Annotated in this window: 53 protein-coding genes, 1 tRNA gene and 2 pseudogenes (2 of these 56 only partly in view); 29 read left to right on the top strand and 27 right to left on the bottom strand. The window is 36.7% G+C overall.

Translation table 11 applies throughout. The annotated features are described in order from the left end of the window. On the bottom strand, positions 1-1,917 hold the 5' portion of the coding sequence (locus BLT95_RS06010; RefSeq protein WP_231896418.1) for a TonB-dependent receptor. The gene continues 459 nt to the left of window position 1, outside the view; 1,917 of the gene's 2,376 nt are visible here — the first part of the coding sequence; it begins with the start codon at positions 1,915-1,917; its stop codon lies beyond the left edge, outside the window. A 41-nt stretch (positions 1,918-1,958) separates the two neighbouring features. Beyond that, positions 1,959-3,185 carry a multidrug effflux MFS transporter gene (locus tag BLT95_RS06005; protein ID WP_089665219.1) on the bottom strand — a complete coding sequence of 409 codons (1,227 nt, stop codon included), beginning with the start codon at positions 3,183-3,185 and terminating at the stop codon, positions 1,959-1,961. Between the two features lie 148 nt (positions 3,186-3,333). Here BLT95_RS06005 and BLT95_RS06000 point away from each other — a divergent pair, with 148 nt between their 5' ends. Beyond that, a complete protein-coding gene (locus tag BLT95_RS06000; RefSeq protein WP_089665218.1) occupies positions 3,334-3,951 on the top strand; it encodes a DEAD/DEAH box helicase in 618 nt (205 codons plus the stop codon). A 47-nt stretch (positions 3,952-3,998) separates the two neighbouring features. Here the strand turns inward: BLT95_RS06000 and BLT95_RS05995 are convergent, their stop codons facing one another. From BLT95_RS05995 to BLT95_RS05970, 6 genes are all read right to left on the bottom strand, one after another. Continuing rightward, on the bottom strand, positions 3,999-6,227 hold the full coding sequence (locus tag BLT95_RS05995; protein ID WP_089665217.1) for an NADP-dependent isocitrate dehydrogenase: 2,229 nt from the start codon (positions 6,225-6,227) through the stop codon (positions 3,999-4,001). A gap of 568 nt (positions 6,228-6,795) precedes the next feature. Further along, entirely contained in the window at positions 6,796-7,149 is a 354-nt protein-coding gene (gene rplS, locus BLT95_RS05990) for a 50S ribosomal protein L19 (protein ID WP_089665216.1), read from the bottom strand. 117 nt (positions 7,150-7,266) lie between these two features. Continuing rightward, positions 7,267-7,947: a tRNA (guanosine(37)-N1)-methyltransferase TrmD gene (gene trmD / locus BLT95_RS05985; RefSeq protein WP_089665215.1), complete on the bottom strand. Its 681-nt coding sequence runs from the start codon at positions 7,945-7,947 to the stop codon at positions 7,267-7,269. Between the two features lie 46 nt (positions 7,948-7,993). Then, on the bottom strand, positions 7,994-8,587 hold the full coding sequence (locus BLT95_RS05980) for a hypothetical protein (RefSeq protein WP_089665214.1): 594 nt from the start codon (positions 8,585-8,587) through the stop codon (positions 7,994-7,996). A 198-nt stretch (positions 8,588-8,785) separates the two neighbouring features. Beyond that, the gene (locus BLT95_RS05975; RefSeq protein ID WP_089665213.1) at positions 8,786-10,234 is read right to left on the bottom strand and encodes a glyceraldehyde-3-phosphate dehydrogenase; all 1,449 of its coding nucleotides are present in this window, start codon (positions 10,232-10,234) and stop codon (positions 8,786-8,788) included. A gap of 124 nt (positions 10,235-10,358) precedes the next feature. After that, on the bottom strand, positions 10,359-11,756 hold the full coding sequence (locus tag BLT95_RS05970) for a trypsin-like peptidase domain-containing protein (RefSeq protein WP_089665212.1): 1,398 nt from the start codon (positions 11,754-11,756) through the stop codon (positions 10,359-10,361). Positions 11,757-11,888: 132 nt separating this feature from the next. On the opposite strand from BLT95_RS05970, the pseudogene dapF reads away from it, so the two are divergent. From dapF to BLT95_RS05950, 4 genes and pseudogenes are all read left to right on the top strand, one after another. Beyond that, positions 11,889-12,676 (top strand): annotated as a pseudogene (gene dapF, locus BLT95_RS05965) (diaminopimelate epimerase). Next, a complete protein-coding gene (locus tag BLT95_RS05960) occupies positions 12,670-13,200 on the top strand; it encodes a GNAT family N-acetyltransferase (protein ID WP_089665211.1) in 531 nt (176 codons plus the stop codon). Before dapF ends, BLT95_RS05960 begins: the two are co-directional and overlap by 7 nt. After that, on the top strand, positions 13,190-14,233 hold the full coding sequence (gene mltG, locus BLT95_RS05955) for an endolytic transglycosylase MltG (RefSeq protein ID WP_089665210.1): 1,044 nt from the start codon (positions 13,190-13,192) through the stop codon (positions 14,231-14,233). The genes BLT95_RS05960 and mltG overlap by 11 nt, the downstream gene beginning before the upstream one ends. 196 nt (positions 14,234-14,429) lie before the next feature. Continuing rightward, the gene (locus BLT95_RS05950) at positions 14,430-15,098 is read left to right on the top strand and encodes a peptidoglycan-binding protein LysM (RefSeq protein WP_089665209.1); all 669 of its coding nucleotides are present in this window, start codon (positions 14,430-14,432) and stop codon (positions 15,096-15,098) included. On the opposite strand, the gene BLT95_RS05945 is transcribed toward BLT95_RS05950, so the two are convergent. The 3 genes from BLT95_RS05945 to dnaA are packed head-to-tail and all read right to left on the bottom strand — an operon-like array spanning position 15,095 to position 17,725. Beyond that, on the bottom strand, positions 15,095-15,823 hold the full coding sequence (locus BLT95_RS05945) for an SAM-dependent methyltransferase (protein ID WP_089665208.1): 729 nt from the start codon (positions 15,821-15,823) through the stop codon (positions 15,095-15,097). The two genes, BLT95_RS05950 and BLT95_RS05945, sit on opposite strands and share 4 nt — an antisense overlap. Continuing rightward, positions 15,820-16,287: a low molecular weight protein-tyrosine-phosphatase gene (locus BLT95_RS05940; RefSeq protein WP_089665207.1), complete on the bottom strand. Its 468-nt coding sequence runs from the start codon at positions 16,285-16,287 to the stop codon at positions 15,820-15,822. Before BLT95_RS05940 ends, BLT95_RS05945 begins: the two co-directional genes overlap by 4 nt. 10 nt (positions 16,288-16,297) lie before the next feature. Continuing rightward, positions 16,298-17,725 (bottom strand): chromosomal replication initiator protein DnaA, encoded by a 1,428-nt coding sequence (gene dnaA, locus BLT95_RS05935; RefSeq protein ID WP_089665206.1) that lies wholly within the window; start codon positions 17,723-17,725, stop codon positions 16,298-16,300. A 204-nt stretch (positions 17,726-17,929) separates the two neighbouring features. Here dnaA and BLT95_RS05930 point away from each other — a divergent pair, with 204 nt between their 5' ends. Further along, positions 17,930-18,328, top strand: coding sequence for a thioesterase family protein (locus BLT95_RS05930; RefSeq protein WP_089665205.1), 399 nt, complete (start codon positions 17,930-17,932; stop codon positions 18,326-18,328). On the opposite strand, the gene BLT95_RS05925 is transcribed toward BLT95_RS05930, so the two are convergent. The 4 genes from BLT95_RS05925 to ribD are packed head-to-tail and all read right to left on the bottom strand — an operon-like array spanning position 18,325 to position 21,443. Beyond that, on the bottom strand, positions 18,325-18,933 hold the full coding sequence (locus BLT95_RS05925; protein WP_089665204.1) for a YigZ family protein: 609 nt from the start codon (positions 18,931-18,933) through the stop codon (positions 18,325-18,327). The two genes, BLT95_RS05930 and BLT95_RS05925, sit on opposite strands and share 4 nt — an antisense overlap. Then, positions 18,930-19,802, bottom strand: a complete 873-nt coding sequence (locus BLT95_RS05920; RefSeq protein ID WP_089665203.1) for an EamA family transporter — start codon at positions 19,800-19,802, stop codon at positions 18,930-18,932. The genes BLT95_RS05925 and BLT95_RS05920 overlap by 4 nt, the downstream gene beginning before the upstream one ends. Beyond that, entirely contained in the window at positions 19,799-20,407 is a 609-nt protein-coding gene (locus BLT95_RS05915) for an HAD family phosphatase (protein ID WP_089665202.1), read from the bottom strand. Before BLT95_RS05915 ends, BLT95_RS05920 begins: the two co-directional genes overlap by 4 nt. Next, on the bottom strand, positions 20,400-21,443 hold the full coding sequence (gene ribD, locus BLT95_RS05910) for a bifunctional diaminohydroxyphosphoribosylaminopyrimidine deaminase/5-amino-6-(5-phosphoribosylamino)uracil reductase RibD (protein WP_089665201.1): 1,044 nt from the start codon (positions 21,441-21,443) through the stop codon (positions 20,400-20,402). Before ribD ends, BLT95_RS05915 begins: the two co-directional genes overlap by 8 nt. A gap of 28 nt (positions 21,444-21,471) precedes the next feature. On the opposite strand from ribD, the gene BLT95_RS05905 reads away from it, so the two are divergent. The 6 genes from BLT95_RS05905 to BLT95_RS05880 are packed head-to-tail and all read left to right on the top strand — an operon-like array spanning position 21,472 to position 26,820. After that, a complete protein-coding gene (locus tag BLT95_RS05905) occupies positions 21,472-21,957 on the top strand; it encodes a GNAT family N-acetyltransferase (protein ID WP_089665200.1) in 486 nt (161 codons plus the stop codon). A gap of 27 nt (positions 21,958-21,984) precedes the next feature. Next, positions 21,985-22,833, top strand: coding sequence for a peptide chain release factor N(5)-glutamine methyltransferase (gene prmC, locus BLT95_RS05900; RefSeq protein ID WP_089665199.1), 849 nt, complete (start codon positions 21,985-21,987; stop codon positions 22,831-22,833). Between the two features lie 3 nt (positions 22,834-22,836). Then, on the top strand, positions 22,837-23,439 hold the full coding sequence (locus BLT95_RS05895) for a TIGR00730 family Rossman fold protein (RefSeq protein WP_172822571.1): 603 nt from the start codon (positions 22,837-22,839) through the stop codon (positions 23,437-23,439). Between the two features lie 2 nt (positions 23,440-23,441). After that, positions 23,442-24,113 carry a glyoxalase gene (locus BLT95_RS05890; protein WP_089665197.1) on the top strand — a complete coding sequence of 224 codons (672 nt, stop codon included), beginning with the start codon at positions 23,442-23,444 and terminating at the stop codon, positions 24,111-24,113. Between the two features lie 14 nt (positions 24,114-24,127). Next, positions 24,128-26,122, top strand: a complete 1,995-nt coding sequence (ligA, locus tag BLT95_RS05885; protein WP_089665196.1) for an NAD-dependent DNA ligase LigA — start codon at positions 24,128-24,130, stop codon at positions 26,120-26,122. 8 nt (positions 26,123-26,130) lie between these two features. Continuing rightward, the gene (locus BLT95_RS05880) at positions 26,131-26,820 is read left to right on the top strand and encodes a M15 family metallopeptidase (RefSeq protein ID WP_089665195.1); all 690 of its coding nucleotides are present in this window, start codon (positions 26,131-26,133) and stop codon (positions 26,818-26,820) included. A 247-nt stretch (positions 26,821-27,067) separates the two neighbouring features. Here BLT95_RS05880 and BLT95_RS05875 read toward each other — a convergent pair. Next, positions 27,068-27,981: pseudogene (locus tag BLT95_RS05875) on the bottom strand (metallophosphatase). A gap of 3 nt (positions 27,982-27,984) precedes the next feature. After that, on the bottom strand, positions 27,985-28,740 hold the full coding sequence (locus BLT95_RS05870) for a 5'-nucleotidase (RefSeq protein WP_089665194.1): 756 nt from the start codon (positions 28,738-28,740) through the stop codon (positions 27,985-27,987). A 228-nt stretch (positions 28,741-28,968) separates the two neighbouring features. Here BLT95_RS05870 and BLT95_RS05865 point away from each other — a divergent pair, with 228 nt between their 5' ends. The 15 genes from BLT95_RS05865 to BLT95_RS05790 all read left to right on the top strand — a co-directional run bounded on the left by BLT95_RS05865 (position 28,969) and on the right by BLT95_RS05790 (position 46,406). After that, complete coding sequence (locus BLT95_RS05865) at positions 28,969-29,667, top strand: hypothetical protein (RefSeq protein ID WP_089665193.1); 699 nt, start codon at positions 28,969-28,971, stop codon at positions 29,665-29,667. 147 nt (positions 29,668-29,814) lie between these two features. Then, positions 29,815-30,312: a hypothetical protein gene (locus BLT95_RS05860; protein ID WP_157718023.1), complete on the top strand. Its 498-nt coding sequence runs from the start codon at positions 29,815-29,817 to the stop codon at positions 30,310-30,312. Beyond that, a complete protein-coding gene (gene dapA, locus BLT95_RS05855; protein ID WP_089665191.1) occupies positions 30,312-31,187 on the top strand; it encodes a 4-hydroxy-tetrahydrodipicolinate synthase in 876 nt (291 codons plus the stop codon). Before BLT95_RS05860 ends, dapA begins: the two co-directional genes overlap by 1 nt. 127 nt (positions 31,188-31,314) lie before the next feature. Beyond that, a complete protein-coding gene (bamD, locus tag BLT95_RS05850) occupies positions 31,315-32,124 on the top strand; it encodes an outer membrane protein assembly factor BamD (protein ID WP_231896417.1) in 810 nt (269 codons plus the stop codon). 11 nt (positions 32,125-32,135) lie between these two features. Further along, on the top strand, positions 32,136-32,465 hold the full coding sequence (locus BLT95_RS05845; protein WP_089666858.1) for a DNA-directed RNA polymerase subunit omega: 330 nt from the start codon (positions 32,136-32,138) through the stop codon (positions 32,463-32,465). Positions 32,466-32,480: 15 nt separating this feature from the next. Continuing rightward, positions 32,481-33,689 (top strand): bifunctional phosphopantothenoylcysteine decarboxylase/phosphopantothenate--cysteine ligase CoaBC, encoded by a 1,209-nt coding sequence (gene coaBC, locus BLT95_RS05840; protein ID WP_089665189.1) that lies wholly within the window; start codon positions 32,481-32,483, stop codon positions 33,687-33,689. After that, positions 33,682-34,572, top strand: a complete 891-nt coding sequence (locus tag BLT95_RS05835; protein ID WP_089665188.1) for a DUF4835 family protein — start codon at positions 33,682-33,684, stop codon at positions 34,570-34,572. The genes coaBC and BLT95_RS05835 overlap by 8 nt, the downstream gene beginning before the upstream one ends. Before the next feature lie 58 nt (positions 34,573-34,630). Beyond that, positions 34,631-36,283: a DNA repair protein RecN gene (gene recN / locus BLT95_RS05830; protein WP_089665187.1), complete on the top strand. Its 1,653-nt coding sequence runs from the start codon at positions 34,631-34,633 to the stop codon at positions 36,281-36,283. A 191-nt stretch (positions 36,284-36,474) separates the two neighbouring features. Next, complete coding sequence (locus BLT95_RS05825; RefSeq protein WP_089665186.1) at positions 36,475-37,296, top strand: SDR family oxidoreductase; 822 nt, start codon at positions 36,475-36,477, stop codon at positions 37,294-37,296. Between the two features lie 174 nt (positions 37,297-37,470). Then, a complete protein-coding gene (locus tag BLT95_RS05815) occupies positions 37,471-38,499 on the top strand; it encodes a glycosyltransferase (RefSeq protein WP_089665184.1) in 1,029 nt (342 codons plus the stop codon). Then, the gene (locus BLT95_RS05810; protein ID WP_089665183.1) at positions 38,480-39,418 is read left to right on the top strand and encodes a hypothetical protein; all 939 of its coding nucleotides are present in this window, start codon (positions 38,480-38,482) and stop codon (positions 39,416-39,418) included. The genes BLT95_RS05815 and BLT95_RS05810 overlap by 20 nt, the downstream gene beginning before the upstream one ends. Further along, entirely contained in the window at positions 39,415-40,008 is a 594-nt protein-coding gene (coaE, locus tag BLT95_RS05805) for a dephospho-CoA kinase (RefSeq protein ID WP_089665182.1), read from the top strand. Before BLT95_RS05810 ends, coaE begins: the two co-directional genes overlap by 4 nt. A 64-nt stretch (positions 40,009-40,072) precedes the next feature. Further along, positions 40,073-41,650: a HAMP domain-containing sensor histidine kinase gene (locus BLT95_RS05800; RefSeq protein ID WP_089665181.1), complete on the top strand. Its 1,578-nt coding sequence runs from the start codon at positions 40,073-40,075 to the stop codon at positions 41,648-41,650. Positions 41,651-41,654: 4 nt separating this feature from the next. Beyond that, positions 41,655-42,377: a response regulator transcription factor gene (locus BLT95_RS05795; protein ID WP_089665180.1), complete on the top strand. Its 723-nt coding sequence runs from the start codon at positions 41,655-41,657 to the stop codon at positions 42,375-42,377. Positions 42,378-42,569: 192 nt separating this feature from the next. Further along, positions 42,570-46,406: an HYR domain-containing protein gene (locus tag BLT95_RS05790; RefSeq protein WP_089665179.1), complete on the top strand. Its 3,837-nt coding sequence runs from the start codon at positions 42,570-42,572 to the stop codon at positions 46,404-46,406. Positions 46,407-46,646: 240 nt separating this feature from the next. Here the strand turns inward: BLT95_RS05790 and miaA are convergent, their stop codons facing one another. The 7 genes from miaA to BLT95_RS05750 all read right to left on the bottom strand — a co-directional run bounded on the left by miaA (position 46,647) and on the right by BLT95_RS05750 (position 53,840). Further along, positions 46,647-47,555 (bottom strand): tRNA (adenosine(37)-N6)-dimethylallyltransferase MiaA, encoded by a 909-nt coding sequence (gene miaA / locus BLT95_RS05780; protein WP_089665177.1) that lies wholly within the window; start codon positions 47,553-47,555, stop codon positions 46,647-46,649. After that, on the bottom strand, positions 47,548-48,357 hold the full coding sequence (locus BLT95_RS05775) for an ion transporter (RefSeq protein WP_089666857.1): 810 nt from the start codon (positions 48,355-48,357) through the stop codon (positions 47,548-47,550). Before BLT95_RS05775 ends, miaA begins: the two co-directional genes overlap by 8 nt. Before the next feature lie 50 nt (positions 48,358-48,407). Beyond that, positions 48,408-49,781 carry an exonuclease domain-containing protein gene (locus tag BLT95_RS05770; protein ID WP_089665176.1) on the bottom strand — a complete coding sequence of 458 codons (1,374 nt, stop codon included), beginning with the start codon at positions 49,779-49,781 and terminating at the stop codon, positions 48,408-48,410. Positions 49,782-49,795: 14 nt separating this feature from the next. Then, entirely contained in the window at positions 49,796-50,455 is a 660-nt protein-coding gene (locus BLT95_RS05765; RefSeq protein ID WP_089665175.1) for a YggS family pyridoxal phosphate-dependent enzyme, read from the bottom strand. Positions 50,456-50,524: 69 nt separating this feature from the next. Beyond that, a complete protein-coding gene (locus BLT95_RS05760; protein ID WP_089665174.1) occupies positions 50,525-51,760 on the bottom strand; it encodes a DUF1015 domain-containing protein in 1,236 nt (411 codons plus the stop codon). 110 nt (positions 51,761-51,870) lie between these two features. Next, a complete protein-coding gene (locus BLT95_RS05755) occupies positions 51,871-52,761 on the bottom strand; it encodes a 3-hydroxybutyryl-CoA dehydrogenase (RefSeq protein WP_089665173.1) in 891 nt (296 codons plus the stop codon). 113 nt (positions 52,762-52,874) lie between these two features. After that, the gene (locus BLT95_RS05750; protein WP_089665172.1) at positions 52,875-53,840 is read right to left on the bottom strand and encodes a Gfo/Idh/MocA family oxidoreductase; all 966 of its coding nucleotides are present in this window, start codon (positions 53,838-53,840) and stop codon (positions 52,875-52,877) included. A 135-nt stretch (positions 53,841-53,975) separates the two neighbouring features. Between BLT95_RS05750 and BLT95_RS05745 the strand changes: the two genes are divergently transcribed. Further along, complete coding sequence (locus BLT95_RS05745) at positions 53,976-54,617, top strand: protein-L-isoaspartate(D-aspartate) O-methyltransferase (RefSeq protein ID WP_089665171.1); 642 nt, start codon at positions 53,976-53,978, stop codon at positions 54,615-54,617. Positions 54,618-54,775: 158 nt separating this feature from the next. Here BLT95_RS05745 and BLT95_RS05740 read toward each other — a convergent pair whose 3' ends face one another. Next, the gene (locus BLT95_RS05740; RefSeq protein ID WP_089665170.1) at positions 54,776-55,801 is read right to left on the bottom strand and encodes a M28 family metallopeptidase; all 1,026 of its coding nucleotides are present in this window, start codon (positions 55,799-55,801) and stop codon (positions 54,776-54,778) included. 281 nt (positions 55,802-56,082) lie between these two features. Between BLT95_RS05740 and BLT95_RS05735 the strand changes: the two genes are divergently transcribed. Next, positions 56,083-56,167, top strand: a tRNA-Ser gene (locus tag BLT95_RS05735). A gap of 79 nt (positions 56,168-56,246) precedes the next feature. On the opposite strand, the gene BLT95_RS05730 is transcribed toward BLT95_RS05735, so the two are convergent. Beyond that, positions 56,247-56,990 (bottom strand): energy transducer TonB, encoded by a 744-nt coding sequence (locus BLT95_RS05730; protein ID WP_089665169.1) that lies wholly within the window; start codon positions 56,988-56,990, stop codon positions 56,247-56,249. 192 nt (positions 56,991-57,182) lie between these two features. Then, positions 57,183-57,671 carry the 3' portion of an AsmA-like C-terminal region-containing protein gene (locus BLT95_RS05725; protein ID WP_157718021.1) on the bottom strand. The gene runs 3,453 nt beyond the window's last position, so only the last 489 of its 3,942 coding nucleotides appear in the window; its start codon lies beyond the right edge, outside the window; its stop codon occupies positions 57,183-57,185.

Raw genomic sequence — 57,671 nt, 5'->3', positions numbered from 1 at the left:
CTGTTCAGACCTTGAAAGAGTATAGGCCAGCCAGCCGGTGAATTTCCCAGTATTTTTTCGAAGTAAAAGTTCAAGTCCGTATGCTCTGGATTCACCGTTTAAAGCAATCCTTTCAATAGCATTATTAGCTATTAAATTAGCACCATCTATATAATCTATCCTGTTTTCTATCTGCTTATAAAAGCTTTCTATTTCAAGAGAAAAAATCCTGTCTTTAAAATTTCGAAAGTATCCAATAGCATATTGATCTAACATCTGCGGTTTAATATACTGGCCGCTTGGCGCCCATACATCTAAAGGAGTAGGAGAGCTAGTGTTGGATAAAAGATGCAGATATTGAGCCATTCTATTATAACTAGCTTTTAAAGACTGGTCTTTGCCCAAAACATATGAAATGGCTAAACGAGGTTCAAAATTGTTATACGCTTTTATGACCTTACTTCTTGAAATTTCCTTGGTTTCGATAATTTCAGCTTCCCTATAGATATCTCTTTCAGGATCATAGGTTACAGGGTCATCATTTTCATAAGAATTGACTCCATCCTGTCCTAAACGGAAAAAGTTACTTAATCTAAGTCCATATTCGGCGGAAAATTTATTGCTGAATGTATGTTCTGCAGAAATATAGACAGCATTTTCCAGCGCATATTTGTTGGTTAATTTGAAATAGTTTATTCCAGAGTCTTCATTAATAGGTTCGATTTCTCCAGGATTAAATTCATAATAGGTATTATGAATTCCATACTTCAACTGAAAATTATCATTGAGGTAATGGTTGAAATCATATTTAAGATTCAGGTTCTTTATTCCACTATCCCAATTAAATCCTACAAAATTCAGGTTTAAACCATAATAATAGTCGCTGTAAATGACAGAGAGATTGGTGAAAATATTATCAGAAAAAATATGATTCCAACGAAGGTTTAAAACCGTATTTCCATAAGTATTTTCAAAATTCTGACTAATGTTGAAAACATCTCTTCCAAAGTATCCAGAAAATAATAGTTTATTATTCTCATCGAGTTTATAGCTTAATTTGGTATTTAGGTCATAGAAATAGGCTGAATTATCATTATCTGTTAATTTCAGAAATAAATGGGCATAAGAGCTTCTTGCACCCACCAAAAATGAACCTTTGTCTTTCACAATTGGACCTTCAGCCAGCAATCTGCTTGATATGGCACCAATCCCACCCTGCATTTTAAATTCCTTGCTATTTCCATCTCTTTGATAAATGTCCAAGACCGAAGACACTCTTCCGCCATATTCTGCAGGAATACCACCTTTATACAGCTTCAGATCTTTGATAGCATCAGGATTGAAAACAGAGAATAATCCGAATAGATGAGAAGAATTAAAAATAGTAGCTTCATCTAGAAGAATTAAATTTTGATCTACCGCACCACCGCGAACATTAAACCCGGAAGAACCTTCACCCGCATTAGAAACACCCGGTAATAATAAAAGTGATCTCACCACATCTACTTCTCCAAAAACTACAGGCAAGTTCTGAATGGTTTTAATAGATAGTTTATTTACGCTCATTTCAGGTTTTTTAATGTTTAAACCTTCAATGTCGCTGGTAAGAATTACTTCCTCAAGACTTTCCTGTGCCGCCTGAAGCTGAAAATTCACCTTTTTGTCTTCGTTAAGAAGTATTGTCTTTTGGACACCCTGGAAACCTAAATAAGAAATCTGGATTTTATATTCTCCTTCAGGAAGCTTTATAGAGTAGAAACCATAATCATTAGTAACCACACCAGTATTAGCCTCCGGAAAAATTACATTTACTCCTATCAAAGTTTCATTACTGGAAGCATCGGTAATATTACCGTTAAGAGTATATAGCTCCTGAGCAGTAACCTGTGAAGGGATTAGGTAAAGGAAAAGTAAGAGGACTAAATAGCGAATTTTCAATTTTTTATCAAAAATAGAATTAAGAAGGGTAATAAAAAAGTCTAAGGGGTACTTAGACTGAGACTTTTCTTCTCATTCTTCGAAAAGCGAAACAAAAGTAAAAAGCTAATGAATAGGCAAGTAAGAAGAATTACTGCCAGTGGTACAGATGATGGGGTATGAAACAGGCTTATGATAAATGAGGTTAAGGCACCAAGAATCATCTTTAAGCTACCAATTAATGCCGAAGCACGACCTGCCTTTTTCTCAAAAGGTTCCAGTGATAAAGCCGTTGTATTGGGATTCTGAAAGCCTAATAAGAATAATATTAAAAATAGAAGAACTACCGTAATAACAAATCCAAATTCAAAAATCGCATTCATCAAAAACAGGCTGGAAAGAATTACAAGAATAACACTATTGAAAAGTGTGATCTGTAATGTAGAATATTTTCTTAGAAACAGTCGGTTTATTTGGCTTCCCAGTATAAGTCCGCCGGCATTTATTCCGAATAATATTCCAAATTCCTTCTGACTCAGATCATAGTTGCCCATAAAAAGTTTTGGAGCGTCTGAAATATAAGCGAACATGGCACCAATCGCAAAGCTCCCGGAAAGGGCAAAATTTGAAAATTTAGGATGGGTGAGTATTCCAAAATACTTAATAGCAACTTGCTTCGGTTTAAGATCTACTTTTCTATCAGGAATAATACTTTCGGGTAAAAATCTGGAAACACTAATGATCATTAATGCAGAGAAGACTGCCAGAAATAAAAAAATCATTTTCCATCCAAAAGAATCAATAATAAAGCTTCCTACGGTTGGGGCAATGATGGGAGCTCCGCCCATGATTAGCATCAATACTGAAATGGCTCCTGCCACTTCATGCACCGGAAAAATATCGCGAACAATGGCCTTTGCGGCCACCATTCCCGCTGCTGCACCTACGGCTAAAAAGAACCTTGAAATTATAAGCCACTCCAAATCAGGGGAATACATGCAACTTAGTGCTGATAGAAGATATAATAGAAGACCAATTAGTAATGGCTTTTTTCGGCCAAATTTATCCATTATCGGTCCGTAAGCTAATTGTCCTATAGAAATCCCTATAAAATAACTGGTTAAAGTAATTCCAATCTGGCTTATGCTGGTATTGAAATCCTTGGCAATATTCTCAAACCCCGGAAGATATGCGTCTATTGAAAACGGTCCTAATGCGATCATGGTTCCAAGAACCAGAAGAATAATATATTCCTGCTTTTTATTTCTTTCTGAAGTATTTGGAAGCATTTTGCAAATTTCAGTAAACGGCCGATGTTGTTCTAATTTCCAGAGCTGTTTAACGTAAGATTAAACTATTTCGATTTAGTTTAATAGTGGCTTTGCAGCGATATGAAATATTAAAGTCCGACCTTTGCGTGATAAACTTCAGTAGTACATGTCATTTAAAAAATTAAATCCTCTACTTAAAGAGGCTATTCAAGAATTAGGATATGAAACACCAACCACTTTTCAGAATAAGATTTTACCTAAGATAAAAAGTGGAGCAGATCTCTATTGTTTTGCTCCGGCTGGAAGTGGTAAGACTACAGCCATGATCATTGGTGTTATTCAGAAATTAAATTCAGAAGCTTTTGAGGATTCACCCAGAGCACTTATTTATGTAAAAGATAAGGAGTCAGCCCTGGAATTAGAACAGAAGTTCAAAGAGTTTACCGGGGAAATGGACTTGCGTATTTACTGCGCCTATGAAGAGCAGAATATAGATGATCAAAAAGATGATATTTATTATGGAGTAGATATCGTTATTGCTACTCCTAAAAGGTTAAGTAAGTTGTTTTCCATGACAGGTATCCATTTAGGACAACTACAGTTTTTTATACTTGAAGATGCTGAATTTCTTTCTAAGCCGGGCCTTATAGATGATGTGGTAAGAATTCCTATGAGCATCAATAAATGCCAGTATCTTATATTTGCTGAAAAGATGGAGCCTAAAATGAAACGACTCCAGGATATGTTTATGGAAAGGGCGCAGGTGGTAAAAACAGCTAAATAAAAAAGCCCCGTTTAAACAGGGCTTTTCATTATATAATTTAAATTGAATCAGGCATTTGTAGCCAATATCTCATTTAATTTTGTGCTAGGACGCATTGCTTTTTTTGTAAGCTCTTCATTTGGTTCATAGTATCCTCCTATATCTACTGGAGATCCCTGGGCATCTAAAAGATCCTGAAGAATTTTCTCCTGATTATCTTCCATCATTCTGGCAATTTTCCCGAAATAGATATTTAGATCTTTACTACTGGTTTGAGTTGAAAGCGCTTCAGCCCAATATAGTGCAAGATAAAAATGACTTCCCCTGTTGTCCAGCTCGTTCACTTTTCTGGAAGGTGATCTACCTTCATTCAGGAATCTTTCGGTCGCCTCGTCAAGAGCTTCTGAAAGTGTTAAGGCTTTTGCATTATCATACTTGTTTCCTAAATGTTCCAGAGAAACAGCAAGTGCAAGGAATTCACCAAGAGAATCCCATCGCAAATGTCCTTCTTTCACAAATTGCTGAACGTGTTTTGGAGCAGAACCACCTGCACCAGTTTCAAACAATCCACCACCATTCATTAATGGTACAATAGAAAGCATTTTTGCACTGGTTCCCAGTTCTAAAATAGGGAAGAGGTCAGTTAGATAATCTCTCAGTACATTTCCGGTTACTGAAATGGTATCTTTTCCGTCCTTCACTCTTTCTAAAGTATATTTTGTAGCTTCTGTAGGAGCCATGATCTTGATCTCTAAACCACTGGTATCATGGTTTGGTAAGTACTTATCTACCTTTTTGATTAATTCAGCGTCGTGAGCTCTATTTTTATCAAGCCAGAAAACAGCAGGCATTTTAGTAGCTCGTGCTCTTGAAATAGCCAATTTGATCCAGTCCTGAACAGGCGCGTCTTTTACCTGGCACATTCTCCAGATATCCCCTTTTTCCACATTGTGCTCAAGAAGAGTATCTCCTTTTGAATTGATCACTTTTACGGTTCCGTTTCCTGAAATTTCAAAGGTTTTATCGTGAGATCCATATTCTTCTGCTTTTTGAGCCATCAATCCAACATTGGGAACGGTTCCCATGGTAGTAGGATCAAATGCTCCATGTTCCTTGCAAAAATCTATGGTTGCCTGATAAAGTCCTGCGTAAGAACTGTCTGGTATCACAGCTTTGGTATCCTGGGTTTTACCTTCAGCATTCCACATTTGACCTGAAGTTCTAATCATTGCTGGCATAGAAGCATCTATGATCACATCACTAGGTACATGAAGATTCGTAATGCCTTCGTCTGAGTTAACCATGGCGATATCCGGGCCATCCTTAAGATCTTTCGAGATCGCATTTTTAATCTCTTTCTTTTTATCTTCTGGGAGGTTTTCAATGGCATTCAGCACATCTCCAAGTCCGCTATTTTGATCAGCTCCAGCTTTTTCCAGCTCTTCGCCATATTTCTCAAAAACATCTTCAAAGAAAACTTCAACCGCATGTCCAAAAATGATAGGGTCTGAAACCTTCATCATTGTGGCTTTCATATGCAGAGAAAAAAGAACATCTTTCTCTTTTGCGTCTTTCACTTCCTTACGAAGAAAATCAAGAAGTGCTTTTTTGCTCATTACACTGGCGTCAACCACTTCTCCATTCAATACTTTTAAATTGTCTTTAAGAACTTTCTTGTCTCCGTTTTCTGAAGTAAATTCGATCTTCAAAGTATCATCACTACTAAGAGTTAAAGATTTTTCGTTAGATCTAAAATCCCCTTCGCTCATCGTAGCCACGTGTGTTTTGGAATCTGAACTCCATTCACCCATTCTATGTGGGTTTTTCTTCGCGAAGTTTTTAACCGCTTTTGGGGCTCTTCTATCTGAATTTCCTTCTCTAAGAACCGGATTCACAGCACTGCCCTTTACTTTGTCGTAACGAGACTGAATTTCTTTTTCCTTATCATTTGATGGCTCATCCGGGTAATCTGGAATAGCGAAACCTTTAGATTGTAATTCTGATATTGCATTCTTAAGCTGAGGAACAGAAGCGCTAATGTTTGGAAGTTTTATAATATTAGCTTCTGGTTTTTTTGCCAGTTCTCCAAGTTCAGCGAGATCATCTTTAACTTTTTGATCATCATTTAGATAATCTGGAAACTGGGATAGGATTCTACCGGCTAATGAAATATCACGGGTTTCAAGACTTACGCCTGCAGCTTTGGTAAAAGCTTCAATAATTGGCAGGAAAGAATAAGTTGCCAGCATTGGAGCTTCATCTGTTTTGGTATAAATTATTTTTTCTTTTTGTGACATTTTTTATGTTTTTGGTTGCAATATATTCAAAGAAAACCCCGGATGCTACCAGGGTGTTATCTCACGCGCAATATACAGTATTTGCGACTTTTATCCTAAGTTTCAAGGGCTGTTCGCTTGTTAAGAAATCATAAAAAGTTAATAAAAAAGCCATTTCATCTTATTTGCTAAAATGAAATGGCTTCAGGAAACAGCAATTTATCATTAAGATGATATAAAGCATTTTAAGCTTCTTTGTGGTTGCTGCTTCAAATGATTCAAAATTAAAGGATTTAAAGATGAACCATAATAGCTTTTACCTTTCAAACGAATTTTGATAAAACAAAATATAAAACTGTTATATAGAAGATAAAAACCTTTAAATGTAAAGAACTTGCTTTACCGGAAAATCGTCAGAACTAAAAATTCTTTTGTCATTCTAGTTGTTGCGAAATTTCCATATAAATATAATAAGAATGATTTTTTAAGAGAAGATTTTTAACATTTAAAAATCTGTTTGTCAGTTATTTAGTTCCATAAAAAAAGCCCCAGCAATTTGGGGCTTTTTTTTATATGATAAAAAGAAATGTTACTTTCTAATCGCTTCTTTAATACGAGCTTTCTTACCAGTAAGACCTCTAAAGTAGAAAATTCTAGCTCTTCTAACGCTACCTTTTTTATTGATCTCAATTTTCTGGATAGCAGGAAGATTAACCGGGAAAATTCTTTCCACTCCAACTGTACCACTCATTTTTCTAATAGTAAAGGTTTGAGAAGAACCTGTTCCTCTTTTCTGGATAACAACTCCTCTAAAGAACTGAGTTCTTGTTTTCTGTCCCTCTTTAATTTCGTAATAAACAGTGATTGTGTCTCCTGCTGCAAATTCAGGTAGATCTTTTCTGTCTACAAATTCGTCCTGAACGTATTTTACTAACGATTCCATTTTTAATAGTTTAAGATAAAATCCAAAACAACATTCACGATGATCGCCAGAGGTTATTCTAGAATGAGTGCAAAATTAATCAATTTATATTATTGTACAAGCCTGTTAGTGAAAAATTTACTCATCATCTAAAAGGTCTGGTCGTAGTTTCTTAGTTCTTTCATATGCCTTATTCTCGCGCCATTCTTCAATCTTCGGAAAATTTCCTGAGGTAAGTATAGATGGTACCTGCCAGCCTTTATATTCAGCAGGTCTGGTATAAACCGGAGGCGCCAGTAAATTATCCTGGAAAGAATCTGTTAATGCTGAAGTTTCATTTCCCAACACCCCGGGGATCAATCTTATAATCGAGTCACATAAAACTGCGGCTCCAAGTTCCCCTCCTGAAAGCACGTAATCACCTATAGAGATCTCTTTTGTGATAAACTGATCTCTTACCCTTTGATCTACTCCTTTATAATGACCACAAAGGATAATGATATTTTCAGAAAGACTTAAGCTATTGGCAGTCTTCTGATTTAAAGTTGCACCATCTGGTGTCATATAAATCACTTCATCGTAATTTCTTTCCGCTTTTAAGCCTGTGATACATTTGTCAATAGGTTCGATCATCATCACCATTCCTGCACCGCCTCCAAATTGATAATCGTCAACTTGCTGGTAATTGTCAGTAGTATAGTCACGTAAGTTATGTAGGTGAATTTCTACCAATCCTTTTTTGATGGCTCTTTGTAGAATCGAAGCTTCAAACGGACTTTTTAGAATATCTGGAACTACCGTAATTATATCAATGCGCATTCATTAGAATTCAAAAATTTATATCTCGATGAGTAAGTTCAGAAAGTTAGGGTGTACCACTGCTCTTATTTTTTTCATCCTGAAGCATTCTACCAAGACGTTGTTCTTTTTCAAGGGCCTTTGTACGGTAAGCGTCAAACTCTTTCTCTGTTTCGTTCAGTTTTTGCCTGGCATCACGAGTTGCACTGTGAGAACTTTTATATCTAAAAAAGATAATTAGAAGAAGTGCAATTAGCACTCCAACTATCCCCCACATCATTGCTTTATAACCTCCTTTTGAAAAAGGCATACCCAGGAACATCAAAGCATCTTTTTCTTCGGAAACTTTCTGGAGATCCTCCTTCGTCGCGGCAAGATCAGATTTTAATTTCTGGATCTCATCGTTTTGCTGATCTACGGTATTCTTTTGAACAATAATTTCCTCTTTTAATTCAGTAATATAATTCCTGGTAGTATTTCTTAACTCTATCAGTTTATCATAATCTACGACCTTATAGCCCTGGTAATTATTTGATTCCTGAATTAATGCTGAAAACTCATCCTGAATGGGTGTTTCGGTTTTTAGGCTGTCTGTTTGGGCATTCATCTGAAATACACTTACAATAACAAATACAGCTACAATGTAAAGTCTGTTACTCATTTTACTGGGGATTGATTTTGTTTGGTTCTTAAAACAAAAAGCGAAAATATTGGGTTAGTATATTTCAGATTTTCGGGAAGAGTTTCGCTTTTGTAAGAATTAAATGGTTTTAAATCAGTTTTTTATAAATTAAAAGTGATGCAAAAATAAAAAAACCCCGCCAATGACGGGGTCTTTTCTTTAAAAAAATATAAGATCCTAATAATAGGTATAGCGTCTTACTTTCGCAATGTATTTTGCGAGTCTTATTACCTGGTGACTATACCCATATTCATTGTCATACCATATATATAATATCACATTTTTGCCATCGGCAGATACGATAGTTGCGTTACTATCATAAATTGCCGGGGCTGAAGAGCCAATAATATCAGATGATACTAATTCGTTGTCTATAGAATATTGAATTTGCTCTACAAGATCTCCTTCCAGCGCATACTTTTTAAGTAAAGCATTTACATCATCAAGACTTGTCTCTTTCTCAACTTCCAGGTTTAAAATTGCTAAAGAACCATTTGGTACTGGTACTCTAATGGCATTGGAAGTTAGTTTTCCTTCAAAAACAGGAAGTGCTTTAGAAACTGCTTTTCCGGCACCCGTTTCAGTAATCACCATATTTAATCCTGCGGCACGCCCTCTTCTGTATTTACTATGCATATTATCTACCAGGTTTTGGTCGTTTGTATATGCATGAATTGTTTCCAGGTGACCGTGAACAACACCCAAAGAATCCTGAACGGCTTTTAAAACTGGTGTAATTGCGTTGGTAGTACAGGAAGCGGCTGAGAAAATATCTATTTCATCTGGATTGTGTTCTTTTTGATTTACACCATGTACAATATTGGGAATTCCTTTTCCAGGAGCGGTAAGTAATACTTTCGCTGCTCCTTTTGAAGAAAGGTGTCTTGTTAGCGCTTCTTTATCTCTAAAAGCTCCTGTATTATCAATTATAAGTGCACCGTTAATACCATATTTTGTATAATCAATATCTTCTGGCTGATTAGCAGAGATCATATGTACTGTGGTTCCGTTGATGATCAAAGCTGAATTTTTCTCATCTACATTTACGGTCCCACTGAAGGGGCCATGTACAGAATCACTCTTTAAAAGCGAAGCTCTTTTTTCTAAAACACTCTGGTCAACCTTTCCTCTTGTAACAACTGCACGCAGTCTAAGCTGGTTACCTTTTCCGGTTCTTGTCATGAGCTCACGCGCTACCAGTCTGCCAATACGCCCAAATCCATAAAGGACTACGTCTTTTGGAGTAACAGTTTCAGTTTCTTTGGCATCACTAAGCTTATTAGAAACGAAAGCCATAGCGTTGCTGTGAGGCTGCCCGTCTAAATGATATTCATAGGTTAGTTTTCCAATGTCAAGTTTAGAAGGCGGCAAATTGAGGTCTTGAATCGCTTTGGCAATTTCTACAGAATCAAAAATAGAAATAGGTTTTCCTACAAATTCACCTGCATATTCATGAAGATCTAAAATGTCACTTACATTTCTATTGATCATCTGATTTCTAAAAAGCACCAGTTCAATAGATTTGTCGTACCATAGATCGCTCACGATATTGATAAATTCTACGGTCGCTTTTCGACGATCTGCCTGAAAAGAAAGTTCTTTTTCGTAAACTTTATTAAAGTCCATGTTTAGTTGTGTTGTTATATAAATTTCGGCAAAAGTATATATTTCAAACGTTTTCGTAAAAACTTTTCTGCATAAAAAACCCTTCCTGGTGGGAAGGGCTTTATATAATTGAGTATTTCAAAATTTATCTCCATATCATTCTTTGTTTTTCACCTTTTTGATTGTAATAGGTGATCACAATAGAATTTGATCTTGTTCTACTCTGCATAATTTCTTCAACATCACGAATGGAAGTAACCTTCTGGTTGTTAATTTCAGCAATGATACCGCCAACTAGATCTGCCGAAGGAAGATCTTCACTCAAACTGCGGTTAATTCGAACCCCGTTTGGTGCGCTATAAGCCTTTAATTCTTCAGAGGTAGCATTTGCAACTTCCAGTCCCAGTATCGGGATCGCCAGTGTACTCAGTTTGGTTAGTTTTACACTCACTTCTTTTTCTCTGCCATCGCGCATTAACTTCACCGTCACTTCGTCTCCAGGTCTTTTTGAATTGATGTATCCTGTAAGATCTGAAAATTTATTGATCTGGATATTATCGATTCTTTTAATAATATCATTTTGCTGAATCCCAGATTTTTCTGCTCCTCCTCCGGGAGTAACTTCTGCTACCATAACACCCTGTGAAGTGTTAAGGTCAAATTCTCTTATAATGTCATTGTTAATACTTCTGCCGCGAATACCTAAGATTCCCTGTTGTACATCGCCATACTCCATAATATCTTCTACAATCTTACGGGCGTTATTAGAAGGGACTGCAAAAGCATAGCCAATATAACTTCCGCTAGGAGAGCTAATGGCAGTATTAATCCCTATAAGCTCACCATTGATGTTTACCAGAGCACCTCCGCTATTTCCGGGATTAATAGCCGCATCGGTTTGAATAAACGATTGTGGCGAGCTATCGCGAACATTAAGATCTCGGGCCTTTGCGCTTATAATGCCGGCAGTAACGGTAGATTTTAAATTAAATGGATTTCCAACAGCCAGTACCCATTCACCTAATTCCAGATTATTTGAGTTGCCAAAAGGAATATATTCCAGTTCTTCCTGCGCATCTACTTTTATAAGAGCGATATCAGAGATGGGATCACTTCCAATTACTTCAGCTTTGTAGGTTTTATTGTTGTTAAGTGTCACTTCAATTTCAGAAGCGCCATCTATAACATGATTATTGGTGACGATATAACCGTCTGGAGTGATTATTACTCCAGAACCAGCTCCCTGGAGAGCTCTACCGCCATTATCTCCATAAGGGGTGTATTCCCAGATGCTACGCGGGCCTCCTTTAAAAACAGCTACATTTTTAACGTGAACTACCGCATGAACTGTCTTTTCGGCAGCCTCAGTAAAATCGGCATTGGTTCCATACGCCGGGGATTTAGTAACAGGGATAAAAGAGCTATGAGTGTTATCCTGAGGTAAAAATTGCTCAGACTCATCTTCAAAGAACAGTTTGTAACTTCCTAAAGTTAATGCTCCCCCAAGGACAGAAACAAAAAGTAGGCTTGCTATTTTTTTCATTTTCGGATATTATTTAATTAGTAAACATTTTAGATCACTAGATTATTATGCTAATTCCACAAATTTAACGACCATTTAACAGCCCGGAATTCCTCCTCAAAATTGTATATTTGTGCCACTTTAATCTGAATAATGAAGTTGAAATTTTACAAATATCAAGGTACCGGTAACGACTTTATAATGATCGATAATCGGGATAATAGAATGTCCAAAAATGATACCAAATTGGTTAAGGAACTTTGTGACCGAAAATTTGGTATAGGCGCTGATGGCCTGATACTTCTGGAAAATCCAGAAGATCCCCAGGATGATTTTAAAATGGTTTACTTTAATGCTGATGGGAATGAAAGTAGTATGTGCGGAAATGGAGGCAGATGCCTGGTGGCTTTCGCTAGTTATTTAGAGATCATTAAAAATACTGCCCGATTTACAGCTATCGACGGGGTTCATGAAGCTTCGATTAAAGAGGGTGTTGTAAGTCTGAAGATGCAGAATGTAAAAGAGATCTCAGAAAATGAAGACTTTACTTTTCTGGATACCGGTTCTCCTCATCACATTGTATTTACTCAAAATATAAGTGAAATTGATATTAAAAAGGAAGGTGCGGCCATTCGGTTTTCAGACAGGTATAAAGCCAGTAATGGTACAAATGTAAATTTTGTAGAACCCATTTCAGCAAATAGTTTTTCAGTAAGAACCTATGAAAGAGGAGTAGAAGACGAGACACTTTCTTGTGGTACCGGAGTGACTGCAGTTGCCCTGGCAGCATTTAAGTCTGGGAAAACCGGGTCAAATAGTATAAAATTAATTACCAGGGGGGGGATCTTAGGGTTAATTTTAAGGAAAACGGGAATGGTTTTTCTGATGTCTGGTTGTCTGGACCAGCGGAATTTGTTTTTAAAGGGGAGATTGTATGCTAACATTAAAAGGGGAAAAAGTATATCTAAGAGCCCTGGAACCTGAGGACCTTGATTTTGTTCATAAGATTGAAAATAACGAGGATTTCTGGGAAATAAGTGCCACGCAATCGCCCTATTCAAAGTTTCTAATAAGACAGTATATCGAAAATGCCCACCGTGATATTTATGATATTAAGCAATTAAGGCTGGTTATCTGTACTAAAAGAGGCAGACAGGTTGGGTTAATTGATGTTTTTGACCTTGAACCTCGGGATAAACGTGCTGCGATAGGAATTTTAATAGCTAATAAAAAAGATCGCAAAAAAGGTTTTGGTTCAGAAAGTTTGTCTTTGCTTTGCGATTATTGTTTTACTCACTTAGGCTTGCACCAGGTCTATGCCAACGTTACCGCCAATAACGGAGATAGCCAGAGAGTTTTTGAAAATAACGGGTTTAGGAAAGTTGGCTTGAAAAAAGACTGGACTCTCTTTAATGGTGAGTTTAAAGATGAATGGCTTTATCAATTAATTAGCAATGTACATTAGAAAAATACTTATCGCGATCGTAATTCTTGGCTTAATTGCGTTTGGAATTTTTGGTTATTACGTTTATAACAGCGTTTTTTCTTCGAATACAGAATTTGATTCAAAAGAAGAAATTGTTTATATCCCAACAGGTGCAACATTTCAATCTGTGTTAGATTCATTACAACCATTATTAAAAGATGTAGAATCCTTTTCTCTGGTTGCACAAAAGAAAGGATATTCAAACAGGGTTAGACCTGGTAGATATCTTCTAAAAAATGGAATGAATAATAATGAGCTTGTCAATCAGCTACGAATTGGAAATAAACCGGTAAAGGTGATTTTTAATAACCAGGAAAGACTGGAAGATCTTGCTGGCAGAATTTCAAGCCAGATTGAAGCTGATAGTGCAGATTTGCTTGAATCTTTCAAAAATGAAGAGTTTCTAAAGCAAAATGAGTTAGATAGAAGGAATGCCCTTGGGCTTTATATTCCGAATCAATATGAATTCTACTGGAATACGTCTGCCGAAGAATTTCAGGAGAGAATGAAGAAGGAATATGATAGATTCTGGAGCGAAACAAGACTTAGAAAAGCAGAAAAAATAGGTTTAACACCCAAAGAAGTAATTACGGTGGCTTCTATTGTTCAAAAAGAAACAGCGAAGGTTGATGAACGACCTAAGGTAGCCGGAGTTTATATGAATAGGTATAAGAATGGATGGAAACTGGATGCAGATCCCACTGTAATCTATGCGATTAAGGAAAAAACCGGAAATTTTGATACGATCATTAAAAGAGTGCTCTATAAAGATCTTGAAATAGATTCTCCATATAACACTTATAAATACAGGCAACTTCCTCCAGGGCCAATATCAATGCCCGATATTTCATCGATTGATGCAGTATTAAATTATGAGGATCACGATTACTTCTATTTTGTAGCCGATGTCCAGAATTTCGGGTACCACAAATTTGCTGAAAATCTCGCCCAGCATAACCGAAATAAGCAGGAATATGTTCGATGGATCAACCGTCAGGGGATAAAACGATAATAAAGATCTAATAACGTAAACCTCAATAAATTGATTATCAATTAGTTATTGTTTCGTTAAAACGGTTTAAACTTTAAAAAACGTTTAACATCTTGTAATTCAGATTATTAAAAATTGTTATACATTTGCCCGGCAAATATGAAAGGGGTACGATTTATGAAATAGGTCTGCCAGAAACCTTTCAAAAACAAAAGCAATGAGAAAGAAAATTGCAAAATTTTCAATCTTGCCTCTTGTAGCGGGCTCAGTTTTTTTTAGTTTTTCTACTAAAAAAGCTGCAAATCTGGATTTAGAAGAGTATTCTACTTATAATCTTGATTTGGATTATACAGTTGCAGACTTACGGGATGAATTAATTCCAGAATTTCAAATCTCCCACACTTCTCCTTTTCTTGGGAAATCTTATGTTGGTTTTAAAGAAGCATTGGCTTTTAAAGAGTCCAGAGGAGATTACAAGACGATCAACGAGTTTGGTTATCTTGGAAAGTACCAGTTTGGGAAAAACACTTTGAAGTTGGTTGGAGTTTACGATACTGTGGGATTCCTAAATTCTCCTGCATTACAGGAAGCGGCATTCTATGCCAATGCGTCGAGAAATAAATGGATTTTGCAAAGAGATATCAAACGCTTTGTGGGAAAAACCATTAATGGAGTAGAAATTACCGAATCTGGAATTTTGGCAGCTGCCCATTTAGCCGGCCCGGGGAGTGTTAAAAAGTATCTTCGTAGTTGGGGAGCCCAGGCTTTTAGTGATGCATTTGGAACTACGATCAAAACATATATGAAACGTTTTGGTGGTTATGATACATCATTTGTAAGGACCGAGAAGAATTCCAGAGTAGATTTCGATAGACTTCCTGTTTAAAGATCTTTCTGAATAATGAATATAGCCGGTCTTTTATGAAGATCGGTTTTTATATTTTTCCATTCTGAAGCTGTGGCAGTTTTGATGAATTCTGATTCTAAAGTCAAATCACAAGCCACACAGATTCTGGTAGTAGGATGAAGGCTTTGAATAAGGTCTTCCAGAAACTTCATATTTCTGTATGGAGTTTCAATAAATATTTGCGCCTGATTCTTTTCAGTAGAAATTCTTTCCAGTTGTTTTATCTCGTGCTTTCTCTCCTTTTTGTCTATTGGAAGATATCCGTGAAAAGTAAAGCTTTGACCGTTCATGCCACTTGCCATCATCGCCAGTAAGATAGAGGAGGGGCCAATAAGAGGAACTACCTGAATATTATAATTATGGGCTAGCTTTACAATTTCAGCACCTGGATCTGCAACCCCGGGACAGCCTGCTTCACTAAGAAGACCGATGTTTCTTCCTTCTTTCGCTGCATCTAAAAAAGTTGGAATTTCAGAAGCTTCAGTGAATTTATTCAGGCCATTTAATTTTAAGCTTTGCTGAGATTTTTCGGGAAGTATCTGTTTGATAAATCTTCTGGCAGATTTCTCATTTTCCACAATAAAATCTTCGATCCCATCTATAATATGCGCATTCATTGGGGGGAATACCTTTTCAGCATTTGAATCTCCCAGGCCTACAGGAATAAGATAAAGTTTACCGTTGGTATTATGTTTAGAACTCATAAAGTTCCGTTCTCCAGTTTTTTTGCGATCAAATCACAGGCTTCGTTAAGCATTTGATATACATTTTCAAAACCCTGCTCACCGCCATGATAAGGATCTGGAACGTCAACATTTTCAGAAGGAAAGATTTCTTCAAGGATCAAATGAACTTTCTGGCGATCTTCATCAGTTTCAGCCATAGCCATTACATCTTTAAAATTGGAATTATCCATCGTAAAGATATAGTCAAAATCTTCAAAATCCTTTTTTGAAAACTGTCTTCCGCGCTGCTCTGTGATATCCAGATCATATCTTTTAGCGGTTGCGATAGATCTCCGGTCTGGTTCAGAGCCAATATGCCAGCTACCTGTACCTGCAGAGTCTACAAATACTTTGCTGGGATCTACTTTAGATTTAAGAATACCTTCGGCTAGTGGTGATCTGCAGATATTGCCGAGGCACACCATTAATACCCTGGTTTTCATAAATTATTATTTATAGGGTGAGTTTCTTGTTGAGGTCTTCAACAAATTTTTTGAACTGTTTGTCTGTAGAAGCCAGATTATCTACTGTTTTACAGGCATGCAATACAGTGGCGTGATCGCGACTCCCTATTTGGGAACCAATGCTTGCCAGGGATGCTTTTGTAAATTTCTTAGCAAAGAACATCGCAAGTTGTCTTGCCTGTACAATATGTCTTTTACGTGTTTTAGACTGCAATGTGTCTACATCCATCTGGAAATAATCGCTTACGACTTTCTGAATATAATCTATTGAAACTTCACGCTTGGTATTTTTCACGTAGTTGTCAACGATCTTTTTCGCAAGTTCCAGGGTAATATCTTTCTTGTTGAAAGAGGAATGGGCGATTAGGGATATAATAGCGCCTTCCAGTTCCCTGATATTGGTCTTAATGTTATTTGCCAGGAATTCAACGATATCTTCTGGCATTTCAACGCCATCGCGATAAAGTTTACTTTTTATAATAGAAACACGGGTTTCGAAATCTGGGTGTTGTAATTCAGCAGAAAGTCCCCATTTAAATCTTGAAAGCAAACGCTGTTCAATATCCTGCATATCTACCGGTGCTTTATCACTGGTAAGAATTACCTGCTTTCCGTTTTGATGAAGGTGATTGAAAATGTGGAAAAATACATCCTGGGTTCCTGCCTTACCCGATAGTAACTGTATGTCATCTACCACCAAAACATCAATGATCTGGTAGAAATGGATAAAATCGTTACGATTATTCTTTTTTACTGACTCAATATACTGCTGTGTAAATTTTTCCGCAGAAATATATAGAACCGTCTTTTCCGGATACTTATCTTTTATCTCAACGCCAATAGCATGAGCAAGATGCGTTTTTCCAAGTCCAACGCCTCCGAATATTAAAAGTGGGTTAAATGAAGTTCCTCCCGGCTTGTTAGCTACTGCTAATCCTGCCGATCTGGCCAATCTATTTGATTCACCTTCCAGGAAATTCTCAAAATTATAATTTGGATTAAGCTGAGATTCTATTTTTACATTTCTAATTCCAGGAATTATAAAAGGATTCTTCAGCTCAGGACTTTTATTTTTAATTGGCACGTCTACTTCCTGAGAAGTCATTTGTGCTCTCTGTGTACTTGGGATCTTTTCGGTAAACGGTAGTTTATTACCGTAAGTGTTTTCCATCTTGATCACATAAACCAACTTAGCTTTTTCACCAAGTTCACGAGTAAGTGAAACTTTTAGTAGTTTAACATAATGTTCTTCCAGCCATTCATAGAAAAACTTAGAAGGCACCTGTATACTCAGGGCACAATCTGTTAGTTTCACTGCTTGGATAGGTTCAAACCATGTTTTGTATGCTTGAGGTGTAATGTTATCCTGAATAAATGAGAGACAGTTATTCCAAACCGATTGCGCAGTTTTTGACATTATTGGTTAAACGTTAATTTTGGTTAGTAGTAAGTTCTAATGGCAGCCGGACAAACTTGGTTCTCCAACTTGAGCGGAACAAATATGTGAACAAAAAATGTAAAAAAAAAACCATTTAGGTGTTGAATTTTAAGAAAAATTTATGCATACTTACTTCCGAGCCTGAATATAAAAAACCTTTCTCTAAAAGGCTATTTTTTTATCATGAAATCACACGAAACTTTTGTTAAAGTCCGATATGCCGAAACCGACCAGATGGGTGTTGTATATCACGGAAATTACCCGCAATATCTTGAAATAGCCCGAATTGACTGGCTGGACTCCTTAGGGGTCTCGTACAAAAATATGGAAGAGGAAGGAATAATGTTGCCGGTATTCGAATTAAATTTAAAATATCACAAACCAATCACTTTTGATGAAAACATCAGGATCGAAACTCGATTGCGCGAACTTCCAAATGTTAAAATTATTTTTGATTATATAATATTCAATGAAACAGGAGAAAAAGTAACTTCTGCAACTTCAACACTGGTTTTTATGGATTCAAAAACCAGAAAACCTATTCGCTGCCCTAAATATATTCATGAAAAACTAGAAGGTTAATCGTCGAGTTTGGATATCTCAACTTTATAAGTATTGTCAAATTTAGAATAGATGTCTTCAGCATCTTTTTTTCTTACGGCAATAAAGATCTTACAATCTATTTCCAGTTTTTGATCAATGACATTCAGGTTATTTTTTTTAATCACCTGCATCACCTTGTTCATTTCAGGATAATCAAATTTTATCACGAAAATTTCGTCAATGGTTCTCTTTAAAATGTCTGATTCTTCCAGCGCCATCTGTGCGGCGGTTTTGTAGGCATTTATAAGTCCGCCCACTCCAAGTTTAACACCACCAAAATATCTAACCACCACTATTAGAATGTTGGTCACATCAAAAGACTGTATTTGGCCATAGATAGGCATTCCGGCAGAGTTGGAGGGTTCTCCGTCATCATTCGCACGATATTGAAAATCTTCTTTTCCTATTTGCCATGCGTAGCACCAATGCCTGGCTTTATGGTGTTTGGATCTCAACTCCTCCAAATGTTGATTTGCCTCTTCTTCGGTCTTAATAGGAAATGCATATCCAAAAAATTTTGAATTCCTGTCTTTAAAAAGAACTTCAGGAGATGCTTTTGTAATGCTTTGGTAGGTATCTTTCATATGGCAGAATTTGCTACAAGAATTATACTAATAACTGCCAGAATAAGTCCTATCCAGTTTTTTCTGATCAGTTTTTCCTTAAATAAAAGAATTCCAGCCAGTGTTGAAACTGTTACAATGGCCACATGATTCATCGTAAAGATCGTAGAGCTCTCAAAACCCTCACTTCTTAAAGCCATGACAAGAAAATAAATAGAATAGTAATTTGGAATTCCAAGTGCGATCCCTCCCAGAATATTTTTATAGGTAATATTCAGTTTACCCATGAAGGCTTGAATAACTAATATAATGACTCCAAGACATCCTGCTGTGGCGAAGATGGTAGAGGAGAAAAGCCCTACTTTAGTTTCAGAAACATAGCTTGTTTCCAGATACTTTAAACTGGTATCAATTATCCCGCTGCCAAGGAATACCAATAATGGGAAAATGAGATTCTCTTTTTTTATACTGATGCCTTCTTTCGTTTTAATGGATGTGAGGTAAACGGCAACCAGAGCGAGAAGAATTCCAATAATCTTTAAAATCCCCGTACTTTCATTGTACAGGAAAATTCCGCAGAGTACAGGGATGGCTACCGACATTTTTGTAGCCACAGCAACTACAGAAAGTCCGCTTTTTTGTGTGGTGATAGCTGCCAGGTTAAAAACCACAATAAATAGGACTCCTAGCATCAAAGCGCCGGGAAACCAGTTTTCAGACGGGACCTGGGTGAAATCTGAACCTTCAATGTATCCGAAAAATCCTACGGTACAGGCTATAAAATAGTTAACGACTATTGCCTGCAGGGTGTTGATCCCGAATTTTTTATATAGCCTGAACACCACAAATATGATGGTAGAGGATAGAACGCTTAAAAGCAGGTATATCAAAACAGGTCGCTTTTAGTGGTGAAAAGATCTATAATGTCTTCACGGGTAGGTTCTATGTTCCAGATGTGAAAACCTAGCTTTTTGGCAGTTTCTGTATTTTCAGAAGTATCGTCTATAAAAAGACAGTTTTTAGCTTTCAGATTATTTTCCTTGAGCACAAATTCAAAGATATTGGGATTGGGTTTTCTCATCCCTATTTCTTGAGATAGGTAGAAAGCGTCGAAACAATTTTTAAAATCTTCAAAGAATGCTACATTTTGCTTTATATATTCAATATGATTTTCGTTGGTATTACTCAAAAGAATAAGCTTGTAATTTCTTTCTTCCGCCAGTTTTTTAATAAATCTATATCGGTATTCAGGAAAATCAAGCAACATGGAATTCCAGGATTCTACAAACTGGTGGTGACTTAATTGAGGAAAATGAGTTCTGTAATGTTCTGAAATTTCATCGGAAGTCACAAACCCCTGTTCATAATCACGGTTTCTGGCCGTGAGGGCCCCGGGAAGCTCTTCGATATTCATCTCCTTCAATCGCCTGTTAGTACCTTCTTTGTCAAGATTTATAAAAACGTCTCCAAAATCAAATATGATCGCTTTAATCATTCCTGTAAATTTTTAAATTATCCCCGGAAATGTCTTTATCAGAAATTATTTTTCCTGAAAATTCCGGAGATTTTATGCCTTTTTTAAATTGAGATTTCCCTGTAAAAACTCTTGCTTCATCCCAAAGTCCAGCGTTTATAAATTGCTGAAGCGTATTGCTTCCACCTTCAATAATAACCGATTGCAATTCATGCTGATATAAAATATCGCAGATTCTACTTGCGATATTTTTAGAAAAATCAAGTTCTTCAAAGATCAAGTTTTCGTTTCCAGAAGCCATTGGAGTCTTACTACAAAGAATGATCGTTTTCAGTCTTTCGTCGAGTACTGAATATTCTTTCGGTATTTTCAGGTCTTTGTCAATAACAATTCTAGTGGGATTGTTTCCTGTCCATTTTCTAACATTTAAAGAAGGATTATCCTGTAGTGCGGTATTAGTCCCTACCAGAATAGCTGCCTCTTCACTACGCCATTTATGTACTAGCTGACCTGAATATTTATTAGTGATCCAAACCGGTCTTTTCTCGTCCCTTTTTTCAGGCGCGATATATCCATCTGTGGTTTGAGCCCATTTCAGGATAATATAGGGCCGTCGTTCTTTATGAAAAGTAAAAAAGCGTTTATTCAGATCCTTACATTGATCTTCGAGCACACCTAATTTAACCTCACATCCAGCATCCATCAGCTTTTTAATTCCGCGACCTGCAACCTTAGCAAAAGGATCCATAGTACCAATCACTACTTTTTTGATTCCTTTGTCAATGATGAGATCGCTGCAAGGAGGCGTTTTTCCAAAATGGCTGCAGGGCTCAAGGCTCACATAAATAGTGGCGTGTTTTAAAAGCGATTCGTCTTTAACCGAATTGATCGCATTTACTTCAGCATGGGCCTCTCCAGCTTTCTTGTGCCAGCCTTCACCGATGATCTTTTCATTATGCACAATTACACTTCCAACCATCGGGTTTGGATAGGTGGTTCCAAGACCGTTTAGAGCCAGTTCTATACAGCGTTTTATGTATTTTTCGTGTATATTCACAGCACAAAAATAGAATTAATTAGGCAGAATGAACACATGGAAAATTCGGGAAATCGAACCCGAAGATAATCAGCAGGTTAAAGAATTAGTAAGAAACGTTCTTGTAGAAATGGGCGTTCCTAAAGTAGGTACCGCGTATGAAGATAAATCGCTGGATGATATGACCGCAACCTATGCATCTGAAAAAATGGCGTATTTTGTGGTAGAAGAAAATTCAAAAATTATTGGTGGGGCAGGTATTGCACCACTTACAGGATTGGAAGAGACCGTTTGCGAACTACAAAAAATGTATTTTCTTCCTGAAGCCAGGGGAAGAGGAATTGGGATGAAAATGATCAATCAATGCCTGGATTTTGCAAGAGATCAGGGATTTAAAAAATGCTATATTGAAACCCTGCCTTATATGGAAAATGCCAGAAAGCTTTATCACAAGAACGGGTTTGAAGTAATTGAGAAGCCACTTGGCGATACTGGACATTATAACTGTACGGTTTTCATGATTAAGGACCTTTAAGATAATCTTCTCAAATAATAATTTTCTATGCGGCTTTCCCATTTAAAATTTCATTTTGAAAATAGCTTAAAAGACAAATTTCCTTCTACAGAAATAATGTCTTTTTTCCACATACTTACTGAGGAATATCTTGGAATGCAAAGAATTGATATTGCTTTAAAACCAAATATTGAAATTTCAAAAGTTGATGAAACAAGATTTAATGAAGCTTTGCATAGACTGAAAGATCACGAGCCTATTCAATATATCATTGGTAAAACTGAGTTTTTTGGGCGAGAGTTTCTGGTGAATAAAAATGTATTGATTCCAAGGCCGGAAACCGAAGAGCTGGTTTCCTGGATCATTTCAGACAGTAAGAATTCAGAAAAGCAACTCAAGATCCTGGATATTGGAACCGGAAGTGGGTGTATCCCAATCAGTTTAAAAAAAGAATTGAAGAATACGTCGGTTTTCTCCTATGACGTTTCATCAGAAGCTCTGCTCATTGCTAAAAGAAATGCTAAATTAAATGCTGCTGAGGTGATCTTCCAGAAACTGAATATTCTGGAAACAGATTCATTAGATGATAATTTTGATGTTATCGTTTCCAATCCCCCTTATGTAAGGGAATTGGAGAAAAAGGAAATGCATCAGAATGTCCTGGTTCACGAACCTGAACTGGCTCTTTATGTGAAAGATGATGATGCTTTGATTTTTTATAAAAAGATCACAGAGATAGCCGGTAATTGTTTGAATGCGGGCGGAAATCTGTATTTTGAGATCAATCAGTATTTATCTGAAGAGACAAAGCTGTTAGTGGAGCAATTTGGTTTTGAAGCAGAACTTAAAAAGGATATTTTTGGCAATTACCGAATGTTGAAGGCAATCAAAAAATAATTGATGAATAAAGAATTAAATAAAATTAAGAATCTGGCGGTTTTTTGTGCCAGTAGTGACGGTGATAGCAAACAGATCTTTGATACCGCTTACACTGTGGGTAAAAAAATGGCCGAAGAAGAGATTAGACTGGTGTATGGAGGTAGTAAACTTGGCTTGATGGGACAGGTAGCCAGAGGAGTAATGGACCATGGAGGAAAAACTACGGGAGTGATCCCCGATTTTCTTAAGACGAAAGAAGTGGTACATGAAGATCTGGATAAACTTATTACCACGCAGAATATGCATGAGAGAAAAATGACCATTAATGAGCTTAGTGATGCTTTTTTAGCCTTGCCAGGAGGTTTTGGAACCTTTGAAGAACTCTTTGAGATTGTTACCTGGGCGCAATTAGGATTGCACCGTAAACCTATTGGCTTACTAAATATCAATGGCTTTTATGATGATCTCATAAAGATGCTGAATACAATGACCTCAAATGGGTTTTTAAAAAAGGATAATCTTGAAATTTTGCTGGTTGCAGATAACTTTGAGGATCTTCTGGATGAAATGAGGAATTTTGAGCCTCAACCAGTTCCTAAATGGATGAATAAAAATCAAACTTAGTAATGAAGATAAGGAAGCTTGTCGTTTATAGTAACAATATTGAGTCCCAACTGAAGTTTTATCAGGATAGGTTGGGGTTTGCGGTTATAGATCAATCAGAAGATAGTTTTGAGCTTCAACTTGGCTATTCCGTTTTGAGATTTGAATATAAAGAAGAAGCTACGCCCTATCATATTGCCCTTCATATCCCAGACAGGCAGGAGGAGGAAGCGGTAGCATGGTTGGAAGGAAAACGTACGATTCTTCAGTTTAATGATGATAAAATTATAGATTTCAGCAACTGGCAGGCTATGTCGGTTTATTTTTATGATGAAGATCAAAATATCATGGAATTTATTTCGAGAAGAAATTTTAGTAAACCGAAATCTGCGATTTTTGATTCGTCTGATATTGTTGGAATTGCTGAAATAGGACTTGCCACGAATGATCTTCAGCAGAAATTTGAAAAAATGAAGCTGGATTGTGGATTGAATCAATTTGATGGTGATCTAGAAAAGTTCTGTGCTATTGGAGAGCCTTCAGGACTTATTATTACCATCAACAAGAATGAGAAAGACTGGTTTCCCACAGAGGATAAAGCGTATGCTTCAGATTTTCAACTGGAATTTGAACATCAGTCAAAAACATATCAAATGGATTTCAGCAATGACGAGCTGAAGATTTCAGAAATATAATAGCAACAATTTACATGGACGTCGAAAAGAAAATTCAGGGACTTCGCGAAGAACTTCAGCAGCATAATTACAACTATTATGTGCTGGATACCCCCCAGATTAGCGATTATGATTTCGATATGAAATTGAAGGAACTTCAGGAGCTTGAAGACAAGCATCCGGAGTTTCAGGATGCAAATTCCCCTACCCAGAGAGTAGGGGGTATGATTACAAAGAATTTTGAAACTTTGGTTCATGAAAACAGAATGTATTCCCTTTCTAACGCGTATTCCAAAGAAGAACTGGAAGATTGGGAGACAAGAATTAGGAAGATCGTAGAAGGGAAAGTGCAATTTGTTTGTGAATTAAAATATGATGGAGCTTCTATTAGTCTTACCTATGAAAATGGAATTCTAGAGCGCGCGGTAACTCGTGGTGATGGATTCCAGGGCGATAATGTGACCAATAATGTGAGAACTATAAGGTCTGTTCCTTTAAAGCTTAAAGGAGTTTATCCTGAAAAATTTGACATTCGAGGAGAAATTGTCCTTCCCTATGAGGGATTTGCTAAAATGAATGCAGAGAGAGTTGAGATGGGGGAAGAACCTTATGCAAATCCCAGGAATACGGCTTCGGGAAGTCTGAAATTGCAGGATAGTGCTGAGGTTGCCAAACGTCCGCTGGAATGCCTTTTATATAGTATTACAGGAAATAACACCGGAGTTGGTTCTCAATTTGAAGGGCTCGAAAAAGCCAGAAAGTGGGGTTTTAAAGTGCCGGCAGAATCTGAATTAAAAGATTCTATTACCGAGGTGCTCCAATATGTCAATTATTGGGATGAACATCGTCATGACCTGCCTTACGAAACTGATGGGGTAGTAGTGAAAGTGAACGATTTCCATCAGCAGGAAGAATTAGGGCATACCGCTAAATCGCCACGTTGGGCTATTGCTTATAAATTTAAAGCCGAACAGGAGTCTACCAAATTGAATAAGATCACCTATCAGGTAGGGCGAACAGGAGCAATCACTCCAGTGGCCAATCTAGATGCGGTTCAATTGGCAGGAACCATAGTAAGAAGAGCATCCCTGCATAATGCAGATCAGATTGAAAAGCTCGACGTGCGGGAAGGTGATACCGTTTTTGTTGAAAAAGGCGGAGAAATTATTCCGAAGATCGTAGGGGTAGATTTTACGAAACGCGATCCTGAATCTGAGCCAACTAAATATGCAACTCATTGTCCCGAATGTGAAACTGAATTGGTGAGAAATGAAGGAGAAGCACAGCATTACTGCCCGAATGTAAATGGTTGTCCGCCACAAATAATAGGTCGTATTCAGCATTACATTTCTCGAAAAGCGATGGATATTGAAGGTCTTGGTGGGGAAACCGTAGCACTTCTGGTGAAAGCCGATCTAATAGAAAACTATGCTGATCTTTATACGCTTAAAAAAGAGAATGTTCTCCCTCTGGAAAGAATGGCAGAAAAATCTGCTGACAATCTTATTTCAGGAATTGAAAAATCTAAGGAAATCCCTTTTGAAAGAGTTTTGTTTGCACTGGGCATTCGATATGTAGGAGAAACGGTAGCAAAAAAACTGGCCAAACATTTCAAGAACATAGATGCCTTAATGACCGCTTCAGAGGAGGAACTGGTAAACCTTGATGAAATAGGGGAACGTATAGCCTGGAGTGTGGTAGATTTCTTTAACACAGAGGCTAATCGTGAAAATGTAGAGAGATTGAAAGAATATGGAATTCAGTTAGAGATCTCTGCGGAAAAACTGGCAAATCAAACCAGTATCCTGGAGGGGAATACTTTTGTGATTTCGGGTGTTTTTGAAAAAGTCTCTCGAAATGATCTGAAAAAAATGATCGAGGATAATGGAGGAAAAGTATCGAGTTCAATTTCTTCAAAAACCAATTATCTCGTTGCCGGAGCGAATATGGGACCAAGCAAATTAGCTAAAGCAGAAAAGCTAGGAACCAATATCATCAGTGAAGATGATTTTCTTCAAATGTTAGCCTGATTTTAAAAATGGGAGATTTTGTTCAGAATTTTTTATTAAAAATAATTTCAGGCATTGTGTTGTTTTCAGCTTCATTGGAAGCGCAGGAAATCCCTGAGGGTTTTGTTTATATAGATGAGGTTATTCCGGATATCGTTTATGACATAAGGTATGCCGGAGCGCATAACTTCGTGGGGAAACCAATTAACGGGTATGAAAATGCACAGGCTATTTTAAGTAAACCGGCCGCAAATGCTCTGGCGAAAGTTCAAAAGGAGCTTATTCAGAAAGATTTTATGCTTAAGGTTTTTGATGCTTACAGACCGCAGAGGGCTGTTAATCATTTTATGGAATGGGCCAGGGACAGTGATGATACAATAATGAAGCAGGAATTCTATCCTGAAATCGCTAAAAAAGATCTTTTTCAATTGGGTTACATCGCAACCAAATCTGGTCATTCACGGGGAAGTACGGTGGATCTAACGATGATCAACGTTAGCGACTGTGAGAATGTAGATATGGGTGGAACTTATGATTTCTTTGGAGAAATTTCTCATCATAATACTACTCAAATTTCAGAACAACAGAAGAAGAATCGAGAAATTTTGCGTTTGATCATGCGTAAATATGGATTCAGGTCTTATTCAGAAGAGTGGTGGCATTATACCTATGATATGGAGCCATATCCGGCTACTTATTTTGATTTTCCGGTAAAATAATTTCCAGAAAATTTTCATAAATAGGTATAAGTAATAAATGCCGTCATTCTGAACTTGTTTCAGAATCTCAACTTTTAATCAAAATATTAGATTGAGACCCTGAAACAAGTTCAGGGTGACGAGATGACTATTAGGAAAAATTATAGAGTTGCATTTTTCAGCTTTACAACTGACTTCAATAGTTCCTCAGATTGCTTTCTTAAAAGGGAAAAGGACTCGGAAAAATCGATAAACATTTATAAGAGTATCAATTTATCGCAATTTTCACTCCGTCAGCTTCTATATTATTTTCAGAGTCCAGATAGAAATCAATTCGGCCAAGATAAAGTCCATAACACCCCACCTGATTCACAAGAACTTTTTTCCCGACTTTATTTTTTTCAACGGTAGGTTTTTCCAGGAACGTATGGGTATGTCCTCCAATAATCAGATCGATATTTTTTGTTTCTTTTGCCAGTTTTATGTCAGAGACCTTATTGCTGTTGGAGTATTCATAACCTAAATGAGAAAGGCAGATGACCAGGTCACAATGTTCCTCTTCTTTCAGAATTCTTGACTTATCGGCTGCGATCTCTATAGGATCCAGGTATTTGGTTTCTTTATATAGTTTTTTTCCAACCAGTCCATCTAGTTCAATTCCCAGGCCGAAAACCCCAATTTTCACACCATCTTTTACAAAGGTTTTATAATCTTTTACATGGCCATCCATGACGGTATTACTAAAGTCGTAATTGGAACTTATGAACGAAAACTTAGCATGAGGTAATTGAGCGTAAAGTCCGTCTATTCCATTATCAAAATCATGATTCCCAATGGTTGCTGCATCATATTTTAGCATGCTCATTAATTTAAATTCCAGTTCTCCCCCGTAGAAATTAAAGTAAGGTGTTCCCTGGAAAATATCGCCGGCATCTAAAAGCAATGTGTTTGGATTTTCATTTCTAATTTTTTCAACCAAACTGGCTCTTCTCGCTACACCTCCAAGGTTTGCATTTCTACCAGCTTCAGGTCCAAAAGCCTCAATATGACTATGCACATCGTTAGTGTGTAATATGGTGATATGTTTTTTTCATCTGGCTTAAAAGATAAGGCCGAAACACCTCCAAAACCTATAAATGCTGTGGTTGCCGCCGTATTTCGAATAAATTTTCTTCTTTTCATCATTTAGTTTCTAATATAGCGATCATCTATTTTTGCCTTGATGGTATCTATTTTATTAAAATAATCTATCATGGCATTTCTAATCTTGTAATCTGTACTATGCAAGCTTGCGGGATTCTTAAAAAATCGCATGTTGTCGCCGCCAGTCACAAGGTAATCTGATGTTGCCACATAATAGGTTCTATCGTCTTCTATTTCCTTATTGTTAATTGTTGCCTTTATGATCTTATAATTCCTATTAGCCAGGATTTTAATTCCGCTTACCGGATGTGCGGTCTTAGCCTTTTCCAGGTATTTCAACATTTGTTTGATTTTCTTTGCGGTGAGCTCAGCTACTACGATCTCATTTTCGAAAGGCATGATCTCGTAGGCAGTTCTGGATGTAATATTACCTGAAGGGATTTCAGAACGTATTCCGCCGTGATTGAGCAAAACCATATCAATTTCTTTTCCGGTCCTTCTTTTAAAAACCGGATTTGCCTGCAGGTAAACAGTATCTGCCATTAGGTTGCCAATCGCTGTATTAAGATCACCTTTACTTTTAGATAGCAATTCAGGGTTGTATGCTAAAACTGAATCCAGTGTGGCGTTGAGGTGTTGTTTATAGGGTTTTATAAAATCTGAAATTTCTGAATCGTCATTGAGTGAATTGTCAATCGATATCCGTTCAGAATCGATTTTAGAGATGCTATTTTTCTCAGATTTACAAGAGAAGATGATCGTGGTAAAAACAATCATTAAAAGCCGGTAAAATTTCATAGTAGGAGAATATTGGGCAAATATAAAAACTAATTTTCTTAGGCTTTAAATGTATAGTGCCAGATTAATCTTCTAACGCATCAATGCACTATGAAATATTCAGTGTTTTTTGAGTATAATATAAAAAAATGCTGTAATCCCTGTTTTTGTTAGTGATAATTGAGTGTTTTTTTAGATATATGACAATGAATATCAATTTTTATATATTTACAGACCCATTTCTAAATTATGAAGCCTAAACAGTTTTACATTCTGCTTTGCCTGCCGTTTATTTTTGTAAACCTAATTGCAGTATTTAAGAATTTATTATGGCTGGCTTACTTATGTGAAATCCTGATTTTTATTCCCTTATTGGTCGGTTACTCTGGAAAAATAGATTTTAAGAACCTTAATTTTATTGCTTATTTTGGTTTAAGCTTTCTGGCTATTGTAACAAGGTTTTTTGAAACTGGAGGTGATTCTTACCTGATTTCAATTCTCTTTACAATGATCTCTTATTCTTTCTTAATAAGGGAAGCATTGAAATATACCAGAAGAGAAACTGCAAATAAGTTCATGCTATTTTTCTTTTTTCTTTTAATAAGTGGGAATGCCTATTTCGTTTTTCGGCATTTACAGGAATTAGAAATTCATATGGCAGGAATAATTGAATTTGGAATTTACTCTGTCTATTATATCAATTTATTGGTATTGGTGATTGTGGCACTTATTTACTATTTAAATTCCTATTCCCGCAAATCAGTTTTCTTTATAACACTTGTGATGGCTGTTGTGGTTTGCGATATTTTGAGGGATATGGCTTTATTCTACCTGCCAGATACCAGTGTAGTGCTAATGAAAAGCTTTCTGAGTATCGCTGGGGTCATTCTGGCTTTCCAGTTTTTTATGACTGAAGAGAAAAAGTTAAGGCTTATTAATCTTGTTTAATATAGATCCATTTAACAAAAAGGATAAAGCTGTTAAATTCTAATATACAGACGGGTTTAGACAGCGGGAAACTTCTTTATTCCTTGAGGAAATTATTTACATTTGCGCTACTTAATTAAGACGATGATTTCCGGCCCGATTAAAAATATGATTTATTCTAAGAAGATTAGAAGTGCCTTGAATAATGGCTATTCTTTTTTAAATGGAAATTCGGGAAAAGTTGGTTTGATTATCGATGCCGCGAATGCCGAAGACCTTAAAGGTAAACGCAATCTACAAGAACTTTATAAGCTCATGGGAATTAAAAAGGAATCCCTAAGAATAGTGGTTTGTGAAGCTTCTGTTGAAAATTTGAAAGATATGGATGTTGATATCCTGAATAAAAAGGATGTCTCTGTTTCTGGGAATTTTAAATCTGAGACTATTCAGGCATTTTCTCAGAAAAACTTTGATTTTCTTATCTGTCATTTCTCAAAGAAATGTAACGTTGGATCCCTGTTGGCTGCGGTAACTTCGGCATCTGTCAAAATTGGGAATGCTCCAGATGAATACGGAATATATAATGTTGAGGTCCAAACATCTGAAATTGGTGTTTTTCAACAGGAAGTTTTAAAATATATAGAAATTTTTAAAAGAAATAATTGATGGAAGCCTTTGTTGGAACGGGAGTAGCACTAATTACTCCATTTAAAGAGGATTTAACTGTAGATACAGAAGCTTTGAGCAACCTGGTAAAAGATCAGATTGTGAACGGTATAGAATATCTTGTAGTTTTGGGAACCACTGCAGAAAGTGCGACACTCTCAAAAGATGAAAAGGAATTAATAAAGAAGGTGGTTAAAACAGCAAATGCCGGCAAATTACCTTTAGTTCTTGGCATAGGAGGGAATAATACGGCTGGCGTAGTGGACGAGTTAAAAACTACTGATCTTGACGGTTTTGACGCAATTCTGTCAGTTTCTCCATATTATAATAAACCAACACAAGAAGGAATTTATCGTCATTTTAAAGCAGTGTCTGAAGCTTCACCGTTACCAATTATTCTTTATAATGTTCCTGGTAGGACCGCTTCAAATGTATTGCCTGAAACGATTAATAGAATTGCCAGAGACCTTGAAAATGTTATTGGCGTAAAAGAAGCTGCTGGAGATATAGTTCAGGCGATGAAATTAATAAGTTTAGTTCCTGAAGATTTTAAAGTGATTTCCGGGGACGATATGATCACTCTGCCAATGACGCTTGCCGGAGGGAAAGGAGTGATCTCGGTAATTGGTCAGGGATTGCCAAAAGAATTTTCAAATATGGTAAGAGCGGGACTTAAAGGAGAAGTATCAGAAGCTTATAATTTACATTATAAAATAGCACCTTCTATAGACCTGATTTTTGCTGAAGGAAATCCGGCAGGAATTAAGGCTTTGCTTTCAAAAAAAGGAATGATCAGCAATACTTTAAGACTTCCTCTTGTTGAAGCGACTGAAGCTTTGCAAAATAAGATCAACGATTTTATAGATAATTTCTAGAGTAAAAAAATCTCAAAAGATAAGTCTAACTACAATAAACTCCTGATTATGGGGTTATTTGAGTAGTTCAGGAAAGTTTTTTTTATACTAACAAAAAATGTATTTTTGCCAGATGTTTTTACGTATCATGAAAAAAGGAATTCTTGTTTTGGGGCTGCTGTTTGCTACAGTATCTTGTAGTGAGTACCAAAAGCTACTTAGAAGCGAGGAAACTGCGCCAAAATATTCGACAGCAGAGCAACTGTATAATGAAGGCAAGGAAGAAGATAGTAATAAGAAGCTTAGAAAGGCTTTGAAATTACTGGAGCAGATAGAGCCTGAATTTCGTGGTAAACCTCAGGGAGAAAGACTGGTGTTCTTACTGGCAGATACGTATTACCAACTTGGGGATTATTTTAATGCACCGTTCCAATTTGAAAGATTTCTTCAATTGTATCCAAACAGTCAGAAAGCTGAAGAGGCATCTTTTAAAGCAGCATCATGCTATTTTTATCGTTCACCAAGATATAGTCTTGATCAAACAGATACGCATAAGGCAATTGAAGAGCTTCAGGTTTATTTAAATGCATATCCTGAAGGAGAATTCAATGAAGAAGCCAATAAAATGGCTACAGAGTTACTGGTAAAGCTTGAAAAAAAGGCCTACGAGATCGCCAAGCAATATCACCATACAGAATATTATAAAGCGGCGATAGCTTCCTTTAATAATTTTATTGCAAATTACCCTGGCTCTCCTTTTAGGGAAGCCGCATTTTATTACAGGTTTGATTCAGCTTATAGACTTGCCATTAACAGTTTCGAGGTTTTAATGGAAGATAGATTAATAGAAGCTAAAGAGTTTTACAATTCTTACAAAAAATATTACCCTGAAGGAGAATATACTCCTCAATTGGAAGATTCTCTATTAGAGATAGACAAAAGCTTACAAAATTTTTAATTTTAGGAATGATGGATTTTAAGAAAATTGATGCACCGGTTAACACTACTACTATTAATAGAAATAAAGTAGATGAGCCAACCGGAAATATTTATGAAGCGATCTCAATAGTTGCAAAACGAGCAGGGCAGATCAATGGTGAAATTAAAAAGGAATTGCTGGAGAAGCTTGATGAATTCGCTACTTACAATGATTCTTTAGATGAGATTTTTGAGAACAAGGAGCAAATTGAAGTTTCTAAATTCTATGAAAGATTACCAAAGCCACAATCGCTTGCGACTCAGGAATGGTTAGAAGATAAGATCTACTACCGTAACACCAAAGAAGAGATCGAAGAATAGAACCTGGATTCAAATATGTCTGTACTTAAAGGCAAGAATGTTTTATTAGGGATTACCGGCGGTATTGCCGCCTTTAAAACTGCCGCGTTAGTACGTTTATTTGTAAAAGCTGGTGCCAATGTAAAAGTTGTAATGACACCGGCTGCAAAAGAATTTATCACTCCGCTTACACTTTCCACACTTTCTAAGAACGAAGTGTTCTCTTCATTTACAGATGAAGAAGATGAAAATGCAACCTGGAATAATCACGTTGAACTCGGCCTTTGGGCCGATTTCATGCTTATAGCCCCTGCTACAGCCAGTACACTTTCTAAAATGGCATCGGGAAATAGCGATAATTTTTTACTGGCAACTTACCTTTCTGCTAAATGTCCTGTATTCTTTGCACCGGCGATGGATCTTGATATGTACAAGCATCCATCTACTAAAAATAGCTTTCAGAAACTACAGGAATATGAGAATATCATGATCCCTGCAGGTGAAGGTGAACTCGCCAGTAGTTTGCATGGAGAAGGAAGGATGGCTGAGCCCGAAGAGATCCTCCACTTTATTGAAAATTATTATTCTGAAGACCTGCCATTAAAAGGGAGAAAGATACTTATTACTGCAGGTCCTACATACGAAGCTATAGATCCTGTTCGTTTTATAGGTAATCATTCCAGCGGCAAGATGGGATATGAAATAGCTGAAACGGCTATGAAAATGGGAGCTGCGGTCACCCTAATTTCCGGGCCTACTCATTTGAATACGGACGAGAAAAATATTAATTTAATTAGAGTGACCAGTACAAGAGAAATGTACGAGGCAGCTCTTTCTAATTTTGGAGATACTGATGTTTTTATTTCTGCAGCCGCGGTCGCCGATTATAAACCAAAATATGTTGCAGAAAAGAAGATCAAAAAAAATGACGAATCTCTAAGCTTAGAGTTGACGAAAACCGAAGATATTCTGGCTAGCTTAGGTGCTAAGAAGAAAAATCAGAAGCTAATTGGTTTTGCTTTAGAAACGAACAACGAAGTTGAGAATGCAAGAAAAAAACTTAAAAAGAAGAAACTTGACTTTATTGTTTTAAATTCACTCAACGATAAAGGAGCGGGGTTTAAAAGCGACACGAATAAGATTAGTATTATCTACCCGGATAGGAAAAAGGATTTTGAACTAAAATCCAAGAAAGAAGTCGCCGGGGATATTTTAAGAGAAATCATAGATTTAATTAATGCGTAAACTACTCACATTTATACTGGTTTTTAGTGGGCTGCAGCTAAGTACTGCACAGCAGCTTAATTGTGAGATTATTGTAAATGCTGAACAAACGGGACAAACCAATCTGTCTGTTTTTAAAACTCTGGAGCGTGCCTTAAACGAATTTGTTAATCAAACTACCTGGACAGACAGGAATTTTCAAAATCACGAACGTATTAACTGCAGTATGTTTATTACGATAAACAGTTTTGAAGGGGAAAGTTTTAATGGCACTATACAGGTGCAATCATCACGACCGGTTTACGGGACTTCTATGATCACTCCCGTTTTTAATTTCAATGATGAGCAGTTTGGTTTTAGTTACAGGGAGTATCAGCCCCTTAATTATAGTCAGAATAATTATACATCCAATCTAATTTCAGTAGTTTCATTTTATGTTTATACTATTCTGGGCATGGATGCAGATACTTTTGCGCTGGATGGTGGAACAGAATATTATGAGGAAGCTAATAGAATTGTGACCAATGCACAGCAAGGAAATTCCCAGGGTTGGAGAGGTTCTGACGGGCAACGCTCAAGATTCCGTTTGAATGCTGATCTGCTTGCAAATACCTATGCTGAATATAGAACAGCACTTTACAAATATCATCGTTTAGGCCTGGATGTGATGCATGAAGATGTTCTTTCCGGCAAAAATGCAATTGCTGAAGCTTTAAATGATCTGGAAGTAATGAACAATCGTCGTAATAATTCATTGCTGTTAAGAACTTTTCTTGATGCCAAAGCAGAAGAGGTTACTTCTGTTTATTCTGGTGGTGCACCTATAGAAAATAGCGCAGAGCTTATTGAAACTCTTAATAGTATTGCTCCCAGGTATGCCAGAAACTGGAGGAATATTCAGTAGGCATTTAGGTTGATTTCAATTTTTTTCTCACGTATATTTAGCACAAATTTTAACCAATTTGCTTACATCTCTTTCTATAAAAAATTACGCCCTTATTGAAGATATCAATATTGGTCTTCAGCCTGGATTCACTATTATAACAGGAGAAACCGGTGCCGGTAAGTCCATTATGCTTGGAGCATTAGGACTTTTGTTGGGTGACAGGGCCGATTTCAGTTCCATCAGAAACACCGAAAAGAAATGTGTGATAGAGGGTGCTTTTAGTATCTCAAATTATAAGCTTGAAAACTTTTTTAAAAAAGAAGATCTGGATTACGAGACGCAAAGTATCATTAGAAGAGAGATTCTGCCTTCAGGTAAATCCAGAGCTTTCATAAATGATACTCCGGTTAAGATCACGACCCTTCAAAAATTGGGAACTTTTTTAATTGATATTCATAGTCAGCATGAAACCTTAAGTCTTGGGAATGCTAATTATCAATTTAATGTGATAGATACCATTGCAAAGAACGAATCTTTAATTCTTCAATACAAAAGTGAATTAAAGGATTATAAAGTTCTTTTAAATCGCTTCGATGAGCTCAAAGAGCAGCAATCCCTGGCAGCTAAAGAATATGATTATAATCTTTTTTTGCTGAAGGAACTTGAGGAAGCCAATTTAAAGGGGGGAATGCTTGAGGACCTGGAAGGCCGCTATGAAGAATTGAATAATGTAGAGGAACTAACCGAAAATTTGAGCTCGGCCATTAATTTACTTCAGCAGGAGGAGATTGGGAGCCTGGAGAGTTTAAAAGCTGTAAAGGTCAACCTTTCAAAAATCGCCAAATTTTCAGCTAATTATGAGAATTTCCATGAGAGAATTCAGAGTGTGATAATTGAGCTGGACGATCTTGAAGCTGAAATGACCGATGCAATGGACAGGATAGAGGCAAATCCTGAAGAGTTGGAAATGGTGAATCAAAAACTTCAACTCATATACAATCTTCAGAAAAAGCATAATGCTGAAAATGTAGAAGAACTTCTCGAAATTATCAGTTCGCTTCAGGAAAAAGTTTCGGTTACCGAGAATGCCGAATCGGCTTTAACTGAAATTCAGACTGCCATAAAAGACCAGGAAAAAGTACTGGATAAGACATCAAATAAATTGCATGATAACAGGGAAAAGATCGTTCCTGTTTTTATAGAGCAAACTGAACAGATCCTTAAAGATCTTGGAATGCCTAATGCGAGACTCAACATTGAGTTAGAGCAGGGAACCGATTTTCTCTCGAATGGACGCGATAAACTGGAATGGTATCTTGCGGCGAATAAAGGAGGAAACTTTAAAGAGATCAAAAAAGCAGCTTCCGGAGGAGAATTATCCAGGATCATGCTTGCTGTAAAAAGTATACTTGCAGCCCAAAGCAAATTGCCAACGATTATATTTGATGAGATAGATACGGGGGTATCTGGAGAAATTGCTAAGAAAATGGGGGAGATCCTAAAAAAAATGGGACTTAATATGCAGGTGATCGCGATTACGCATCTCCCTCAAATTGCAGGAAAGGGAGCTTCGCATTTTAAAATATTTAAAGAAGATAATGAAGTCGCTACCCAAACCAAGATCATCCAGCTTGAGGAGGAAGATAGAGTTGAAGAGCTTGCGCTTATGCTTGGGGGCAACACCAAAAGTGATTCGGCCAGGGCGCATGCGAAGTCCTTACTTAATTAATTTTAAGTATATAGACGTTAGTAATTAGATGAGGATATAGAAGTTGAGATATAGTTTTGAAAAATTATCTGTGAATTTTTAACGCAGGATTCAATTCTTTATTTTCCGATAACTGATAACTGATAACTGATAACTGAATTCAATCAACTTTGTTATATTTACAAGCTTAACAACCACAAAAATAAATACACATGTCATATAACCTACTTAAAGGTAAAAGAGGAATTATATTTGGAGCTCTAGATGAAAATTCTATTGCCTGGAAAACAGCTGAAAAAGTCCACGAAGAAGGAGGGACTTTTGTTTTGACCAACGCCCCAATCGCAATGAGAATGGGAAGTATTAAGGATCTTGCTGAAAAGACAGGGTCTGAGATCATTCCAGCTGATGCAACCAAAGTAGAAGACCTTGAAAATCTTGTTGAAAAAGCAACTGAAATCCTTGGAGGAAAGATAGATTTTGTACTTCACTCTATTGGTATGTCTGTAAACGTGAGAAAAGGCAATCATTATACAGATATGAATTATGATTATACGACCAAAGGCTGGGATGTCTCCGCTGTTTCTTTCCATAAAACCATGCAGGTTCTTTATAAGAAAGATGCAATGAATGAGTGGGGAAGTATCGTAGCACTTAGTTATATGGCTGCTCAACGAGTTTTCCCGGACTATAATGATATGGCCGATAATAAGGCATATTTGGAGTCTATTGCTCGTAGTTTTGGGTATTTCTTTGGAAAGGATAAAAAAGTAAGGGTAAATACAATTTCACAATCTCCAACCCCAACCACTGCCGGGCAGGGAGTGAAAGGTTTTGATGGCTTTATAGCTTTCGCAGAAAAAATGTCTCCGCTAGGGAATGCCACTGCAGAAGAATGTGCAAACTATACATTGACCTTATTCTCAGATCTTACAAAGAAGGTTACGCTGCAGAATTTATTTCATGATGGTGGATTCTCCAATACAGGAGTTAGCCAGGAAGTGATGGAAACGTTTACAAAAGACGAAGACTAATTATATAAATTGAGCGGCATTTGTAAATTCTAATTTTCGATGCCTTTTAAGTGTTAAATGGAGCCTGTGGAAGTTTTTTATTTTGGTCGAAAAATAGATTTCCACAGGCTTCTTCTGATTATTTGCCTGCCTACCTTCATCAGATTTTGGCAGTTCCCTTTTTAAATAATTTTCATGCAACCAGAGTATTCCTTTGTAATTCCGGTATATAACCGTCCCGATGAGATCCGGGAGTTGCTGGAAAGTATGCGAAAATTAATTTCCATAAGATCTTTTGAGGTAGTAATTATAGAGGATGGTTCCAGCGTAAGATCTGACAAAATTGTTAGGCAATTTTCTGAAGATCTAAATATCAGTTATTATTATAAGTCTAATTCAGGTCCCGGAGATTCTCGTAATTTCGGGATGAAAAAAGCAAAAGCAGATTATTTCCTCATTCTGGATTCTGATGTGATCCTTCCTGAAAATTATTTGAAGGAAGTTCATAGTTCTCTTTCTGAGAATTATTGCGATTGTTTTGGTGGTCCAGATGCGGCCCATCCTTCTTTCAGCAATATTCAGAAAGCCATAGATTATACGATGACTTCTTTTTTTACTACCGGAGGGATAAGAGGAGACAGGAGGGGTGCGAAAGGTTTTCAGCCCCGTAGCTTTAATATGGGTATAAGCCGGGAAGCTTTTGAAGAAAGCCGTGGATTTGGACAAATTCATCCCGGAGAAGATCCAGACCTTAGTTTGAGGTTAAAAAAATCAGGATTTAAAATATGTCTGATCCCCGAAGCAAAAGTATTTCATAAACGAAGAATTGACTGGGATAAATTCTATATGCAGGTAAAAAAATTCGGTCTTGTAAGGCCTATTTTAAATAAATGGCATCCGGGTTCTGGAAAGATCACTTACTGGTTTCCGGGTTTATTTATAATGGGTTTCATTTTTTCCTGTATCATGGCAAGCCTGGGAATTTGGTTTTTTACAGGGTGTTATTTAATTTATTTTTTAATTATTGGCATAGATGCTGCGATAAAAAATAAAAGTATTTATATTGGGTTGCTAGCAATAAGAGCTGTTTTTGTACAGTTCTCGGGATATGGGTTTGGTTTTTTAATTTCCGCATTCAAAATTGGGATACTAAACCAACGGCCTCAAGAAGCATTCCCTCAATTATTTTTTAAAAAACAGGTAAGTGAGAAAACCAAGATTTAAAAGATCCAGCGTAAAAACATTCAGTTTTTTCCTGATTTTTTCTGCCATAGTGTGGGTACTTGTTCAGTTTTCCAAAACATACACGCAGCTTATTGAAATTCCTGTTAATTATATTAATGCTCCCCTTGATAAGAGTATTTCTGATGAACGCCCTGGGCATGTTGACCTTCAGCTTCAGGATAATGGTTTTAGTATCTATTACTATAAAATATTTAATCCGGAGCTTAGCGTAGATCTTTCTGAAGCCAGGGAAACTGATGATGAGCTGGTGTATACTCTTCAAAATCATCTTACAGAGATAGAGCAGCAATTAAAGATAGATTTTGAAAATTCACGAATCATTCAGGAAGAGATCGTGGTTCCATTTCAATTTAAAAAGGAGAAAATGCTGAAAGTGATCCCTGATATTGAGGTGAACTATGCGATAGGTTTTTCAGCTGATAATTCCGTAAAGCTAACTCCAGATTCGGTTAAAGTAAGTGGGCCTGGAAAAATAATTGACAGCCTTGTAAGTGTACCAACAAAATCTCTAAAGCTGAATAAAGTGAATTCAGACCTTAATGGAACAGTAGATATTGATACATCGGGATTGGGGAAATTGAGCTTTTATGAAAATAGCGTAACATATTCACAGGAAGTTAAAAAGTTCACAGAGGGAAGTGTAGAGATCGCGGTGGAGGTAGTAAATGTCCCGGATAATTTAAACCTTGCATACTTCCCAAAAACGGTGATTGTATATTACCAGGTTAACCTGAAGCAATTTGAGAATGTTAGCGCTGCCGATTTCAGGGTGGTTTGTAATTATCTTGATATAAAAGAAGGCGATGACTACATGATCGCCCAGATCGTTGAAAAACCAAAATTCATCAATAACATCAGGTTAAATGAACGTAGGATTCAATTTGTGATCAAACGATGAAAGTAATTGGCTTAACAGGAGGGATTGGAAGTGGCAAGACAACGGTTGCCAGTTTTTTCAAGGACTTTAATATTCCTGTCTATATTGCCGATGAAGCCGGGAAAAACCTTATGAATACTTCTTCTGAAATTCGGCAAAAAATTATTGACCTTTTTGGAGAACAGTCTTATAACAAAGATTTACCAAACAGGAAATTGATAGCTTCAAAAGTCTTTAATGATAAAGATCTTCTTTCCAAACTTAATCAAATTATACATCCCGCCGTTGAAAAAGATTTTAAAGAATGGCTATATAAACAATCTTCAGAATATGTGATATACGAAGCGGCCATATTATTTGAAACTGGGGGGTACAAGAAATGTGATTATAATATTCTGGTGACCGCACCCGAGGAGTTAAGAATCCAAAGACTGCAAAAGAGGGATGATAGCTCTGTAAGTGAAATCAAGCAGCGGATGAACAACCAATGGGATGATGAAAAAAAATCTCAAATGGCAGATTTCATAATATATAATAGGGAATTGAAGCAAACAAAACTGCAGGTTGAACATATACACGACAAAATCTTAAAAGCAGGCAAAAATTGCTAGAAGTTTTGTTAACATTTGGTTAAACACTTTAAGGTCTAAATGTTAAAATATTACTTTTGACCGCATGAATAAGAAGCTTTTTGTCCTTCTGGTTGCTCTTATGAGTTTATCCCTAATCGGTATTATTTTCGTGCAGGGATACTGGATTAAAAGTACAATTGACGATCGTGAAGAGCAGTTTTCTTTTAATGCAAAGCAGGTTTTGCTGAATGTTTCTGAGGAGATCCAAAACAAAGAATTTGAGAACTATTATTTTCAGTTCAAAAATCCAGACAGTCTTAATAGTAAGTTGAGTGATAGGACTTTAACCGAGTATTTTTATAGTAATAGAAATCAAAGCAGGAACGAAACTTATTTTAATACCGAGATTATTCTGGAAGAGGATTATAAGATTTCTTCCGGTTTTTTGCAGTTTGCACAGGACAGTATCCAGTTTACCAAAATGATCAATAAAAGGGTTACTGATATTGTAAGAAATAATCAGATAGACGGAGACAATTTAAGTGCCAGGCAGCGAATAGAACATATTGAACGTCTTTCGAGGATGGAAGAGGTTGAGAAAGATATTTTACGATCGGCAATTTCAGAATTGGTTGTAAGGCTACCGGTACATAAAAGAGTTTCTGAAGGGACAATCAATGAGCTTATTTCTGAAGGGCTGGAAGGTAGAAATCTGGAAACAGCTTTTGAATTTGGAGTGTACAATAACTCCATAGCCACAAATCTACATTCTGAAAATTTTAGTCTGGATCATCCTGCGACCTATGCAGTGCCTTTGTTCATGGATAGACAGGGGAACAGTGAATACCAATTATTAGTGAATTTCACGAATAAGAAAGAAGCAGTTCTATCTTCAGTAATTTTAATGGCATCGTTGTCTATTATTTTTACTCTTATTATTGTGATTGCATATTCCAGTGCGCTTTCACAGCTTATTAAGCAAAGGCAGATATCTCAGATTAAAACTGATTTTATTAATAATATGACTCATGAGTTTAAAACACCTATTGCTACGATCAACCTGGCTTTAGATGCTATTAAAAACCCTAAGGTTATAGAAGATCGGTCAAAAGTTTCCCGTTACCTTCAAATGATCAGGGATGAAAATAAACGGATGCACGCCCAGGTGGAGAACGTATTGCGTATTTCTAAACTGGAAAAGAATGAACTGGATCTTAAAAAGGAAAGGCATCAGCTACATGATGTGATCTATGATGCAATTACTCATATCGAGTTAATTGTGGAAGATCGGGGCGGATATATACAAACACATTTTGGAGCATTGCGATCATCGGTTCTGGCAAATCAGGATCATTTTACCAACGTGATCGTAAATATCCTTGATAACGCAATAAAATATTCAGAAGAAGCTCCGAAAATAGACATTTACACCACGAATGTAAAAAATTATATTATTTGTGAAATTAGGGACCAGGGAGTTGGGATGACGAAACTGGTTCAGAAAAAAATATTTGAAAAATTTTATCGCGAACATACCGGTGATATTCATAATGTAAAAGGTCATGGACTTGGCCTGGCATATGCACGCCAGATCGTAGACGACCACCATGGTGAAATCTCGGTGAATAGCGAAAAAGGAAAAGGGAGTACCTTTATAATTAAACTACCACTAATATCTTAAATATATGGAAACTGAAAACAAGAAGATTTTATTAGTTGAGGATGATCCAAATTTTGGAACGGTCCTTAAAGATTACCTCGCAATGAACGATTATGAGGTAACACATGCAAAGAACGGAATGGAAGGATTTGAAAAGTTTAAAAAAGACGATTTTGATCTTTGTATTCTGGATGTAATGATGCCTTATAAAGACGGATTCACCCTTGCAAAGGAGATACGTGATAAGAATGAAGAAGTGCCAATTATCTTTCTTACTGCAAAAGCAATGAAAGAAGATGTGTTGAAAGGATATAAAGTTGGGGCAGATGACTACCTGAACAAACCTTTTGATAGTGAAGTTCTTTTAATGAAGATCAAAGCTATTATGCAGCGTAAAGCTACAGATAGCGTAGCAGATTCTAAACAATTTGAATTTGAAATTGGTGATTTTCACCTGAATTCAAAATTGAGATTTCTTACTTTTAGAGATGAAGAACCGCAAAAACTCTCTCCTAAAGAGAACGAACTATTAAGATTACTGGCGTTGCATGAGAACGATCTTATGCCAAGAGAACTGGCGCTTACTAAGATATGGAGAGACGACAACTACTTCACTTCAAGAAGTATGGATGTTTATATTGCCAAGCTTAGAAAATATCTGAAAAAAGACGAAAATGTGGAGATACTGAATATCCACGGTGAAGGTTTTAGACTTGTTGTTAAAAACAAAGAGGAGACTGAAGCATAATAAATTTTCAGTTTCCGGGATGTATACTGCATCATGTAAATAAACATGATGCAGTGATCTATCTCGATTATCTTACCCCTTTTATATTTCTTTATGGACTCTTTTGGAGTCTGTACCACAATCTTAGCATTATTTTAAGATCGGTTTTTTTACAATACTTATCTTTATGGCGTTCACCTAACACGCCCAAATTTGATAAGTGCAGCCGAAATATGTGATTTGAAGGGCTCTTCTATACAGAAGACCTGCACTTTTATTTTTCTTTTCTTTATTTTTTCCGGAAATGTTTTTGGACAGGATCCCTCGTTTAAATTTCTTGATGATTTTAATTTGGGCTCTGGAGGTTATAGATCTGAAGGTGAAATTGTAATTTCAATCGATACAGATTCGCAAGGAAATATCTATGTATTGACTTATGGAGATGGTGTTTATAAGTTTAATCCGATAAATCAAAATTATAGTAAAATTATCAATGATCAATTAGGGGAAGCTGGAGCACTGAATGCACCATTAGATATAGCTATAGATAATAATGACATAATTCATATAGCTGATGGAGGATCTAAACTTATAAAGAAATTTGATACTTCCGGAAATTCGAAAGGTAATATAGGAGTAGGCGCAGTAGGCGGTGGAAAAGATGAGTTTTGGCAGCCCACAGGATTAGAGTTTGATAGCGAAAATAACCTTTATATTGTTGATGCAGATAGAAGAGATGAAAATAATATACTATCCTATCTAAAAATATATTATGCTAACGGGACGTTTAAAAGTTTCCAGGGACCACCTGAGCAGAAAATTGAAAACCCTTATCGTGTTGCAGCTAATAATAATTATATTTTAATAAGTCATGCGGCAAATAATGGAGAGGTATTGGTTTTAAATAAAGATCTTAGTTATAATAGTAAATTAAATTCTATAGGATCTCCCGGAAGTCTTTACATTGATAAATCAGATTTTATATATGCTATTGATTATGGTGAAGAAATTGATTTCACTCAGGTTTTAAAGCTTTTTAGTGGAAATATTTTGGCCGCGTTGCAACTATATCCTAAAATTGTTGATGGTATTTCTAGAGGAGAATTTAAAATGCAAATTTATAATTCGAATTTATCGCACTATTTAACTTTTAATGATGAACCTGCCAATCCTCGTAGTCAAAATGGAGACCATATACAGTTCCCATTGGATATTGCGCTTGATGGAAGTTGTGGAAAATTATTTTTAAATGATGGAAAAGTTAATGGTTTAGAATTAGATTTTAATTTGGAAATATATCAGCGAACACCCTCTTTTGATGTAACCAAACCTACCGCCCAATGTGTAGGTAATTTTGAATTACCTCTAGTAGATGGTTCAGCATCAATAACTGTAGATGATATAAATGATGCGTCTACCGATAATTGCGGTATAGAAAGCATTACTCTTTCTCAAACTACCTTTACAGAAGCAGATGTTTATGATGTGGTTATGACCGTTACAGATAATGCCGGTAACAAAGATACCTGTACATTAGAAGTTACCGTGACAGACGACGAAACTCCGCTTACCATCACTAACTGTGATGCTTCAATAGTTAATGTTTCTTTCGATTCGAATTGTGAATATGAATTGGAAGACTATAGAGATGATTTTACGACGAGTGATCCGGAGGCAACTATAAAACAGGATCCATTACCCGGCACGACGATTTCAGATGATCAAATAATCACATTAACTCCAGTGCTGGATGGAGAAGAAGGAGAGTCTTGTAAATTTACTGTTTCGCCTAGCGATGCTACAAAACCTGTAATTACAAATTGTCCAGAAGATACCACCGTCAGTTTAAAAGAAGGAGAAACCTATCCCGTCCCGAATTACGAATCTGAGGTCGCTTTTAGCGATAATTGTGATACTAATCTGGCCTTTTCTCAAACCCCTGTTGCAGGGACAGAAATTGAGGAAACAACTACAGTTACTATTACGGTAACCGATAATGCCGGATTAAAAGACACCTGTTCTTTTGATATTATTGTAGAAAAAGTAGAAGAATTCAGGATTCAATGTGTAGAAAATTATACGGCAGAATTAGGATATAATAGCAACACCGTTCAGATTCTGACAGCAGAGCTGGTTGTTGGTGATACTTCAGGAATTGAATTCGATATAGAAACACAGCAATTTTCTTGTGATGATATTGGAGAAAATTCAGTCATCATAAAAGCTTCAAATTCTGATACAGGTGAAACAGCAACCTGTACTGTGAGTGTGACTGTTATAGATGTGGGTAAACCATTGATCGTTTGTCCGGCAGATGTGCAAACCAGGGAAATTCCTTCAAGCGGAGTGTTTATTTTGCCTCAGGTAGTAGATCAAAACGGAATTGCAGATAATTGTTCGCCATATGAAGATCTTGAGGTTGTTCAGGACCCGTCTGCCGGAACTGAGTTTACGGGAGAAGGTGATTACGATATCATTTTAACCGTTACCGATCCCTATAATAACGTGGCTGTATGTGAAGTAACATACAGATTGATGAAATCGTCTGATAATGAACCGCCAGTTATAAAATGCCCAGAGGATATAAGTGTGAACAACGATAATGGAGTTTGCGGTGCAGTGATCAATTTTGATGACCCTATTGCAACCGATAATAGCGATGGCGATATTTCTATAGTTAGAAGTGATACTATTGATCTTGAAAGTGGTGATGTTTTTCCAGTTGGAGAGTATACGCTTTCCTATATCGCCTCAGATAGTTCAGGTAATAGCTCTGAATGTAGTTTCAATATTAAAATTTCCGATACTCAGCCACCGGTAATTGAATGTAAACCTACCTATACTTTTACTTTTCAAAGTGGAACAACCGGAATTCTTGAAGCCGAAGATCTTCTTAATTCTTATAGAGATAATTGCGATGGGCTGGATATTGTACTTAATCTGGATAGAACTGATTTCACCGGGGAGGATGACGGGCAAACGATAAATGTGACCCTTACCGCCAGCGATTCAAATAATAACGTTTCAACCTGTACAGTACCTGTAGAGATCAGGGTTATTGAAGAGAATGAATTAGAACTTACCTGTATAGACGAATATATAATTGAAGCAGATGAAAACTGTGTTTATCGAGTACCCGACTTTTCTGATATAGTTGATACTTCCATTGATGGAGCAGAAATACAACAATCCCTGGAAGCAAATTCGGTCTTTGATTCTAATGTTGACCCGTATATAAGAGTAACCGCCACTTTTGAAGATCAGACAGATTTCTGTGATATTTATTTAATTCCTGTAGATGATATAAATCCAGTTATAGTATGTCCAGAAGATGAAATGATCAATATTTCCAGTGGAGAAACATATACAATGCAGGATTATACGAATACAGTGGGAGTCACAGATAATTGCGGAGGAGTGAACGTTCTTCAGCAACCGGAACCAGGTACGGTAATAGATGAAGATACAAATATACTGCTTACTGCGACAGATGATTCCGGGAACACCACCAAATGTGAATTCAGAATTGATCTCTTAACGGATGGGGAAGTAGGAATTAATTGCCCTTCAAATAAAACACTGGAATGGGATGAAAATTGTTCTTTTATCTTACCAGATTATACTGAAGAAGCCAATGTTATTAATGGAGAAGGGCTGGAGGTATCACAAAATCCCTTACCGGGAACCCTAATCACCAATGCTCAGGTTGAAGTTACATTGAATGTAGAAGTTGAACAGAGCTCAGTTTCCTGTAGTTTTATGATAAACCTGGAAGATAATACTCCACCGGTGCTGCAACTAAAGGACATTAATATAAATTTAGATGAACAGGGAACCGCTTCCGTAAGTTTTGAAGATATTGATAATGGTTCTTATGATAATTGCGATCCTGATGTAACTTATACACTTAGTAAATCTGTTTTTAGTTGTAAGGAACTCGGAGTAAATCAGGTTCAGGTATTGGCTGAAGATAGTCAGGGAAATAGTTCTACCGCGACTACTACTATAACGGTGAATGATGAAAATGCTGTTTGTAATGATCCCCTCTAGAGGGCAGTGAATATATTTTTATTTATCCTAATCCAAATATTGGGAGTTTTAAAGTAGCAACCCCGGCAGACGTATCGATTCAGCGGATTGAGGTTTTTGATCATCGCGGGAGGTTTATTGCTGCAAAAGATTTTGATCCTGGTATTTCTGAATATTCTATGAACCTGGGGCCTTTACAGGAAGCTGTATACGTCCTGAAGATTTTAACCAACGAGAAAACACTTACAAAAAGATTTATATTTAAGTATTGATCTTTGACTGAATATAATTCAAGATATTTTCCGGTTTTTCATCAAACTCAAACCATTGGATATCGTTGTTCTTTCTAAACCAGGTAAGTTGTCTTTTAGCAAATCTGCGGGTATTCTTTTTAATTTCAGCAATCGCCGATTCCAGGGAAATATCTCCGCTAAAATGTTGAAAAAGCTCCTTGTACCCCACAGTGTTAAGTGCGTTCAGGTTTCTTTTAGAATGAAGAGCTTTTGCTTCTTCAATTAAACCATTATCTATCATTAGATCTACACGCTTGTTGATACGATCATAAATCAACTCTCTATCAGCTGTCAGACCAATATTGATATTTTTGAAATCCCGTTTCTTTTTGGGTTGGTGTAAAAATGAAGAGAAAGGCTTACCAGTCTCAATACAAATTTCTAAAGCTCTAATTAAACGATGTGGGTTTTGAACATCAGTAGTTTTATAATATTCGGGATCCAGAACAAATAGCTGCTTTTGTAACCAGTCTATACCATCTTCTAGAAGATGTTTATTAAGGTTTTTCCTAATTTCAGGATCAGCCTTCGGGAAATTATCGAGACCTTCAGTTACAGCCTTCACATATAAACCGCTCCCGCCAACCATAATCACTGTGGAATGTTTTTTAAAAAGCGCTTCCAGTTTATTGATAGCCTCTCTTTCAAAATCTCCAACAGAGTATTTATCTTCAATAGAAATATGCTGAATAAAATGATGTGGGGCGGCGTTGAGTTCTTCTTTTTCAGGCACTGCTGTTCCAATGCTCATTTCTTTAAAAAATTGCCTGGAATCGGCTGAAATGATTTCTGTTTGAAAATGCCGGGCTACTTTAATGGAAAGCGAAGTTTTTCCAATCGCTGTTGGACCAATAATATTGATAAGGTAATTAGACATTTAATTTAAATCCACAATTATGACAGAATTCCGCATCATCCAGATGTCTTCCTTCATTGCAATTTGGACAAACCTGGGTATTGTTTACGGGCTTTTCTTTTGCTTTACTAAATTCAGCACTAACAATCCCGGTGGGAACTGCGATAATGCCATAACCGGTAACCATAATGATGGAAGCAATAAGGCGCCCCAGTGGAGTGACAGGCGCAATATCTCCAAAACCTACAGTTGTTAGTGTCACGATACACCAGTAAATGCTCAGAGGAATATTATCAAAGCCTGCACCGCTACCTTCTACAAGATGCATTAAAGTACCCGCGATAACACAGATAATTATCACGGCAAAAAGAAAAACCAGGATCTTTGGTTTGCTATTTCTAAGAGCTAATATTAGTTTTCGTGATTCTCCTATATATCTTGTGACCTTCAATATTCGGAAAATCCTAAGAAGCCTTAAGGCTCTAATGGCGAAGAGTAGATTGGCACCCCCAAAAATGAAACCTATATAGCTGGGGAGGGTAGAAAGAAGATCTACAATTCCATAAAAACTGAAAATATACCGCTTTGGTTTGTTAATAGCGATGATCCTTAGAATATATTCGATAGTGAATATACCTGTGATAATCCATTCGGCTATATAAAATTCCCAGGAATATTTGAGCAGCAGGGAAGACACACTTTCCATCATTACCAGTGCCACACTAATCATGATCACTATAAGAATGGCAATATCAAAAAATTTGCCTGCAGGAGTATCAGCTTCATAAATTATTTCATGAAGTTTATGTTTCCAGGGGGACATTGGTTTATTTTCTTCCACAGTTATTTAAATGTATTAAAAATTCCTGAAGTCTATTCATGTACAGATAATTGGATGATCTTAAAGTTGTGTTTTCTTCGCAGAAAACTTTGAATGATATGTTCAGCATCTCGATTATTATCCATTGGAGTAATAATAGATCGAATTATATCCAGGTTATTTATTTGATGATTCAGATTAAAATAACCAACACCTTTAAACGCTCCATCTTCTATTAATAATGCACTTTTTTCATCTACTTCACGCCCACGCCCAATCAATAGCATATTTAGATTGTTATAAGAGTGTCTATCTATAAGTTGAAAAACCCTTTCATTATAGGTGTCTGGCAATTCCTCTTCTATACAGGCTCCATGGCAACTTTTAATGGTATAGGCGAAACAATTTCCTGTACCCCCGTGCAAACCGGAGAGACGTTCACATAGTTCAAATTCTGCCACCCATTTTTCAAGAGAATTTTTCGCAGATCTTAATGAACTGAAGGTTGTGATATTTTGTTTTGTTTTAATAGCTCTACCAATTTTCAGGTTTATATAACCATCGTCATCGGTGAAATGATAAAGCGCATGACTAAAAATATTCCTTTTCAGAGCCCGGTTATATTTAGGTTTTAGTTCCTTGATCTCCTGGTTCTCTTTTAGCAGGGCAATAAGCTCATTTCCCGTGAGTTCATAGGAAACGGAGGCTACTTTTCGCTGCATTTCGCGCGATTTAGGATTATCATTGGTAAAATGTTGATTAACCCTCTTTCTTATATTTCTGGATTTTCCAACATAGATGATCTCTCCATGCTCATCATGAAAATAATAGACACCTGTTTCTGATGGTAATTCTTCCAGAATAAATACCAGCTTGGTATCTATGTTGCGTTTAGGTTCTTTACGAACATGCTCCTTTAAAATATCTTTACCCACATCTTTGGCCAGTAACATTTTAAAAAGCTTGATTGTTGCCTGTGCGTCTCCCGCAGCTCGGTGGCGATCACTTAAAGGAATTCCTAGTGACCTTACCAGTTTTCCCAAACTATAGGAAGGCAGGTCTGGAATTAATTTTTTCGAAAGTTCTACAGTGCAAAGGCTTTTTCTTTCAAATTCGAAACCCAGTCTGCGGAATTCTGTACGTAAGATCCTGTAGTCAAATTTAGCATTATGGGCTACAAGTATACAATCTTCCGTGATTTCAACAATTCGTTTTGCAACCTCATAAAATTTCGGCGCATTTCGAAGCATTTCGTTATTGATCCCGGTGAGATTTACTACAAATGGCTGAATAGCCTGTTCTGGATTAACAAGACTTATAAACTGGTCTACGACTTTTTGACCATCAAACTTATAGACTGCAATCTCGGTGATCCCTTCTTCATTATATTTACCACCGGTGGTCTCTATGTCTAATATTGCGTACAAATACTCTGTCTTCTTTAATTATAATTCCTCTCGCCAAATATACTACTTCCTATTCGTACCATGGTAGTTCCACATTCTACGGCAATCTCATAATCCCCACTCATCCCCATAGAAAGTTCTTTGAGTTCCGGATAAAGGTCCCTGAACTCATCAAAGACAGTTTTCAAATGCTTGAATTCTGATCGTACCTGATCCTGATCATCGGTAAAAGTAGCCATTCCCATGAGACCTACTACTTTTACATTTTCCATTTTAGCGTAAGCTTCTGAATTTAGAATCTCTTTAACTTCATCAGCATCTATTCCAAATTTTGAATCTTCTTCAGCAATTTTGATCTGGAGCAGGCAGTTGATAGTTCTTTCATTCTGTTTTGCTCGTTTATTGACCTCTTTCAAAAGTTTCAAACTATCTACCGCATGAATAAGTGAAACATACGGAGCCATATATTTTACCTTATTTCGCTGTGTATGGCCAACCATGTGCCATTCTATATCTTTAGGTAGCTCTTCCCATTTATCGGTCATCTCCTGGATCTTATTCTCACCAAAAATACGCTGGCCGGCATGATATGCCTTCATAAGATCTTCGTTGGGTTTAGTTTTAGAAATGGCGACGAGCTTCACATTTTCAGGAAGTTCGCTTTTGTATTTTTTAATATTTTCAGAAATGTCCATCCTTTATTTTGTCTTTTAAATTAAGGATTAAATAAGCTTTGTAGGGGAGCTACGCTTAAATAAAAGTGTTTAAAATTCGTAAATCGTAAGACCACTTCGCAACTTAGGTTCAATATAAGTACTTTTTGGCGGCATGGTCAAATTTTCATCTGCAATTTGTTTTATTTCTTCAATTCCAGCGGGGAGCATTCCAAAGCCTACAGCAAATTCCCCATTATCAACACGGGTTTTTAATTCTATTAGATCATTGCGGCCATGAATATAAGCAATGCGCTTATCATATCGAAGGTCCTCGATGCCAAGTAGAGGTTTCAGGATCTTTTCAAAAAGTATGTAAGAGTCCAGTTCGCTAAGAGAATCGGTAAACTTATAATTGGTTTTTCTTAAATAAAGCGAGTAGAATTCACCATCCAGATACATGTTAAAATGATGTTTTTTCGATGGTTTATAGATTTCAAATCCGCGATTTTCTATTCTAAACCATTCATCCAGCAAAATCAAAAACTCTTCTTTGGAGTGCCCGTTAAGATCTTTTATAAGCCGGCTGAATTCAAAAATTCTCAAATTGCTTTCAGAAATGAGGTAAGTCATAAAAAAGTTATAGGCTTCTTTCCCCGTATGGTCGGGATTATTTTCCCTGCTTTCTTTTGCCAGTAACCATGATGAGGCACTGCGATGGTGACCATCTGCGATATAGAGTTTTTCCATACTACCGAACCTATTTTTTATCTTTTCAATATTTTCGGGATCATCTATAAGCCAGAGAGTATGAGTTTCTTTATTTGCGGTAGCAAATTCATATTCTGGTCTGGATTCCATTCTTTCTTTTAAAAGATCATTGATCACCGGATCGTCTGGATAGGTTAGCAGTACCGGTTCGGTATTAAAACCAACAACCTTCAAGTATTCTTTAAATAATTCTTCCCGATGAGCGATCGTATCTTCATGACGTCTTATAACATTCTTTTCATAATCTTCCGCACTGGCCGCAGCAATAATTCCGCAACAGGAAGCTTCCCTGGTTTGAATCTTATAGATATAATAACAGGCCTGTTCATCCTGATTAAAAATATGCTCTTCCTTAAATTCCAGGTAACGGTTTTTTACCATTCCAAAACGTTTATCACCGCCTATTTCATGCTGGAACTTGTATCCTGGATTAATTATGTGCAGAAAAGTGTAGGGATTATACTCCAGTTGAGCTTTTAATTCCTCTTCACTATAATCTTCGTAAGAGCGCGATGCAACCAACCCGGCGTATTCTCGGGTTGGTCTCACTGCTTTAAAAGGAAGGATCTTTGTCAAGATTAATCTATTTCATTTTAAGATATTTCTCCTCTCGGTCGAAATGGCCGGATATTTATCATTCCGAACAAGCAAAGCGACTGAGAAATCTGAGGTCTAAAATCTCAATATTAACTACTAAACTGGGAAGAAACTTTTTCAGCTTTTCTGCTTTCAGAATAATCATAGAATCCTTCACCAGATTTCACTCCAATCTTTCCGGCTCTAACCATATTGGTTAATAGCGGACAAGGTGCGTATTTCGGATTTTTGAATCCGTCGTACATCACTTCAAGAATAGAATGGCAAACATCGAGTCCAATAAAATCTGCCAATTGAAGCGGTCCCATTGGATGAGCCATTCCAAGTTTCATCACGGTGTCTATTTCGTAAACGCCAGCAACACCATTATAAAGTGTTTCAATTGCTTCGTTGATCATAGGCATAAGGATCCTGTTTGCAACAAAACCTGGATAATCATTTACTTCAACAGGAACTTTATTCAGTTTTTCTGAAAGTTGCATGATCTTACTTGTAACCTCATCTGAAGTATTGTAACCTCTAATGATCTCTACCAATTTCATGATTGGTACAGGATTCATAAAATGCATGCCGATCACTCTCTCGGGATTAGAAACTGAAGAAGCGATTTGAGTGATAGAAATGGAAGAGGTATTGGATGCAAGAATAGTATCTGCTGAAGTTTGCTGATCCAGATGTCTGAAGATCTTCAATTTTAATTCAGTGTTTTCTGTAGCTGCTTCTACAACAAGATCTGCCTTCCCAACGCCTTCGGAAATATCTGTATATGTGGTAATATTTCCAAGGGTAGATTGCTTTTCATCTTCAGAAATCTTTTCCTTAGAGACCATACGGTCCAGGTTTTTAGAAATGGTGTCCATGCCTTTTTTCAGACTTTCTTCTGAGATATCGATGAGTTGAACATTATAGCCACTTTGAGCGAATGTATGCGCGATTCCATTACCCATGGTACCGGCTCCTATAACTGCAATATTTTTCATTTGTAAGAGTTTTTTAGACTTTAAAAAATATCATCCTGAACTTGTTTCAGGATTTGTTGAGAAGCTAAAACAAGTTCAGCTTCAAACTATCTATTAAAGTTTTAGAGTTTGTATTAGACATTAAAATTTGCGATCACCTGGTTAGCCACTTTAAGGGCATTTGCTGCCTGTTGCATGGTTACTACAGGTTCTTTATCATTATTTATAGCATCGGCAAAGCTTTCCAGCTCTTCCAGGATCGCATTGTTTGCCGAAACATCAGGATTGTCAAAATAGATCTGTTTTTTAATTCCTTCGGCATTTTGAAGGATCATGGCGAAATCATCAGGATTTTCAGGTGCGTCTTTCATCTTAACAACCTCACATTTTTTTTCTAGAAAATCTACTGAAATGTATGCGTCCCGCTGAAAAAATCTGGATTTTCTCATATTCTTCATCGAGATACGGCTCGCGGTTAAATTTGCTACACAACCGTTTTCAAATTCAATTCTCGCATTGGCGATATCTGGAGTCTCACTTATCACTGAAACTCCGCTTGCATTGATCTTCTTAACATTAGATTTTACAACGCTCATCACGGCGTCTATATCATGGATCATGAGATCCAGGACTACGGGAACATCTGTTCCACGCGGATTGAATTCTGCCAACCGGTGAGCTTCAATAAACATGGGGCTTTCTATGCGATGTGCAACCGCCTGGAATGCAGGGTTAAATCTTTCAACGTGCCCTACCTGACCTTTTACTTTATGCTTTTTAGCGAGTTCTATAAGAACCTCTGCCTCCTCGTAGGTATTGGTGATTGGTTTTTCAATAAAAAGATGTTTTCCTGCTGAAATCACCTTTTTTGCAACATCAAAATGTGCCAGGGTAGGAGTGACAACATCTATCATATCGGCTTCAGCAATAAGTGTGTCAAGATCGGTATACATTTTATAGCCAAACTCTTCAGCTACTTTTTCAGCATTCTTCTTATCAGCATCATAAAACCCGATCAATTCAAATTCTTCAGACTGGTTAAGTAATTTGAGATGAATTTTTCCCAGATGACCTGCACCCAGCACTCCTGCTTTCAGCATATTTTTGCATTTTTCACAAAAATAGCATTTTGATATTAAATACTTTATAAAATTAGGCCAAATCCCGGGAGCCTTTTACTTGGGATAAATCGGCTACTTTGCCTAATTTTATAACCTGAAAAAAGCACATACGACTTGAAGGATACTTATAGGCATCAGGGTAAAAGGCAGCAGCTGGTAAAAACCGTAAAAAAGAAAGGGATTACCAATGAGAAGGTGCTGGCCGCCATTGGAAAGATTCCGCGGCATCTCTTTATGGATAGTAGTTTTGAAGATCATGCCTATCAGGATAAAGCATTTCCTATTGCCGCAGATCAAACGATATCTCAACCCTATACGGTCGCATTCCAATCTGAACTTTTAGAGATCAAGAAAGGGGATAAGGTTTTGGAGGTAGGTACCGGAAGTGGTTATCAAACGGCAGTTCTTTGCCTGTTGGGGGCGAAAGTATATAGTGTTGAACGCCAGCGTGAACTCTATAAAAAGACAAAAAGCTTTCTTTCAAAATTGGGATATAGACCAAAATATTTAAGTTTTGGAGATGGATATAAAGGAATTCCGGAATATGCCCCTTATGAGAAAATTATAGTAACAGCCGGAGCACCGGAAGTTCCCAGGGATCTCTTGAGTCAGTTAAAAGTAGGAGGCAGGCTAGTGATTCCCGTTGGCACTGATGTGCAAACAATGACTTTGTTCATTAGAAAGTCCACAAAGGAATTTGATAAAAAGGAGTTTGGAGCCTTTAGATTTGTTCCGCTTCTGGAAGATAAGAACTAGTTGATAAATGAGAATCAATAATTGACAGTTAGCATTTTGAAGCAGCGATGCGACTGAGAAATCTGTCTTGATATGATCCTGATCTTTACATTCTGAATTAATATCAAAAAAGCCCCGTTGTTAAACGAGGCTATGGTATTTTCAGTAAAACAAATCAGTTACTTTTTAGCGGCAGTATCTTCAGCTTTATCAACTACCAGTCTGGCATCACGATTAGCAATCTCCCAGGCAGTTAAGAACACTAACTGAGTCCTTTTTGCTAAGAGATCATACTCAATCTTTTCAGGAGTATCTGTATGCTTGTGATAATCTGCATGCGTTCCATTGAAATAGAAGATAATCGGGATATTGTTCTTCGCAAAATTGTAGTGATCACTTCTATAATAGAAACGGTTTGGATCATTTTCATCATTGTATTTATAATCAAGATCCAGTTTTGTGTACTTAGCATTCACCTTTTCACTTAACTGATGAAGATCTGTACTCAATTTATCGCTTCCAATTAGGTACACATAATTATCATTTCCTTCATGTGCTGGATCTATTCTGCCTATCATATCTATGTTTAGATCTACAACCGTATTTTCCAAAGGAAAAATAGGGTTATCAGTATAATATTTCGATCCCACCAGGCCTTTTTCTTCACCGGTTACATTAAGGAAAAGAATGGATCTCTTTGGAGTATAACCATCTTTTTTAGCCTGAACAAAAGCCTCGGCAATTTCAAGAACACCAACAGTACCAGATCCATCATCATCAGCACCATTATAAATCCTTCCCTGGTCGTCTATTCCCACGTGATCATAGTGAGAAGAAATTACCAGGATCTCGTCTGGTTTTTCAGAACCTTTTAAAAAAGCAACCACATTTTCTGTAGGTTTTACTTTTCCCCTCTTAAAGTAGTTTGTTGGAACTTCCTGGTAATAGTCGTCTCCACCAATTGGAGAAGGAAGATTTAAACTTTTATATTCATTTTTTAGGTATTCAGCCGCTTTCTTTTGTCCGGGTTCACCAGTTTCACGCCCCTCAAATTCGTCACTTGCGAAAGTGTACAGATGTTCTTTGAGTTCTGAAGCAGTGATAGTATTCGCATACTCCATAGGATCTGCATTTTCAATCTTTTTATTTTGTGCACTACACGCGACTAAAATAGCCGGAATAGCTAAAAGCAATATTTGTTTCATTTTGAAATTAAATTTTTAAAGTAATTGTGGCCAATATAGCGGATTGATATTAATTAAATTATAAGAGATTCATAAATATAGACGTATATGATGCCGGAAGGTTTAATTATGATTTAAATAATAAGTGAAAGATTGGGAATAGTTGAAATTTCAAGGCTGAAACCTATTGATTTTGAAAGCAATAAAAATTACTTCAAAAAAGATGAGAAATTAGTTGTTGTAAATTAAAAAAGCTTGTTATATTTGCACCCGCATTCAGCAAATAGCTGATGAGGCACTCAGGAGAAATGGCAGAGTGGTCGAATGCGGCAGTCTTGAAAACTGTTGAGGGTCACACCTCCGGGGGTTCGAATCCCTCTTTCTCCGCAAAAAGAAACCCACAACTTAAGTTGTGGGTTTTTTGTTTGAAATTGAAAGTAATCACTCATCTTACCTGCTGCCAATTTTAAAAATCTTTTACCTCAAAAGTAATTGGTAACGTATATGAAACGCTCACGGGTATGTTTCTTTGTTTCCCGGGTTTCATTTGTGGTAAAAGTTTTATAATACGCTCGGCTTCTGCTTCCAGTACTCTGTGAGGTCCCCTGGTTTGAATATCTGTTACTTTCCCATCTTTATCAATCCTGAACATTACATAAATACGGTTAGTACCATATAGATTTAATTTTTCACTCAGCCCTGTATTAAATTCATTTTTAACAAGCTCATTTATTTTAGCTGACATGCAGTTTTTCTTCGCAATATTATTGGCTTCTTTTTCACAACCAGGAAAAAGTGGTACTTCTTCTATGAGAACAAAAGGAACTACTTCTACTTTTTCTTCAATTTTCTCTTCAACTATCTCAGCTACCTCAACCACTTCCGGGATGTCTATTTTTTCCTCCTGATTACTTTCTGTTGATTGAATTTCGGTTTCTTCAACCTTTAGATGGTCAGGAATTACTTCTATAATTTCTGGAATCGGTGGTGGAGGTGGTAGTGGAGGAGGAAGGTCTTTTATTTCAGTAACAGGAATTTCTTCCAGCCTCATGCTGGGTAAAGCAATTACATAGCTATTTATAGAATCATTTAAAGCAAATTTCCATTCAATACCCAAATAGGTGATTACAAGAACAATTATTAAACCTATCTGGAAAAATAGCAGACTATAACGACCTGGATCTGATTTAGGATTTTTCCTGACCTGCATGATAAAGAATTTAAGTTTATCACTGCTTCTATGTAGATACCTTTAAAACCTCTCATAGATCATTTAAAGAGATTTTATGGCTTTAAAATGCTATCTAAAAGTCTTTTGGGACTAATGAATTATCAATCATTAGTTTAGTCGTAATTTTACCAGGTTTTCCTCTAAAAAAATCAAAAACTTTCGAAAAATATTTTAATTTTCTTTTTCCAGTTTCCGTTTTCCAAGCCTGAATTTAGTTTTTAGCTTAGATTTTTTGTCTTTTTCTCCGTTTTTATCCTGAACTAATTGTAGATAGAATTTTAATCCAGAGTCTTCAAAAGATACTTTTTCGGGTAATATAAGCCCATCACGTTTTTTTAAAATATTGTTCCATGGGATGGATAGCCAGATGTTTACATATTCACCAAGTTTTAATTTACCTTCGGCGAAAATCTGTATGGCAGAAGATTGTATCTGCGTTTGTGGAATGATGATTTCACCATTTACCACTTGGAAAGTTTGTTTGATAGGTCTGAACTGTAATTTTTTAAAACGCTCTTTCTTTAAAAGAACAACGCTTTCCATGACTGGTTTAAAGTTAAAGATGGCGAGATCTTCTATTGCTACCTGAAAACTTCCATTAACAGAATTCATTTTTAATTTACCTTCATCATCAAAAAATGCATCGGCATCTAAATTAAA

The organism is Gramella sp. MAR_2010_147 (genome assembly GCF_900105135.1).
Classification (GTDB): domain Bacteria; phylum Bacteroidota; class Bacteroidia; order Flavobacteriales; family Flavobacteriaceae; genus Christiangramia.
This window is presented reverse-complemented; position numbering and strand designations above follow the sequence as displayed.

Coding starts and splice junctions, on each gene's coding strand:
- mltG (WP_089665210.1), top strand. CDS start 13,190: ATGTACATTAGAAAAATACTTATCGCGATCGTAATTCTTGGCTTAATT.
- BLT95_RS05865 (WP_089665193.1), top strand. CDS start 28,969: ATGAAGCCTAAACAGTTTTACATTCTGCTTTGCCTGCCGTTTATTTTT.
- BLT95_RS05930 (WP_089665205.1), top strand. CDS start 17,930: ATGAAATCACACGAAACTTTTGTTAAAGTCCGATATGCCGAAACCGAC.
- BLT95_RS05800 (WP_089665181.1), top strand. CDS start 40,073: ATGAATAAGAAGCTTTTTGTCCTTCTGGTTGCTCTTATGAGTTTATCC.
- ligA (WP_089665196.1), top strand. CDS start 24,128: ATGGACGTCGAAAAGAAAATTCAGGGACTTCGCGAAGAACTTCAGCAG.
- BLT95_RS05905 (WP_089665200.1), top strand. CDS start 21,472: ATGAACACATGGAAAATTCGGGAAATCGAACCCGAAGATAATCAGCAG.
- BLT95_RS05945 (WP_089665208.1), bottom strand. CDS start 15,823: ATGAGTTCTAAACATAATACCAACGGTAAACTTTATCTTATTCCTGTA.
- BLT95_RS05730 (WP_089665169.1), bottom strand. CDS start 56,990: ATGCAGGTCAGGAAAAATCCTAAATCAGATCCAGGTCGTTATAGTCTG.
- BLT95_RS05835 (WP_089665188.1), top strand. CDS start 33,682: ATGCGTAAACTACTCACATTTATACTGGTTTTTAGTGGGCTGCAGCTA.
- BLT95_RS05925 (WP_089665204.1), bottom strand. CDS start 18,933: ATGAAAGATACCTACCAAAGCATTACAAAAGCATCTCCTGAAGTTCTT.
- BLT95_RS05860 (WP_157718023.1), top strand. CDS start 29,815: ATGATTTATTCTAAGAAGATTAGAAGTGCCTTGAATAATGGCTATTCT.
- BLT95_RS05845 (WP_089666858.1), top strand. CDS start 32,136: ATGGATTTTAAGAAAATTGATGCACCGGTTAACACTACTACTATTAAT.
- BLT95_RS05915 (WP_089665202.1), bottom strand. CDS start 20,407: ATGATTAAAGCGATCATATTTGATTTTGGAGACGTTTTTATAAATCTT.
- BLT95_RS06000 (WP_089665218.1), top strand. CDS start 3,334: ATGTCATTTAAAAAATTAAATCCTCTACTTAAAGAGGCTATTCAAGAA.
- BLT95_RS05890 (WP_089665197.1), top strand. CDS start 23,442: ATGAAGATAAGGAAGCTTGTCGTTTATAGTAACAATATTGAGTCCCAA.
- BLT95_RS05795 (WP_089665180.1), top strand. CDS start 41,655: ATGGAAACTGAAAACAAGAAGATTTTATTAGTTGAGGATGATCCAAAT.
- BLT95_RS05975 (WP_089665213.1), bottom strand. CDS start 10,234: ATGGACTTTAATAAAGTTTACGAAAAAGAACTTTCTTTTCAGGCAGAT.
- BLT95_RS05815 (WP_089665184.1), top strand. CDS start 37,471: ATGCAACCAGAGTATTCCTTTGTAATTCCGGTATATAACCGTCCCGAT.
- coaE (WP_089665182.1), top strand. CDS start 39,415: ATGAAAGTAATTGGCTTAACAGGAGGGATTGGAAGTGGCAAGACAACG.
- prmC (WP_089665199.1), top strand. CDS start 21,985: ATGCGGCTTTCCCATTTAAAATTTCATTTTGAAAATAGCTTAAAAGAC.
- BLT95_RS05750 (WP_089665172.1), bottom strand. CDS start 53,840: ATGCTGAAAGCAGGAGTGCTGGGTGCAGGTCATCTGGGAAAAATTCAT.
- trmD (WP_089665215.1), bottom strand. CDS start 7,947: ATGCGCATTGATATAATTACGGTAGTTCCAGATATTCTAAAAAGTCCG.
- bamD (WP_231896417.1), top strand. CDS start 31,315: ATGAAAAAAGGAATTCTTGTTTTGGGGCTGCTGTTTGCTACAGTATCT.
- BLT95_RS05950 (WP_089665209.1), top strand. CDS start 14,430: ATGAGAAAGAAAATTGCAAAATTTTCAATCTTGCCTCTTGTAGCGGGC.
- BLT95_RS05765 (WP_089665175.1), bottom strand. CDS start 50,455: ATGGACATTTCTGAAAATATTAAAAAATACAAAAGCGAACTTCCTGAA.
- BLT95_RS05980 (WP_089665214.1), bottom strand. CDS start 8,587: ATGAGTAACAGACTTTACATTGTAGCTGTATTTGTTATTGTAAGTGTA.
- BLT95_RS05880 (WP_089665195.1), top strand. CDS start 26,131: ATGGGAGATTTTGTTCAGAATTTTTTATTAAAAATAATTTCAGGCATT.
- BLT95_RS05895 (WP_172822571.1), top strand. CDS start 22,837: ATGAATAAAGAATTAAATAAAATTAAGAATCTGGCGGTTTTTTGTGCC.
- rplS (WP_089665216.1), bottom strand. CDS start 7,149: ATGGAATCGTTAGTAAAATACGTTCAGGACGAATTTGTAGACAGAAAA.
- BLT95_RS05775 (WP_089666857.1), bottom strand. CDS start 48,357: ATGTCCCCCTGGAAACATAAACTTCATGAAATAATTTATGAAGCTGAT.
- miaA (WP_089665177.1), bottom strand. CDS start 47,555: ATGTCTAATTACCTTATCAATATTATTGGTCCAACAGCGATTGGAAAA.
- BLT95_RS05960 (WP_089665211.1), top strand. CDS start 12,670: ATGCTAACATTAAAAGGGGAAAAAGTATATCTAAGAGCCCTGGAACCT.
- dnaA (WP_089665206.1), bottom strand. CDS start 17,725: ATGTCAAAAACTGCGCAATCGGTTTGGAATAACTGTCTCTCATTTATT.
- BLT95_RS05825 (WP_089665186.1), top strand. CDS start 36,475: ATGTCATATAACCTACTTAAAGGTAAAAGAGGAATTATATTTGGAGCT.
- BLT95_RS05995 (WP_089665217.1), bottom strand. CDS start 6,227: ATGTCACAAAAAGAAAAAATAATTTATACCAAAACAGATGAAGCTCCA.
- BLT95_RS05740 (WP_089665170.1), bottom strand. CDS start 55,801: ATGAAACAAATATTGCTTTTAGCTATTCCGGCTATTTTAGTCGCGTGT.
- coaBC (WP_089665189.1), top strand. CDS start 32,481: ATGTCTGTACTTAAAGGCAAGAATGTTTTATTAGGGATTACCGGCGGT.
- BLT95_RS05940 (WP_089665207.1), bottom strand. CDS start 16,287: ATGAAAACCAGGGTATTAATGGTGTGCCTCGGCAATATCTGCAGATCA.
- BLT95_RS05870 (WP_089665194.1), bottom strand. CDS start 28,740: ATGAAATTTTACCGGCTTTTAATGATTGTTTTTACCACGATCATCTTC.
- BLT95_RS06005 (WP_089665219.1), bottom strand. CDS start 3,185: ATGCTTCCAAATACTTCAGAAAGAAATAAAAAGCAGGAATATATTATT.
- BLT95_RS05970 (WP_089665212.1), bottom strand. CDS start 11,756: ATGAAAAAAATAGCAAGCCTACTTTTTGTTTCTGTCCTTGGGGGAGCA.
- dapA (WP_089665191.1), top strand. CDS start 30,312: ATGGAAGCCTTTGTTGGAACGGGAGTAGCACTAATTACTCCATTTAAA.
- BLT95_RS05755 (WP_089665173.1), bottom strand. CDS start 52,761: ATGAAAAATATTGCAGTTATAGGAGCCGGTACCATGGGTAATGGAATC.